The sequence below is a fragment of the Chromobacterium sp. FG89 genome, assembly GCF_057808735.1.
This window is the reverse complement of the sequence record NZ_JBMDIQ010000020.1, coordinates 1-56739: the sequence shown is the minus strand read 5'-3', so window position 1 is coordinate 56739 and position 56739 is coordinate 1. Positions and strand designations below refer to the sequence as shown.

50 protein-coding genes, 1 pseudogene and 2 riboswitches (1 of these 53 only partly in view) are annotated in these 56739 nt (G+C 65.3%); of the genes and pseudogenes, 20 read left to right on the top strand and 31 right to left on the bottom strand.

The features are described from left to right. The 20 genes from ACODRW_RS18400 to ACODRW_RS18305 all read right to left on the bottom strand — a co-directional run. Nucleotides 1–99, bottom strand: partial view of a hypothetical protein gene (locus tag ACODRW_RS18400; protein WP_488906394.1) — the start only. Its footprint begins 561 nt before the window's first position; only the first 99 of its 660 coding nucleotides appear in the window; its start codon is at nucleotides 97–99; its stop codon lies off the left edge, out of view. Then, complete coding sequence (gene fdhA, locus ACODRW_RS18395; RefSeq protein WP_107799489.1) at nucleotides 83–1276, bottom strand: formaldehyde dehydrogenase, glutathione-independent; 1194 nt, start codon at nucleotides 1274–1276, stop codon at nucleotides 83–85. The genes ACODRW_RS18400 and fdhA overlap by 17 nt, the downstream gene beginning before the upstream one ends. A 131-nt stretch (nucleotides 1277–1407) precedes the next feature. After that, nucleotides 1408–2346 (bottom strand): choline ABC transporter substrate-binding protein, encoded by a 939-nt coding sequence (locus ACODRW_RS18390; protein WP_227103767.1) that lies wholly within the window; start codon nucleotides 2344–2346, stop codon nucleotides 1408–1410. A gap of 135 nt (nucleotides 2347–2481) precedes the next feature. After that, nucleotides 2482–3468: a GlxA family transcriptional regulator gene (locus tag ACODRW_RS18385; RefSeq protein ID WP_107799490.1), complete on the bottom strand. Its 987-nt coding sequence runs from the start codon at nucleotides 3466–3468 to the stop codon at nucleotides 2482–2484. A gap of 118 nt (nucleotides 3469–3586) precedes the next feature. Continuing rightward, entirely contained in the window at nucleotides 3587–4450 is an 864-nt protein-coding gene (locus tag ACODRW_RS18380; protein ID WP_235089133.1) for an ABC transporter permease, read from the bottom strand. Nucleotides 4451–4530: 80 nt separating this feature from the next. Continuing rightward, entirely contained in the window at nucleotides 4531–5577 is a 1047-nt protein-coding gene (locus tag ACODRW_RS18375) for a quaternary amine ABC transporter ATP-binding protein (RefSeq protein WP_107799492.1), read from the bottom strand. 448 nt (nucleotides 5578–6025) lie between these two features. Beyond that, on the bottom strand, nucleotides 6026–7141 hold the full coding sequence (locus tag ACODRW_RS18370; RefSeq protein WP_227103769.1) for an FAD-binding oxidoreductase: 1116 nt from the start codon (nucleotides 7139–7141) through the stop codon (nucleotides 6026–6028). Then, the gene (locus ACODRW_RS18365) at nucleotides 7134–8420 is read right to left on the bottom strand and encodes an aromatic ring-hydroxylating oxygenase subunit alpha (RefSeq protein WP_488906393.1); all 1287 of its coding nucleotides are present in this window, start codon (nucleotides 8418–8420) and stop codon (nucleotides 7134–7136) included. Before ACODRW_RS18365 ends, ACODRW_RS18370 begins: the two co-directional genes overlap by 8 nt. A 26-nt stretch (nucleotides 8421–8446) precedes the next feature. Next, the gene (locus ACODRW_RS18360; RefSeq protein ID WP_488906392.1) at nucleotides 8447–9220 is read right to left on the bottom strand and encodes an electron transfer flavoprotein subunit beta; all 774 of its coding nucleotides are present in this window, start codon (nucleotides 9218–9220) and stop codon (nucleotides 8447–8449) included. Then, entirely contained in the window at nucleotides 9217–10314 is a 1098-nt protein-coding gene (locus ACODRW_RS18355) for an FAD-binding protein (RefSeq protein ID WP_488906391.1), read from the bottom strand. Before ACODRW_RS18355 ends, ACODRW_RS18360 begins: the two co-directional genes overlap by 4 nt. Beyond that, on the bottom strand, nucleotides 10311–12266 hold the full coding sequence (locus tag ACODRW_RS18350; protein ID WP_488906390.1) for a DUF3483 domain-containing protein: 1956 nt from the start codon (nucleotides 12264–12266) through the stop codon (nucleotides 10311–10313). The genes ACODRW_RS18355 and ACODRW_RS18350 overlap by 4 nt, the downstream gene beginning before the upstream one ends. Nucleotide 12267: 1 nt before the next feature. Beyond that, complete coding sequence (locus ACODRW_RS18345; protein ID WP_488906389.1) at nucleotides 12268–14328, bottom strand: oxidoreductase; 2061 nt, start codon at nucleotides 14326–14328, stop codon at nucleotides 12268–12270. A 239-nt stretch (nucleotides 14329–14567) separates the two neighbouring features. Continuing rightward, the gene (locus tag ACODRW_RS18340) at nucleotides 14568–15101 is read right to left on the bottom strand and encodes a DUF5943 domain-containing protein (protein ID WP_488906388.1); all 534 of its coding nucleotides are present in this window, start codon (nucleotides 15099–15101) and stop codon (nucleotides 14568–14570) included. Between the two features lie 326 nt (nucleotides 15102–15427). Continuing rightward, nucleotides 15428–16276, bottom strand: coding sequence for a glycine betaine ABC transporter substrate-binding protein (locus tag ACODRW_RS18335; RefSeq protein WP_488906387.1), 849 nt, complete (start codon nucleotides 16274–16276; stop codon nucleotides 15428–15430). Nucleotides 16277–16471: 195 nt separating this feature from the next. Then, complete coding sequence (locus ACODRW_RS18330; RefSeq protein WP_488906386.1) at nucleotides 16472–17533, bottom strand: HAD family hydrolase; 1062 nt, start codon at nucleotides 17531–17533, stop codon at nucleotides 16472–16474. Between the two features lie 254 nt (nucleotides 17534–17787). Beyond that, entirely contained in the window at nucleotides 17788–18756 is a 969-nt protein-coding gene (locus ACODRW_RS18325) for a dipeptidase (RefSeq protein WP_488906385.1), read from the bottom strand. Nucleotides 18757–18972: 216 nt separating this feature from the next. After that, nucleotides 18973–19665, bottom strand: coding sequence for a sarcosine oxidase subunit gamma (locus ACODRW_RS18320; RefSeq protein WP_488906384.1), 693 nt, complete (start codon nucleotides 19663–19665; stop codon nucleotides 18973–18975). Beyond that, a complete protein-coding gene (locus tag ACODRW_RS18315; protein WP_488906383.1) occupies nucleotides 19658–22675 on the bottom strand; it encodes a sarcosine oxidase subunit alpha family protein in 3018 nt (1005 codons plus the stop codon). Before ACODRW_RS18315 ends, ACODRW_RS18320 begins: the two co-directional genes overlap by 8 nt. Further along, nucleotides 22672–22968, bottom strand: a complete 297-nt coding sequence (locus ACODRW_RS18310) for a sarcosine oxidase subunit delta (RefSeq protein WP_488906382.1) — start codon at nucleotides 22966–22968, stop codon at nucleotides 22672–22674. The genes ACODRW_RS18315 and ACODRW_RS18310 overlap by 4 nt, the downstream gene beginning before the upstream one ends. A gap of 11 nt (nucleotides 22969–22979) precedes the next feature. After that, nucleotides 22980–24233: a sarcosine oxidase subunit beta family protein gene (locus tag ACODRW_RS18305; protein ID WP_488906381.1), complete on the bottom strand. Its 1254-nt coding sequence runs from the start codon at nucleotides 24231–24233 to the stop codon at nucleotides 22980–22982. A 230-nt stretch (nucleotides 24234–24463) separates the two neighbouring features. Between ACODRW_RS18305 and purU the strand changes: the two genes are divergently transcribed. The 3 genes from purU to ACODRW_RS18290 all read left to right on the top strand — a co-directional run bounded on the left by purU (nucleotide 24464) and on the right by ACODRW_RS18290 (nucleotide 29309). Continuing rightward, a complete protein-coding gene (gene purU, locus ACODRW_RS18300) occupies nucleotides 24464–25330 on the top strand; it encodes a formyltetrahydrofolate deformylase (RefSeq protein WP_235089152.1) in 867 nt (288 codons plus the stop codon). 94 nt (nucleotides 25331–25424) lie between these two features. Then, nucleotides 25425–27968: a DUF3141 domain-containing protein gene (locus ACODRW_RS18295; RefSeq protein ID WP_488906380.1), complete on the top strand. Its 2544-nt coding sequence runs from the start codon at nucleotides 25425–25427 to the stop codon at nucleotides 27966–27968. A gap of 136 nt (nucleotides 27969–28104) precedes the next feature. Next, nucleotides 28105–28191, top strand: a riboswitch (glycine riboswitch). A gap of 1 nt (nucleotide 28192) precedes the next feature. After that, nucleotides 28193–28375: riboswitch (glycine riboswitch) on the top strand. A gap of 199 nt (nucleotides 28376–28574) precedes the next feature. Then, entirely contained in the window at nucleotides 28575–29309 is a 735-nt protein-coding gene (locus ACODRW_RS18290; RefSeq protein ID WP_253315437.1) for a trimeric intracellular cation channel family protein, read from the top strand. Nucleotides 29310–29343: 34 nt separating this feature from the next. On the opposite strand, the gene ACODRW_RS18285 is transcribed toward ACODRW_RS18290, so the two are convergent. After that, complete coding sequence (locus ACODRW_RS18285; protein ID WP_253315438.1) at nucleotides 29344–30129, bottom strand: LuxR C-terminal-related transcriptional regulator; 786 nt, start codon at nucleotides 30127–30129, stop codon at nucleotides 29344–29346. A gap of 165 nt (nucleotides 30130–30294) precedes the next feature. On the opposite strand from ACODRW_RS18285, the gene ACODRW_RS18280 reads away from it, so the two are divergent. Genes ACODRW_RS18280 through ACODRW_RS18270 form a run of 3 tightly spaced genes read left to right on the top strand, consistent with a single transcriptional unit; the run spans nucleotide 30295 to nucleotide 34682 of the window. After that, nucleotides 30295–31794 carry an aldehyde dehydrogenase gene (locus ACODRW_RS18280; protein WP_488906379.1) on the top strand — a complete coding sequence of 500 codons (1500 nt, stop codon included), beginning with the start codon at nucleotides 30295–30297 and terminating at the stop codon, nucleotides 31792–31794. Nucleotides 31795–31838: 44 nt separating this feature from the next. Continuing rightward, nucleotides 31839–33245: an APC family permease gene (locus ACODRW_RS18275; RefSeq protein ID WP_488906378.1), complete on the top strand. Its 1407-nt coding sequence runs from the start codon at nucleotides 31839–31841 to the stop codon at nucleotides 33243–33245. Nucleotides 33246–33299: 54 nt separating this feature from the next. Further along, nucleotides 33300–34682: an aspartate aminotransferase family protein gene (locus tag ACODRW_RS18270; RefSeq protein ID WP_488906377.1), complete on the top strand. Its 1383-nt coding sequence runs from the start codon at nucleotides 33300–33302 to the stop codon at nucleotides 34680–34682. A gap of 136 nt (nucleotides 34683–34818) precedes the next feature. Here ACODRW_RS18270 and ACODRW_RS18265 read toward each other — a convergent pair whose 3' ends face one another. The 3 genes from ACODRW_RS18265 to ACODRW_RS18255 form a co-directional block, all read right to left on the bottom strand. Next, entirely contained in the window at nucleotides 34819–35142 is a 324-nt protein-coding gene (locus tag ACODRW_RS18265) for a type II toxin-antitoxin system RelE/ParE family toxin (protein WP_081548032.1), read from the bottom strand. Next, the gene (locus tag ACODRW_RS18260) at nucleotides 35139–35393 is read right to left on the bottom strand and encodes a type II toxin -antitoxin system TacA 1-like antitoxin (protein ID WP_488906376.1); all 255 of its coding nucleotides are present in this window, start codon (nucleotides 35391–35393) and stop codon (nucleotides 35139–35141) included. The genes ACODRW_RS18265 and ACODRW_RS18260 overlap by 4 nt, the downstream gene beginning before the upstream one ends. 181 nt (nucleotides 35394–35574) lie before the next feature. After that, nucleotides 35575–36534 carry a LysR family transcriptional regulator gene (locus ACODRW_RS18255; RefSeq protein ID WP_488906375.1) on the bottom strand — a complete coding sequence of 320 codons (960 nt, stop codon included), beginning with the start codon at nucleotides 36532–36534 and terminating at the stop codon, nucleotides 35575–35577. A 97-nt stretch (nucleotides 36535–36631) separates the two neighbouring features. On the opposite strand from ACODRW_RS18255, the gene ACODRW_RS18250 reads away from it, so the two are divergent. The 10 genes from ACODRW_RS18250 (at nucleotide 36632) to ACODRW_RS18205 (ending at nucleotide 45473) form a co-directional block, all read left to right on the top strand. Then, a complete protein-coding gene (locus ACODRW_RS18250; RefSeq protein WP_488906374.1) occupies nucleotides 36632–37900 on the top strand; it encodes a flavin-containing monooxygenase in 1269 nt (422 codons plus the stop codon). Nucleotides 37901–37911: 11 nt separating this feature from the next. Then, nucleotides 37912–38334: a RidA family protein gene (locus ACODRW_RS18245; protein WP_107799515.1), complete on the top strand. Its 423-nt coding sequence runs from the start codon at nucleotides 37912–37914 to the stop codon at nucleotides 38332–38334. After that, nucleotides 38331–39005, top strand: coding sequence for a DUF1028 domain-containing protein (locus ACODRW_RS18240; protein ID WP_488906373.1), 675 nt, complete (start codon nucleotides 38331–38333; stop codon nucleotides 39003–39005). Before ACODRW_RS18245 ends, ACODRW_RS18240 begins: the two co-directional genes overlap by 4 nt. Further along, the gene (argE, locus tag ACODRW_RS18235) at nucleotides 39002–40177 is read left to right on the top strand and encodes an acetylornithine deacetylase (protein ID WP_488906372.1); all 1176 of its coding nucleotides are present in this window, start codon (nucleotides 39002–39004) and stop codon (nucleotides 40175–40177) included. The genes ACODRW_RS18240 and argE overlap by 4 nt, the downstream gene beginning before the upstream one ends. A 165-nt stretch (nucleotides 40178–40342) precedes the next feature. Beyond that, on the top strand, nucleotides 40343–40663 hold the full coding sequence (locus ACODRW_RS18230) for a hypothetical protein (RefSeq protein WP_227103813.1): 321 nt from the start codon (nucleotides 40343–40345) through the stop codon (nucleotides 40661–40663). A gap of 1 nt (nucleotide 40664) precedes the next feature. Continuing rightward, the gene (hxsB, locus tag ACODRW_RS18225; protein WP_488906371.1) at nucleotides 40665–42107 is read left to right on the top strand and encodes a His-Xaa-Ser system radical SAM maturase HxsB; all 1443 of its coding nucleotides are present in this window, start codon (nucleotides 40665–40667) and stop codon (nucleotides 42105–42107) included. After that, nucleotides 42100–43293 carry a His-Xaa-Ser system radical SAM maturase HxsC gene (gene hxsC / locus ACODRW_RS18220; protein WP_488906370.1) on the top strand — a complete coding sequence of 398 codons (1194 nt, stop codon included), beginning with the start codon at nucleotides 42100–42102 and terminating at the stop codon, nucleotides 43291–43293. Before hxsB ends, hxsC begins: the two co-directional genes overlap by 8 nt. Continuing rightward, a complete protein-coding gene (gene hxsA / locus ACODRW_RS18215) occupies nucleotides 43277–43876 on the top strand; it encodes a His-Xaa-Ser repeat protein HxsA (protein ID WP_488906369.1) in 600 nt (199 codons plus the stop codon). Before hxsC ends, hxsA begins: the two co-directional genes overlap by 17 nt. Before the next feature lie 100 nt (nucleotides 43877–43976). Next, nucleotides 43977–44822: an aminoglycoside 6-adenylyltransferase gene (locus ACODRW_RS18210; RefSeq protein ID WP_488906368.1), complete on the top strand. Its 846-nt coding sequence runs from the start codon at nucleotides 43977–43979 to the stop codon at nucleotides 44820–44822. Between the two features lie 480 nt (nucleotides 44823–45302). After that, nucleotides 45303–45473 (top strand): hypothetical protein, encoded by a 171-nt coding sequence (locus tag ACODRW_RS18205; protein ID WP_488906367.1) that lies wholly within the window; start codon nucleotides 45303–45305, stop codon nucleotides 45471–45473. Between the two features lie 223 nt (nucleotides 45474–45696). Here the strand turns inward: ACODRW_RS18205 and ACODRW_RS18200 are convergent, their stop codons facing one another. Further along, nucleotides 45697–45957, bottom strand: coding sequence for a hypothetical protein (locus tag ACODRW_RS18200; RefSeq protein WP_488906366.1), 261 nt, complete (start codon nucleotides 45955–45957; stop codon nucleotides 45697–45699). Between the two features lie 376 nt (nucleotides 45958–46333). Between ACODRW_RS18200 and ACODRW_RS18195 the strand changes: the two genes are divergently transcribed. Next, nucleotides 46334–46771: a hypothetical protein gene (locus ACODRW_RS18195; protein WP_253315447.1), complete on the top strand. Its 438-nt coding sequence runs from the start codon at nucleotides 46334–46336 to the stop codon at nucleotides 46769–46771. A 211-nt stretch (nucleotides 46772–46982) separates the two neighbouring features. Here the strand turns inward: ACODRW_RS18195 and ACODRW_RS18190 are convergent, their stop codons facing one another. After that, entirely contained in the window at nucleotides 46983–47186 is a 204-nt protein-coding gene (locus ACODRW_RS18190; RefSeq protein WP_107799522.1) for a cold-shock protein, read from the bottom strand. A 325-nt stretch (nucleotides 47187–47511) separates the two neighbouring features. Here ACODRW_RS18190 and ACODRW_RS18185 point away from each other — a divergent pair. Next, a pseudogene (locus tag ACODRW_RS18185) lies at nucleotides 47512–48383 on the top strand (IS3 family transposase). A 455-nt stretch (nucleotides 48384–48838) separates the two neighbouring features. Here the strand turns inward: ACODRW_RS18185 and ACODRW_RS18180 are convergent. From ACODRW_RS18180 to ACODRW_RS18165, 4 genes are all read right to left on the bottom strand, one after another. After that, the gene (locus ACODRW_RS18180) at nucleotides 48839–50032 is read right to left on the bottom strand and encodes a hypothetical protein (protein WP_488906365.1); all 1194 of its coding nucleotides are present in this window, start codon (nucleotides 50030–50032) and stop codon (nucleotides 48839–48841) included. A gap of 130 nt (nucleotides 50033–50162) precedes the next feature. Then, on the bottom strand, nucleotides 50163–51071 hold the full coding sequence (locus ACODRW_RS18175) for a BPSS1187 family protein (RefSeq protein ID WP_488906364.1): 909 nt from the start codon (nucleotides 51069–51071) through the stop codon (nucleotides 50163–50165). A gap of 632 nt (nucleotides 51072–51703) precedes the next feature. Beyond that, the gene (locus ACODRW_RS18170; RefSeq protein ID WP_488906363.1) at nucleotides 51704–52144 is read right to left on the bottom strand and encodes an RES family NAD+ phosphorylase; all 441 of its coding nucleotides are present in this window, start codon (nucleotides 52142–52144) and stop codon (nucleotides 51704–51706) included. Beyond that, nucleotides 52141–52605, bottom strand: a complete 465-nt coding sequence (locus ACODRW_RS18165; protein ID WP_158274289.1) for an Xre family toxin-antitoxin system antitoxin — start codon at nucleotides 52603–52605, stop codon at nucleotides 52141–52143. The genes ACODRW_RS18170 and ACODRW_RS18165 overlap by 4 nt, the downstream gene beginning before the upstream one ends. A gap of 683 nt (nucleotides 52606–53288) precedes the next feature. On the opposite strand from ACODRW_RS18165, the gene ACODRW_RS18160 reads away from it, so the two are divergent. Next, nucleotides 53289–54938, top strand: a complete 1650-nt coding sequence (locus tag ACODRW_RS18160; protein WP_488906362.1) for a methyl-accepting chemotaxis protein — start codon at nucleotides 53289–53291, stop codon at nucleotides 54936–54938. Between the two features lie 267 nt (nucleotides 54939–55205). Beyond that, nucleotides 55206–55751, top strand: coding sequence for a hypothetical protein (locus ACODRW_RS18155; protein WP_107799536.1), 546 nt, complete (start codon nucleotides 55206–55208; stop codon nucleotides 55749–55751). A 47-nt stretch (nucleotides 55752–55798) separates the two neighbouring features. Here the strand turns inward: ACODRW_RS18155 and ACODRW_RS18150 are convergent. Then, on the bottom strand, nucleotides 55799–56739 hold a 941-nt coding region (locus ACODRW_RS18150), incomplete at its 5' end, for an ATP-binding cassette domain-containing protein (RefSeq protein ID WP_488906361.1).

Here is a 56739-nt window from a genome sequence, read left to right as displayed (position 1 = left end):
GCCGGGCAGCGGGCTGGTCGCGGACACATCCCAAGCCTGCGCGTCCAGGACCAGGCCGCCCATGCCCAGCCAACAGAGCAGGCTAGCGCAACTGCCCATGCGGATCGATGACGAATTTCTTCGGCGCGCCGCCGTCGAACTCGGCGTAGCCCCTGGGCGCGTTGTCCAGGCTGATGATCTCCACGCCCACCACTTCGGCGATGGGGATGCGGTCCCACAGAATCGCCTGCATCAGCGCGCGGTTGTACTTCATCACCGGAGTCTGGCCGGTGAAGAAGCTGTGCGACTTGGCCCAGCCCAGGCCAAAGCGCACCGACAGGCTGCCCTGCTTGGCCGCCTCGTCCACCGCGCCGGGGTCGTCGGTCACGTAGAGCCCGGGAATGCCAATGCGCCCGGCCTCGCGCGTCACTTCCATCAAGGCGTTGAGCACGGTGGCCGGCGCCTCCTGCCGCGAGGCGGCGTGGCCGTGGCCGCGCGCCTCGAAACCGACGGCGTCGATCGCGCAATCCACCTCCGGAACGCCCAGGATGGCGGCGATCTGCTCGCCCAGCGTCGCGTCCTGCGACAGATCCGCGGTTTCAAAGCCGACGGCGCGGGCATGGGCCAGCCGCGCCGGATTGACGTCGCCGACGATGACCACCGCCGCGCCCAGCAGGCGCGCGGAAGCCGCCGCCGCCAAGCCCACCGGGCCCGCGCCGGCCACGTAGACCGTGCTGCCCGGCCCCACGCCGGCCGACACCGCGCCGTGATAGCCGGTGGGCAGAATGTCGGACAAGCAGGTCAGGTCTCGGATCTTGGCCAGCGCCTGATCCCGGTCCGGAAATTTCAGCAGGTTGAAGTCGGCGTAAGGCACCATCACGTATTCCGCCTGACCGCCCACCCAGCCGCCCATGTCGACGTAGCCGTAAGCGCCGCCGGCCCGCGCCGGGTTCACCGACAGGCACACGCCGGTATCCTGCTCCTTGCAGCAGCGGCAGCGTCCGCACGCCACATTGAACGGCACCGACACCAGATCGCCGATGCGCAGCGTTTCCACATCGCCGCCCGTCTCTATCACCTCGCCGGTGATTTCATGCCCCAGCACCAGACCGGCCGGCGCCGTGGTGCGGCCGCGCACCATATGCTGGTCCGAGCCGCAGATATTGGTGCTCAGCACCTTGAGAATGACGCCGTGGCCGAGCTTGCGCCCGGCCGGGGACGCCAGTTCCGGAAAGGGTATGGAGCGCACTTCCACCTGGCCCGGCGCCAGGTACACCACTCCGCGATTGCCTGTCATCATCGTCTCCTCGCTGCCGCGCCGGCGGATACCGGCGACATCTGCTCCCGATGCTAGGAAAGAAAGCGACGCCGGCCTTGAGTCAAAGCGACCCCTTTGCGATCAAACGCGCCACGATCGTAAACAGGTTCTCAGCGCGCCAGCGCCTGGCCGACGACGCTCAGCCCAGGCCGGCCGTCGAAGGTGTCCACTCCCGCCAGCCAACTCGTCAGCACCGCCGGGTTCTTTTTCAAATACTCCCGCGCCGCCACCTCCGGCCTGATCTTGTCCATGATCGGCCCCATCACCCGGTTTTCCATATCGGTGCTGAAGCGCAGATTACGCAGCAAGCGGCCGACATTGGCGCAACGCGCTTCGTAATCCGGCGGCAGCGCGGTGAAGACCCTGGCCGCGCCGAAATTGGGGCCGAACACCGCGTCGCCGCCGGACAGATAGCGCAGCTTGTGCCTGACGTTCATCGGGTGCGGCTCCCAGGCCAGGAACACCATCCATTTCTTCCGCCGCTCGGCGCGTTCCAGTTCGGCCAGCATGCCGGCCTCGCTGGACTCCACCAGCTTGAAGCCGCCCAAGCCGTACTGTTGCTTGCGGATCATGTCCTCGATCAGGCGGTTGCCGTCGTTGCCGGCTTCAATGCCGTAGATCTTGCCGTCCAGCTGCGCCTTGAAACGGGCGATATCCTTGAAATCCCGCAGACCGGCGGCGGCCACGTAGTCCGGCACCGCCAGCGTGTACTTGGCCCCGCTCAGATTGGGCTCGGTCAGCACCTTGATCTGGCCCGCTTTCAGATAGGGTTCGATCAGCGGCGTCATCGACGGGCTCCAATATCCGAGGAACACGTCGATCTGCCGGCTCTTGAGCCCGGAGAAAGCGATGGGCACCGAGGCCATGGTCACGCTGGGGCGGTAGCCCAGCGCCTCCAACACCACGCTGGCCATGCCGGTGGTGGCCGCGATGTCGGTCCAGCCGACATCGGCGAAACGCACATTGCGGCAGGCGGCCGGCTCCCGTGCCGCCGCGCTGCCGGCGATGGCCAGCAGCAGCGCCGCGGACATTGCTTTGAATCGATTCATCCCTTCCTCCCGGGCAGCGATGATGGCGAAAGTCCGCCCGGCGGCCGCTGCCGCGCCGCCAATTAGGTTTCCAGCACCCGTTCAAGGTCTCGCGAGCCGGAACGAGACAAGGCGCGGCCGGCCTTGAACAGGCGTTCAGGCGATGGCCCCGGCCGCCACCAGGTATTGCTGCCGCTCGCGGCTGGGCGGGTAGCCGAACAGCCCGCGGTAGGACTTGGAAAAATGCGAGGAGGACAGGAAGCCGCAGGCCACGGTGACTTCCATCACGCTCATATTGGTTTGCAGCAGCAGTTCGCGCGCCCGGCGCAGGCGGAGGTCCAGATAGTATTGCGCCGGCGTGGTGCTCAGATAACGCTTGAACAAGCGCTCCAGATGGCGCAGCGACACGCCCAGCTCCGCCGCCAGATGCTCCAGCGAGCGCGGGTTCTCGATATTGCTCTCCATCGACAAGGCGGCGTCCAGCAAGGCCTCGTGCCCGGTGCCGATGCGCGCCAGCAGCGGGATGTGCTGGCGGTCGCCGTCGTCGCGCAGCCGGTCCACGATGAATTGCACCGAGACGTCGGCCGCCAGGCTCTTGCCGCCCTTGTGGCGGATCAGATGGCACATGAAATCCAGCGGCGCGGTGCCGCCGCTACAGGTGAAGCGGTCCCGGTCCAGCACAAACAGGTCCGAGGTGAAGCGGGTGCGGGGGAATTCCTCGCTGATGGACAGCAGGTTTTCCCAATGGATGGCGCAGCGGTAGCCGTTCAGCACCCCGGCCCGGGCCAGCGCGAAGGTGCCGGTGCAGATCGATCCCAGCGGCACGCCCTGGGCGGCGAAGCGGCGGATCAGCGCCTGCACCTTGTCGGTGGCCGCCTCGCGCACCTGGCAGCCGCCGCAGACGATGAGCATGTCGTACTGTTGCGGAGGGCCCGGCGCGGAGATCGGCGACAAGCTCAGGCCGTTGCTGGCGCTGACCGGCTCGCCATCCGCCGACAGCAGACTCCAGCGGTACAGCTTCTTGCGCGACAGGTAGTTGGCCATGCGCAACGGCTCCACCGCGTTGGAGAACGCGATCATTGAAAACCGGTCCAGCAGCAAAAAGGCGATATGCGACAACGAGGCGATCTGTTGCGGTCCCATCACGACCTCCAATGTGTGCGTTGCAAGAATTGTTGTTCTGCTCCGAAGCGGTTCGCAGCCGGCCTTGAAAACCGTTGCGCAGGTATTGTTTCGTCCCTGGTTTCCTCCTGTTTCACCCTCAGCCGTCGGCCGCGGCGCCCGCTTCCGGCGCGCGTCCGAAGCTTTCGGTGATCCGGTCCAGGATGATGGCCAGCAGCACCACCGCCAGCCCGCTCTCGAAACCGAGGCCGACGTCCAGCCGCTGTATGCTGGCCAGGACATCGTTGCCCAGGCCGCCGGCCCCCACCATGGAGGCGATGATCACCATGGACAGCGCCATCATGATGGTCTGATTGACCCCGGCCATGATGGACGGCAGCGCGATGGGCAGCTGCACCTTGAACAGCAATTGCCAAGAGGTGCAGCCGAAGGCGTTGCCCGCCTCCACCTGCTCCCGGTTCACCTGGCGGATGCCCAGATTGGTCAAGCGCACCGCCGGCGGCACCGCGAACACCACCGTGGCCAGGATGCCCGGCACCCGCCCCAGTCCGAAGAACATTGCCGCGGGAATCAGATAAACGAAAGCCGGCATGGTCTGCATGAAGTCCAGCGCCGGCCGGACCAGGGCGTTGACCCAGCGCCAGCGCGCGCAGCAGATGCCCAGCGGCACGCCCAGCATCAGACTGACGCAGGTGGCGGACAGGGTCAGCGCCAGCGTGGCGACGGTCTGGCTCCAGAAGCCGGTGGCCCAGATCAGGCCCAGCGCCGCGCAGACGAAGACGGCGAACTTCCAGCCCAGCCGCCACAGGCCGACGCCGGCGAACACGCCGGCCAGCGCCCATGGCGGCACGCCCTGCAACAAGGCCTCCACCTGGGTGGCGAACCAGTCGATGCCGCCGCCGACGGCGTCGAAGGCCCCGGCGTTGTTTTCCAGCAGAAAATGGATGATCTGGTTAACCCAGCTGCCTATCGGCAGCGGGGATTGGGGACTGGTGTCGGCCATGCGGCGTGCTCCTCGTCTCGCCGGACGCGCTCAGGGCGGCGAGAGCCACACGCCCCCGCGCCGGCGACGCCCGTTGGGGTTCAGTGGTGGGCGGCCGCGCTAGGGCGGTGCTGGGACAGCTTGTTGAGCACGCTGCTGGGGGTGATCACGCCCAGGCAGCGGCCGTCGTCGTCGCGCACCTGCAGCGGTTCGGCCTGCCCCTGGAGCCGCAACAGCACATCGGACAGGCTACAGGACGGCTCCACGTGCGGAGCGGCCGTCGCGCGCGGCGGCGGCGCGGCTTCGATCAGATCCTTGGCCTGCAGATAGCGCGAGGTGTCCACGCTCTTGAAGAAGTTGCGCACATAGTCGTCGGCCGGGCATTCGATGATTTCGCGCGGGCTGCCCACCTGCACCAGCCGGCCGCCCTCCATGATGGCGATGCGGCTGCCGATGCGCAGCGCCTCTTCCAGATCATGGGAGACGAAGACGATGGTGCGGCGCTGCTCGCGCTGCAATTGCAGCAGCAAATCCTGCAGCTCGGCGCGCTTGAGCGGGTCCAGCGCCGAGAAGGCCTCGTCCATCAGCATCAGCGAGGGATTGACCGCCAGCGCGCGCACCAGGCCCACCCGCTGCTGCATGCCGCCGGAGAGCTGATGCGGGTACTTGCCGGCGAAGGCGGCCAGCCCCACTTGCTCCAGCACTTCCCGCGCCCGCGCCTCGCGGGCCTTGCGCCCGAGGCCGGCCACTTCCAGGCCGAAGGCGGCGTTGTCCAGCACCGTGCGGTGCGGCATCAGCGCGAAGCTCTGGAACACCATGCTCATGTCGCGGCGGCGCAAGGCCACCAATTGCCTGGGCGACAGCCGGGTCAGGTCCTGGCCGTCCAGCAGGATCTGGCCGGCGCTGGGCTCCAGCAAGCGGTTGATCAGGCGGATCAGCGTGGATTTGCCGGAGCCGGACAGGCCCATCAGCACGAAGATTTCGCCGGCGCGCACCGAGAACGACACGTCGTTGACGCCCACCACCGCCCCGGTGCGCCGAAACACTTCGTCCTTGCTCTCGCCGGCCCGCAGCAAGGACATCACTTCCGCCGGCTTGCCGCCGAACACCTTGTGGAGGTTTCTGACCTCGACCTTGATCGTTTGCATCCCGGCTCCCTTCGGCGCGGCCACTGACAATTCGAAGAATGTTTAATGTAAATCAAGGTTCAAGATAGGAAGGAAGGGCTGGGCCAAGTAAGGGTATTCCGACAACAAGCCGTCCAAATCCGACATCCGCGCGCAAAACCGGCCGGCATAGGCCTGGCCGCCAAATCCAGCGCCGGCTTTCGTCTCCGGCCCGGCCGGCCGGTGTCGTAAAAAAACCGCAATCCGCCGCCGACGGCAAAAACAAAAACGCCGGCCGCGGCCGGGCAGGCGTGAAGGACGGGGAGGCGACGGACGCGCGCGCGGAAGCGGTCAAAGACGGCGGCGCTTCGTGAAGCGTTGTACGGTGAGTACAAGCTCAAAACGCGCAATGCCGCTTGTACATGCCGCTTTTTCGCTCGTTTTCGCCTTGTTTCGCCCTGGCTCGCGAGACTTTGGATTGGACTGGCGCTCAGCGATCCACCACCAGATCGCTCAAGGGCAAGCTGCAGCAAGGCAGGAAATAGCCCTGCTCCACTTCGCGCGGCCGGATGCCGCCCTGGTGCCGCATGTCCACCCGGCCTTCCAGCAGACGGCTCTTGCAACTGCCGCACACGCCGCGGGTGCAGGAGGCCGGCAGGCGCATGCCCTTGGCCAGCGCCGCCGCCAGCACCGTCTGCCCCGGCGCCACCGACAAATCGTCCCCCGTTTTGGCGAAGCGCACATTGAAGCCGCGGCCCTCGACGCCGGGCTGCGGCGTCCGCACCGCCTCGTCCGGCGGCGCCGCGCTGAGTTCGGCGAAATTGAAGCTTTCCTCGTGATAGCGACTCATGTCGAAACCGCACTGGCGCAGCAGCTCGCGCACTGCGGCCATATAGGGCGCGGGGCCGCAGCAGAACACCTGGCGCGCGTGCAGATCCGGCGCCATGCGCTCGATCAGCGTCCGGTCCAGCCGGCCGATCAGGCCGGCCCAATCCGGCTCTCCCGCCCGGTTTTCGCAAATCACCGCCTGGCTGAAAGTGGGGTGGATGCTGGCCAGCAGGCTCAATTCCTTGCGAAACACGATGTCGCGCGGCGAGCGCGCGCTGTGCACGAACAGGATGTCGGCGCCGGAGGCCAGATCGGTCAGCGCCCGGGTCATCGACATCAGCGGGGTGATGCCGCTGCCGGCGGACAGAAAGAGATAGGGCGAAGCAGCGTGGCGCGCATAGCTGAACTCGCCGGCCGGCCCCAAGACCCGCAGCGCCATTTCCGGGCGCAGATGCTCGTGCAGCCAAGAGGAAACGACGCCGCCGGGAATGCGCTTGACGGTGATGGACACCCGGTCCGGCCGGGTGGGCGTGGACGACAGCGTGTAGCAGCGGTTGACCGCGGCGCCGTCGATGTCCAGTTCCAGCGTGATGAACTGGCCGGGCAGATAAGGGAAGCGGCGCGGCGGCTCGGCGCGGAACACGAAGGTTTTGACATCGTGGGTTTCCTCCCGCGCCTGAACGCAGACGAGCAGGCTGTCCTCGCCGGCCCGCCACAGCGGCAGATCGGCGGCTGACGGGAGATCATCCAATGGGCTGGCCGGCGGCGCGCTATTCATGGCCGCGCCGTTCCCGCTCCAGGCCGTCGCCCAGCCGCTGCGCGTACCAGTGGGTGAATTTCTCCACCAAGGCCTCGGTGTAGGGCGAATAAGGACCGGGCCGATAGGCGGAGCCGTTGATGCCGCGCTGCGACTCCTCCACCAGCCGGCGGTCCTGCTGATTGGTGGCTTTCCATACCCGGGTGAGGTTGTCCACCTCGTAGTCCACGCCCTCCTCCGCGTCCTTGCGCACCAGCCAGGTGGTGCGCACCAGCGTGCTTTCCGCCGACAGCGGCAAGGCGGTGAAGGTGACGATGTGGTCGGCCATGAAATGGTGCCAGGAGTTGGGCTGGGTCCAGAACGACAGGCCGCCGGACGCCGGGTCGCGCAGATCGCCCAACAGCTTGCGACAGGCCGCGCCGGTGTCCACGGTCTGGGACTGGCCCTTGCGGTCCAGCGGCATGCGCATCGCGCGGAAGCCGGACACCTCGGACAGGCGCTCGATCTCGGCCGAGGGCAAACCGCCGGCCTCCCAGCGCGCGTGGTGCTCGGCGACGACGCGCTGGTAATCGGCCAGCCCGGAGGCCTGCTCGGCCCGGGGCGCGAAGCCGTAGCTGTAGGCGTACAGCGAGACGGTCAGTTCCGGATGGTTGGCGGTGCAGTGATAGCACTCGCGGTTGTTCTCCATGGTCAGCTTCCAGTTGCCCGCCTCGACGATGTCCACCTGGGCCGCCACCTTGCAATCGTCGATGCGGTGCGGCGCGATATAGGGCGCCATCCGCGCCATCATCTCGTCGATGTCCTCCGGCGGCCGCTCGGCCAGGCAGATGAACAGCAGCCCTTCCAGATTTTTCAGCGCCACCGGCTTGAGGCTGTGATGCGAGGGGTCGAAGCCGTCCGCCATGTGATCGGCGAAGATCAGCCGGCCGGACAGGTCGTAAGTCCATTGATGGTAGGGGCAGACCAGATTGCCCACCGAGCCCTGACGCTCGGCGCACAGCCGCGAGCCGCGGTGGCGGCAGACATTGTGAAAAGCGCGTATGGCCATGTCGTCGTCGCGCAGGATCAGGATGGGATCGCGCCCCAGCTCCACGGTCAGGTAGTCGCCCGGTTCGGGTATTTCCGCGCTGACGCCGACATAGATCCAGTGGCGGCGGAAGATGTATTCGAGATCAGCCTCGAACACCTGCGGCGAGCGGTAGAACGGCGCTTCCAGACTGTGGCCGGGACGGCGGCGGGCCAGCAGTTCGCGCAGCGGGGCCGTCGTCGCAGCCGGGAAGGGAATGACGCTGTGGGACATGTCTCGCTCCTTTGATGGCGGGCGGCTCAAAAATCGACGAGCCGATGTTGACGCAGGTAATCCAGCACCACTTGCGCTTTCTCGACGGAATCCCCCTGTTTTACGACGCGCCCCCCGGCGGCCGCGTCGTCGCCGGCAATCGCCCCCAGCAGGCGCTCCAGGCCGCTGCTGCGCTGCGCCGCCAGCGCCCGGGCGCGCCGCGCCGGCTCCAGCCTGGGCGCGGGCACGGGCTCCCCCGCCGCCGCGCGGCGCGTCACCACGCCGCGTTGCAAGCCGGCCCAGGACCAGCGCGGCTCCGCGCCGTCCGGCTTGACGCTGGCCAGCAGCGGCGCCTGGGCCGCCAGCCGCCGCCGCCGTCCCCTGGCCAGGCCTTGCAGCGCCCGCCATTCTCCGCCCTCCTCCGTCAAGGACAGCACGCCGGGCAAGAGCGGACGGTCCAGGCCTTCGGCCAATAGATAGGGCAGCAGCGCCGACGCCTCGCCGCCGCCGGAGCGTTCGCCGCACAGAATCAGTTCGAAACCGCCCAGCGCGGCGATCAGCGCCGGCGTCGGGTCGCTGTCCGCCGGCGGCTGCAACACGGCGATGGCCGCCGCGCCCTGAGCCAGGTAGTCGGCCAGCGCCTCCTTGTCCGCGTCCCCGGCGTGCAAGACGACGAAGGCGCGGCCCAGCCGGCGCGCCAGCGCCAGCGCCGCCAGATCGCCCGGGCCGGCGCAGGGCCGCCCGCTGACCGGATGCGGCGCCGGGGCCACCAGCACCGCCGTTTTCGCCGCCGTTCCGGCGGAAAGCGCCGTCTCGCTCATGGTCCGATCTCCTTGTTCTCAAGCTCCAGCAAGGCCTGCAAGGCCTGCATGAAGGACTGGCAGTCGTCGATCACGCTCAGGTCCGCGCGCTTGACCATGGGCGCGGCCGCGTCCAGATTGACCGCGATCACATGGCGGCAGGCCTTGATGCCTTGCAGGTGCTGCACCGCGCCGGAAATGCCCAGCGCCAGATAGGCGCTGGCCTGCACGCTGCGGCCGGTGGCGCCCACTTGCTGGTCGCGGCGGAAACGCCCGTCGTCCACCGCCACCCGCGAGGCGCCCACCGCCGCGCCCATGGATTCCGCCAGCCGCAGGAAGGCCGGCACGTCGCTGACCCCGTTGCCGGCGGCCAGGATCAGGTCCGCCTCTTCCAGCGCCAGTTGCGAGGCCGGGCTGGCGACGCCGCCCAGGTCCCGCACCCGCTCCTCCGCCGCCTCCGGCGCGCAAGCCTGCCGCAGCCCGCGCCCGACGAAGGGCAGGCGGACGTCGGCCACGCCGCGCGCGAGCAAGAGCGCCTGGGCGCGCGGGTGCACGCTGAAGCCCGCGCCCGGCCGGCGGCGGCGCACGCCGTCGGCGGCGATTTCCACCACATCGGTCAGCACCGACAGGCGCTCGCGGCAGGCGAAGCGCCGGCCCAGATCGGCGTCCTCGCCGCGGTCGGCGAACAGCACATGGCGCGGCTGCTCCCGCCGCCACAGCCGCCGCAACAAGGCCAGCTTGGCTTCCGGCGCAAAGCCCGGATCGGCCGGCGTCAAGACGCGGTCCAAGGCCAGTTCCGCCAGTTCGGCGTCGGCGCAGCCTTCCATGCCGAACAAGACCGCCAGCACCTCCTCGCGCGGGCCGGCCAGCAGGGCGGCGGCGGCGATGGCCTCGCGCGCCGCCTCGTCCAGCTGACCGCGCTCGGCGTGCGCCACCACCAACAGCCGTCCATCGAACGGCCCGGCGCTGCGCAGCGGCTTGAGCTTGGCCGCGCTCGCCGGCGGCGCGTCGCGCAGGCCGCCGTCCTCGCCCAGCACGATGCGCTTGAGCCCGCCCGGCGAGCGCACCCAGGGCCGGCGCGGGTCCACCCGCGGCGCGGTCTGCATCATCTTCATGCCTCCTCCTTCGCCAGCCGGCCTTGCGCCGCCGCGCGCCGCGCATCGCCCCGCTCTGGCCCGGCCTCCGGGCCGGTCTCCAGACGCTCCGCCACCAGTTCCGCCAACTCCACCACCTCCGCCCGCGCGCCGCTGACGCCTTCCAGCATCGCGGTGCAGTTGGGGCAAGCCACCGCGACGCGGCCGGCGCCGGCGGCGCGGACGTCGTCCATGCGCATGTCCGGAATCCGGCGCGGCCCAGACACGTCGGTAAAGGCCGCCCCGCCGCCCCAGCCGCAGCAGCGAGCGTCGCGGCCGGAGCGGCTCATCTCCACCACCTGGATGCCGATGCCGGCCAGCACGCGGCGCGGCGCGCCGTAGCCCTCGTTGTAGCGGCCCAGATAACAGGGGTCGTGATAGCTCAGCGGCTCGGCCGAGTCGCGGGAGCGCACGCGGATCGCCCGCGTCTCCAGCAGTTGGTCCAGCAGCCGGCTGTGATGCCAGACTTCGTAATGTCCGCCCAGCGCCGGGTACTCATTGGCCAGGCAATGAAAAACATGCGGGTCCGGCGTGACGATGCGGGTGAAGCGATAGCGGCCCAGCGTGGCGATATTGGCCAGCGCCAGCCGCTGAAAACCCGCCTCGTCGCCCAGGCGGCGCGCCAGGTCGCCGCAGTCGCGCTCGGCTTCGCCCAGCGCCGCCACGCGCAGGCCGGCGGCCTTGAGCACGGTCAGCAGGGCGCGCAAGGCGCGCTGATAGCGCATGTCGAAAGCGCCCTCGCCCGCCAGCAACAGCCAATCGACGGACTCGCCCTCCCGCAGCAGCGGCAGGTCCAGGTCCGCCGCCCAGTGGTAGCGCGCGCGCAGCGGATGGCCGCCGACAGTGTCGGTATGGCGCAGATTGGCCAGCGCCGCCGCGCCCTTGCCCGGCAGTTCGCCCCGCGTCAGGGTCTGGTGCCGGCGCAGATCGATCACCGCGTCGACGTGCTCGATCAGCATCGGGCAGTTTTCCACGCAGGCGCGGCAGGTGGTGCAGGACCACAAGGTGTCCGCCGCCAACACGCCGCCGACGATGTCCCGGTCCGCGCTCGCGGCCGCGGCCGCCGGCCGGCCCGGATGCGGGCTGCCGGCGTAGGCCGGACCGCCGCCGCCCATGGACGCCACCAGGTCCTGGATCAGACGCTTGGGATTGAGCGGCTGGCCGGCGGCGAAGGCCGGACAGGCGGCTTCGCATTTGCCGCATTGCACGCAGGCGTCGAAGGACAGCAGCCGGTTCCAGGCGAAATCGGCCGCCCGCGCCGCGCCCAACTCGCCGGCGGCCAGGTTCAAGGGCTTCAGATCGGCGGACTTGCCGGCGAAGCGCTCGGCGCGCGGATGGAAGGCCAGGTGCAGCAAACCGGCCACCGCGTGCTTCATCGGCCGGCCCAGGCCTATGCCCAGGGCCAGCTCCGCTCCGCCCAAGGCCAGCAGCGACAACGCGACGGCGGCCAGCCCTTGCCCGGCGGCGCTCAGCCAGACCTCGCCGCCGGCCAGCGCCGCCGCCAGCAGCGCGCCCAGCGCGAAACAGGCCAGCCGCGCCGGCAGCCGCTGCCATTCTCCCAACGACAGCCGGGCCGGCGGCGCGCGGCGACGCGCGCGCATCAAGGCCGCGCCGATCAGCATCAGAACGGCCGACGCCGCCAGCAGCAGGTCCAGCCAGCGCTGATGCAACAGCAGGCCGTAATTGAGCGCGATCAGCAGCAGCGCCGCCGTCCCGCCGCCGGCCGCCGCCACATGGGCGCGCGCCGCGGCCGGATCGCGGGCCACCACGCGGTGCAGGTCCACGAAGTAACGCTTGGGCGCGGCCAGCAGGCCGCGCCAGGACGCCGGCGCGGCGCGCCCCCGCCGCCACAGCCGCGCGCGCCGGAGCAGTCCGGCGCTCAGCAGCAGCGCGCCCAACCAGAACAGGCCGCTGAGAAGGTAGGGAAAACTCATGTCAGAAATCCTTGGCCAGCCGCAGCGCGTCGTAGAGCGCGCCGTGGATGTTGTGCATGGAAACGCAGTCGCCGACGCGGAACAGCAGGAATTCCCCGGCCGCCAGCGGCCAGTCCAGACAGGGCTGCGGCTCGGCGGCGAACAGCGCCCGCACATCGGTCTGGCCACGGTTGCGCGACAAGGGCTTCAATTGCCCGTACAGGCCGTCGTCCGGCAGCACGCCGTTGTCTATCACCACCTGGTCCACCGCCCGCTCTTCCAGCGCTTCGGTGTATTCGTTGCGCAGCACGGCGATTTTCTTGTCGCCTTCGGCGTAAACCGCCTCCAGCCAGACATTGGGGGTGGGGATGATGCCTTGGGCGTACAGGCGGCGGTAGAAGATGGGAAAGGTGGTGCCGCCGGTGTCGTCGCCCACCTTCACGTCCGGCGTGACGATTTCCACCGTGCTGCCGCGGCTGGCCAGATAGTCGGCGACGCCGAAGCCGGCGTGGGTGCTCAGCGCGTCGTAGACCAGCACATTGCGGGCCGGCTCCACCTGGCCGGACAGGATGTCCCAGCTGCTGACGGCCAGTCCCTCCGCCACGCCCCAGGCCGGCACCTGGCTGGTGTGCGGCCGGCCGCCGGTGGCCAGCACCACGATATCCGGCCGCTCGTCCATGATCATGGAGCGGTCCGCCGCCGCGCCCAGCCGGCGGTCCACGCCCAGGCGCTGGGTTTCCATGTCCAGCCAGCGCACGATGCCGGCCATCTGTTCACGCTGCGGCGCGCGCGCCGCCAGCAGGATCTGACCGCCCACCTGCGGCTGCCGCTCGAACAGCACCACCTCGTGGCCGCGCTCGCGCGCCACTCGCGCCGCCTCCAGCCCGGCCGGCCCGGCGCCCACCACCGCCACCCGGCGCGGCCGCGCCGCCCGGGAGATCAGATGGGGCATGGTGGACTCGCGGCTGGTGGCGGCGTTCTGGATGCACAGCACGTCCTGGCCGTAGTACTGGCGGTCTATGCAGTAATTGGCGCCCACGCACTGGCGGATCTGGTCTTCCTTGCCGTCCCGGATCTTGATCACCAGATGCGGATCGGCCATGTGGGCGCGGGTCATGCCCACCATGTCCACCATGCCGGCGGCCAGGATGCGTTCCGCCTGCACCGGGTCGCGTATGCTCTGCGCGTGCATCACCGGCACCTTGGACACCGATTTGATGCCGGCGGCCAGATGCACGAAAGGCTCGGGCGGCAGCGCCATCGGCGGCATGCAGTTGGCCAGGCTGTTGTGGGTGTCCGCGCCGGAGCCAATCACCGACAGATAGTCGATCAGCCCGGTTTCGGACATGGCGGCGGCAATCTCCTTGAGCATGTCGTGGCTGAGGCCGTCTTCGTGGAATTCGTCGCCGCTCATTCTCAGGCCGACGCAGAAGTCCGCGCCCACCTCGGCGCGCACCGCCTGCAGCACCTCCATGCCGAAGCGCAGCCGGTTGTCCAGGCTGCCGCCCCATTCGTCCTCGCGCTGATTGGTGCGCGGGCTCCAGAACTGGTCGATCAGGTGCTGGTGGGCGGCGGCGATTTCGATGCCGTCCAGGCCGGCGGCCTTGACCCGCCGCGCCGCCAGCGCGAAATCCGCGATCACGCGATGGATGTCTTCCGTCTCCATGATCTTGGCGTTGCCGCGGTGCACCGGCTCGCGCACGCCGGAGGGGCTGAGCAGATGCGGCCAGTGTTCGCCTTGATAGCTGGAGCGCCGCCCCATGTGGGTGGCCTGGATCATGATCTTGGCGCCGTGGCGGTGCATGGCTTCCGCCAGCCGCGCCAGCGGCTCTATCACCGCGTCGCTGGCCAGGTTCACCGATTTCCACCAGCCCTGCGGGCTGTCGATGGACACCGGGCTGGAACCGCCGCAAATCGCCAGCGCCAGGCCGCCCTTGGCTTTTTCTTCGTAGTAGCGGATGTAGCGCTCGCCCGGCAGACCGCCGGCTTCGGCGTAGACCTCGGCGTGGGCGGTGCTGACGATGCGGTTGCGCAAGGTCAGCCGGTTCAGGGTGATGGGTTCGAACAAATGCGGGTAAGACATGGCCGGCTCCTAAGGGTCTGTTGACGTATGTTTTCCCCGCCGCGCTGACCGAGAAAAGTGCGCTCTACAAGGCGGAGGGCGCAGGCCTTGGTAAACCAAGGCCAAGCCTGACAACGCCGTAGAGGGGGCTTTCCTCGGTCAGCCCTCCGGGTTCGTCCCCAGCAGGTGCCTCGCTTTGTCGGCCGCCGCATCCGGCTGGGGACGAACGCAGCGGTAAAACATACGTCAACAGACCCTGACTACAAGGGATGGACCGTGAACGCGCAGTACGGCGCGCCCTGCCCGGCGCACTGGCTTTCGCGGCAGACGGTGCGGTAGTCGCGCCCCAGGCTTTCCCCCACCCAGTCCATCGCGCCGGCGAACCAGCCGGCGAACAGATAGCAGGCCATGTGCTCGCTTTGCGGCGCGCCGGCCTCGCCCTGGGCCAGCACGAAACAGGAGTGGTCCAGCCGGATCTGGGCGTTGCCGCTGGCCACGTCGGCCTCCAAAAAGCGGAAGCGGCCCCAGCCGCGAAGGGACAGCCGGCTCAGGTAGTGCTCGAACACGGCCAGGCCGGCCAGACCGTGGGTGGCCGCCTCGCTGGCGCACCAGAAGTGGGCGGAGCGATGGCCGGCCTGGTAGAGCGCGTCCGCGTACTGGTAACGGCCCAGCGCCGCCTCCATGGCCAGGTGGTTGTTGATGAAGAAATGACGCGGCACGTACAACATGGGCAGGCCGTTGGTGCGCCAGACGCCGCTGTCGGGGTCCACGTCGATGGGAAGTTGCGGTTGCATGCCGTTCTCCTGAGAGCCTGTTCAAGGTCTGCTGCGCTTCGTCGGACATGGCGTGGTGAGTACGGCTTCAGAATGCCCATATGCCGCATGACCCTTCCGCTTCCTCAGCGGTTTTCGCCTTGTCTCGCCCTTGCTCGCCAGACGGTGAACCGGCTCTGAGCAAGTCGGGCGCAGCCCGTCATTGCCGGCATCTTGCCGCAGGCCATTCCGGGCCGGAGCCGTCGGCGCGACCGGTTTTTGCCCATTGCCGACACCGCGCGGCGCGGGCGCAAAAAAGGCGGACCACGGTCCGCCAAAGGGAGGCATGACATTGAACGCGCAGTGGTTCAGGGCGCCCACTCCGCCACCCGCTCCGGATGGGCCCGAATCCAGGAGGCCGCCGCCGCCGCGGGTTTGGCGCCGGTTTCCACCGCCAGCATCAGCGGGCCGATCTCTTCCGGCCGCCAGCGGAAGCGCTGCAGGAAGGCCAGCACCCGCGGCGCCTTGGCGCTCAGGCCGGGATGGGCCACATTGTTGACGTGCTCGGCCTCGCCGAACACTTTTTGCGGGTCGTCGAGAAAACGCAGCTTCCATTTGGCGAACATCCAGTGCGGCACCCAGCCGGTCACCACGATGGGCTTGCGGGCGTTGATCGCGCGCGCCAGTTCCGCCGTCATGCCCGGCCCGGAACTGGGCATCAGCGTCAAATTCAGCCGGTAGGCCTTGATCGCCGCCTCGGTCTTTTGCATCACCCCGGCGCCGGCGTCTATGCCGACGATGCGTCCCTGATACGCCGCGCGCTCGGCGTTAAGATCCCCTATGGCGCGGGCGGCCACATAGTCCGGCACCACCAGGCCGATGCGGGCGTCGACGTAATTGGGCCCCAGGTCTAGCACCTTGTCCTTGAACTGCCGGTAATACGCGCCCTGGGTCACCGGCAGCCAGGCCGACAGCGTGGCGTCCAGATCGCCGCGCGCCACGCCCTGCCACATGATGCCGGCGGCCACCGGCATCAGCTCCACCGGGTGGCCCAGCCGGCCGCGAATGATCTGGGCCGCCACCTGGGTGGTGACCACGCTGTCCGCCCAGCCTTCGACGTAGCCGATCTTGATGAGCGGTTTGCCGGGCGTGGCCTCGGCCGCGTGGGCCGGCACACACAAGAGCAGCAGTAGGATGCAACACCATTGCCTCAACATATTCGTTTCCTCCCTTAAGACCCGCTAAGCCGACCCCGACCCTGCGTTGCGCCTGCTGGTACTGCCTGCGTCGGCGCGCCTTGGTCCAGCGTCTCTACGAGGTTTTGTTAGCGGCGCTAAAGCGGTTCAAGGTCTGATACAAGCTTGCCAGCGGCGTGAGAATGCCCATGCGCCCCATTCCGCGTCTTCCAGCGCTTATTGAATCTGCTCCGGCTTCACCACCAGCCAGTTGCGGTCCGCCGTCGCCGGCAGGCCCAGCTTGCGCTGCTGCCTGGCCGCTTCCCGGCTCCAGTTGCGGATCCGATCCCAATAGCCCGCTTTGCGGTCTACCCAGAGCCGCAAGCCGCCCTTGGCCGTGTCGATGCCGTTCAGCAGCATGTAGCCATCGGACTGCGGCGTGTCGCCGGCCACCAGCACCGGCTTGCGCCATTGGTCTATCCAGCCCAGGATGGTCCCGGCCTTGCCCTCGTACCAGGTCATCGGGTTCATCAGATAGGGGGTCAGTTCCAGGTCCAGATTGCGTTCCGGCTCATAGCCGCCGCGCTTGATCTGCAAACGCGAGGTGGTCAGCGCGCCGTTCGTTCGGTCTTTCAGCAGCAGGTTGACACCCAGCACGTTTTGCGGCGGCGCCCGGTAGCCGTAGCGCGGATCGCTGGCCACCATGCGCACCAGTTCTTCGCTGGCCGCGGTCATCACATAGACGGCGATGCCGTTCTCCTGCAGCTTGGCGTACAGCTCGACCATGCCGGTGAACACGCGCGGCGCCGGCACGCTGCCCTCCACCGGCTTGCCCTGATGGAAGTACCTGACCGGCACCGGAGCGCCGCTGGCCATCAGCGCGTCCACCTGGGTCTTGAGTTGGCGCAGCGTCAGTCCGGAAAACACCTGCGCCGCCCAGGGGTAGCAGATCAGTTCGTCTATCTCGCACAGCCGCAGATAGTAGCTGTACAGGCTTTCCGGCCGGTCCGGCTCGTCGCGGAAGGGGATCAGCTTCAAGGATGGGTCCAGCCGCTCGCGGCTCAGCAAGCCCTTGGCCTCCATATAAGGCAGCAGCGCTTCTTCCAGATCGTAGCGATAGCTGGTGTTGTCCATGTCGAACACCGCGTATTCGCCCTTATGGGCATTGGCCTTGATCATGGCGTTCAGCCGTTCCGCGATCTTGGGCGGCCAGTGCTTCAGCTCGGTCTCCGCCGCCGCCGGCTGGGTCCAAAGCGCGGCCGACAACAGCAAAGCCCCCAATACTTTAACTTGCTTCATAAGTCCTCCTGAATATGCTTCGGATGCGGCGGGCCCGCCTTGGAACCTGTTCAAAGTCTGCTGCGCTTAGTGCAGCGTTGCACGGTGAGTACCAGCTCAAAATGCTCATGTACCACGTGTACATTCCGCTTTTTCGCTTGTTTTCGCCTTGTCTCGCCCTTGCTCGCGAGACTTTGAACGGCTCTTTAAGAAATACCCATGCGCCGCTTGCGCGCGAGGAGGCTCAACGCGGGATCAGGGCTGTGGCCGGGGGGCTAAGCCCCCCATACCTCGCCGAACACCCGCAACCAGTTCTCGCCCAGCACTTTGCGGATCTTGCGCTCAGGCCAGCCGGCCCGCTGCATCGCCGCGGTCAGATTGGGCGTTTCGCCTATGGTGCGAATGCCTTCCGGGTTGAGGATGGTGCCGAAATCGGTCAGCCGGCGATACCGGCCTTTGTCGTGGGTGATCCAGTCGAAGAAGCCCTGATCGTAGCCCTGGGTGAAGTCGGTGCCGTAGCCGACGCAGTCTTCGCCCACCAGCGCGATCACGTAATCCATCGCTTCCACGTAGTCGTCCACGGTGGCTTCGATGCCGCGGCGCAGAAAGGGCGGAAACATGGTGACGCCGATGAAGCCGCCGTGATCGGCGATGAAGCGCAGCTCCTCGTCGCTCTTGTTGCGCGGATGCGGCTTGAGGCCCGAGGGCAGGCAATGGGAGTAACAGACCGGCTTTTTCGATTCCAGAACGGCTTCGCGCGAAGTCAGGCCGCCCACATGGGACAGGTCCACCATGATGCCGACGCGGTTCATTTCCGCAATGACTTCGCGGCCGAAGCCGGACAGGCCGCCGTCGCGTTCGTAACAGCCGGTGCCGATCAGGTTTTGCGTGTTGTAGCACAGCTGCACCACGCGCACGCCCATGTCGGCGAAGGCTTCGATGGACTCCAGCCTGTCCTCGAAGGCATGGGCGTTCTGAAAACCCAGGATGACGCCGGTGCGCCCCTCCGCCTTGGCGCGGCGGATATCCTCGACGCCGCGCACCAGGGTCAAAAGGTCGCCGTGCTCGCGGATCAGCCCTTTCATCTCGGCGATATTGTTCACGGTGTCCTGAAAGCCCTCCCACACCGACACGGTGCAATTGGCGGCGCTCAAGCCGCCGCGGCGCATGTCCTCGAACACCGGCCGCGCCCATTTGGCGATGATCAGTCCGTCTATCACCAGCGCGTCTGCGTGCAAATCCATTGCCATCTCCTTCTAGCTTGTCCACGCCTCGGTCCAACTATCCCGCCGCAGCGCCGCGAACCTTGAATAACTTCCAAGAGCCTGTTTACGATCTCGCGAGCTAAGGTGAGACAAGGCGAAAACGAGCGAAAAAGCGGAATGTACTCGTGGTACATGAGCATTTTGAGCTCGGTTTCAACGCCGTATCGCCGACGCGCAGCAGAACGTAAACAGGTTCTAAGAGCTCTCGCTCAGGACCGCCGCCGACGCCGGCCGCGCCAGTTGCGCCCACAGCGGATGGCCGGCGTCCTCCGGCAGCTCGCACACCGCGAAGCCGTAAGGCCGGGCCGCGCGCCGCAACAGCAGCCAGACGTAGTCGGCAAAGCTGCGGCGGCACACCACGAACACGCCGTCGCCGTCCAGGCGCAGCACTTGGACCGCCGCCTTGCCCAGCAAGGTGCCGACGCCCTGGCCGGGACGCAGCGCTTCGAAATCGTAGCCGCCCAGATGGCGCAGCACGGCCAGGTGCGGCTCGCCGCACAGGTAGACGGCGGTGAAGCCGCCGCTGACGTCCAGCGCCTGGGCGAACAGGCGCTGCTCGGCGAAGCCCCGCTCCAGCGCCGGCAGCCAGCCGGCCAGGCGCTGGCGGCGGCTGATCAGCAGCCATTCGTCCGGCGACAGCCACAGCAGCGCGCCGCCCTCCCCCTGGCTCAAGGTCTTGGGCCGGCGCGGCGGCTCCAGCCCGGTGATCCGCGCCGTCAGCTCGAAAAACCCGGCCTCGGCGCCGTCGCCGCGCAGCAGCGCGTAGCCCAGATTGGGCGCTTCATTGCCCCAGACGCGGCCGTCGGCGCGGCGCGCTTCGGCCGCTTCCGGCAAATCCAGATGCCGCAAGGGCGATTCCAGCACAGGCTTGAATGTGGATTCAGACATGCTGACGCTCTCCTTCCTTGTCGACGAAGACCGCGGACGCCACCCGCGCCGGCGCGCTATGGCCCTGCCACCACACATGCACGGTGTCGCCTTCGCGGCGGACGCCGTCCTTCAACACCGCCATGGCGATGGAGCGGCCCAGGCATTCGCTGTGGTAGCTGGAGGTGACATGGCCCTGCATCGCCGCCGGCGCGGCGTCCTTGCCGTCGTTGAGGATTTGCGCGCCTTCCGGCAACACCAGCCGCGGGTCCTCCGTCAGCAGGCCCACCAACTGCTTGCGGCCCGCGCCGGCGGTGTCGGCGCGCAGCAAGGAGCGGCGGCCGAGGAAGCTGAACGGCTTTTTCATGCCCACCGCCCAGCCCATGGCCAGATCGTTGGGGCTCATCGAGCCGTCGCTGTCCTGGCCGACGATGATGAAGCCCTTCTCGGCGCGCAAGACGTGCATGGCCTCGGTGCCGTAGGGCGTGATGCCGAACTCGGCCCCGGCCCGCATCGCCTCCTCCCACAAATAACGGCCGTAGCCGGCGTCCACATTGATCTCGTAAGCCAGTTCGCCGGAGAAACTGATGCGGAACACCCGCGCCGGCACGCCGGCCACGGTGCCGACGCGGCCCTCCATGAACCGGAAGGCCTGAGGGTCGAGATCAATATCCGTGCACAGCTTGCGCAGCACCTCCCGGCTTTGCGGGCCCACCAGCGCCGTGGTGGCCCAATGATCGGTGATGGAGCTGAAACGCACCTTGAGTTCCGGCCATTCGGTCTGGTGCCAGCGCTCCAGCCAGCTGTAAACCCGGGCCGCGCCGCCGGTGGTGGTGGTCATGTGGAAATGGTCGTCCGCCAGGCAGGCGGTGACGCCGTCATCCATCACCATGCCGTTTTCGTCCAGCATCAGCCCGTAGCGGCATTTGCCCGGCTCCAGCTTGCTCCAGGCGTTGCTGTAGACGCGGCCCAGAAACTCGCGCGCGTCCGGGCCGCGCACATCGATCTTGCCCAGAGTGGAGGCGTCCATCACCGCCACTCCCTGGCGGGCGGCGCGGCATTCGCGGCGCACCGCCGCGTGCAGGTCCTCGCCCGGCTGCGGGAAATACCAGGGCCGCAGCCACTGCCCCACCAGCTCGTATTCGGCGCCGCGCGCGGTATGGCTGTCGTGCATGGCGGTGTAGCGGCGCGGGTCGAAGGTCTCGCCGACATGGGCGCCGGCCAGCGCGCCGAAGCTGACCGGGGTGTAGGCCGGCCGATAGGTGGTGGTGCCCACCTCGGCGATGGGCTTGCCCAGCGCCTCGGCGGCGATGGCGAAGCCGTTGACGTTGGACAGCTTGCCCTGATCGGTGCCGAAGCCCAGCGCGGTGTAGCGCTTGACGTGCTCGATGGAGCGGTAGTTTTCGCGCACCGCCAGATGGATGTCGGCGGCGGCCACGTCGTTCTGGAAATCGACGAAGGCCTTGGCGCCGACGCCTTCGCGCCGCCCGTCCGGCAAGCGGAAGATTTCACGCGGCGCGGCCACCTCCTCCGCCTCCACCCGCGGCGCGGCGCCCAGACCGCGCTGGCTTCCCCAGCCAAGCTGGGCCAGCATGGCGGCATGGCATTGGGCCAGGGCCTCGCCCAGCTCCCAGCGCCCGGTGACCGCGCCCACGCAGACGACGCCGGGCCGGCCCGCGTCCGGGCAAACGAAGGACAGACGGTCCGGACGCCACAGCGGACGGCCGCCGTTGTGGCAGAACAGATGCACGGTGGCGCTGAGCCCGCCGGAGGAGAGCACGCCGTCCAGCTCCAGCCGCGGCCCCTTGCCGGCCACGCTCCGGCCATCCGCGGCCAGCTTCACCAAGTCCGCGCCGCTGACGCCGGCGCCGCCGTTCACCCGGGCGATGCCGTAACCGGCCAGCAACTCCACGCCGGCATTCTGCGCGGCGCGGCTGCGCCAGGCCGCCGCGCCGGCTGGGCGAGCATCGGCCAGCGTCACCGCCGCCCCGGCCAAGGCCAGCTCCAGCGCCGCGTCGTAGGCGGCGTCGTTCTGGGTCTGCAGCAGCAGCCGGCGCCCCACCGCCACGCCGTAACGGTTCAGATAACTGTGGCCGGCGGCGGCGGTCATCACCCCGGGCAGATCGTTGTTGCCGAACACCAGCGGCCGTTCGATGGCGCCGCTGGCCAAGACCAGTTGGCCCGCGCGTATCTTGTGCAGGCGCTGGCGCGGCCGGGCCGGATCGCGCTCCGACGGCGGCAGGTGGTCCTGCAACAACTCCACCGCCAAGGCCAGATTGCCCTCATGCAAGGCGAAGACGGTGGCGCGCGGCAAGCGCTGGACATTGGGCAGCGCCGCCAGCTCCTGCAAGCGCTGCTGCGTCCAGTCCATCGCCTCCAGACCGTCGATGCGCAGCCGGCGCTCGCTCAGCAGCCAGCCGCCCATCTCCGCCTGTTCGTCCAGCAGCAGCGTTTTCAGGCCGGCGCGCCCCGCCAGCGTGGCCGCCCACAAGCCGGCCGCGCCGCCGCCCACCACCAGCAGGTCCACATGGTGGTGCAGATGATCGTAATGCTCCGGGTCCGGCAGCCGCGGCGCTTGGCCGTAACCGGCGGCTTCGCGGATGCGGCGCTCGTAAAACGGCCAGGCTCCCGCCGGCTGCATGAAGGTCTTGTAATAAAAACCCGGCGGCATGAAACGCTCCAGCCGGCCCAGCGCGCCCTTGAGCCGCATGCCCCAGGATGCGTCCCCCAAGCCGCTGAAGGCCTGCAAGCCTTGATACAGCTCCACTTGGGTGGCTTTGAGATCCGGCGTGCTCAAGGCGCCGCTTTCCAGCTGGATCAAGGCGTTGGGCTCTTCCGCGCCAAACCCGACGATGCCGCGCGGCCGGCCGTACTTGAAGCTGCGGCCCAATAGCCGCACGCCGTTGGCCAGCAGCGCCGAGGCCAGGGTGTCGCCGGCGAAGCCGTGATAGGCCGCGCGGTCCAGGGTGAAGGCCAGCGGCCGATTGCGGTCGATGCGCTCGCCGGGACGATGGATGCGATAGCCGCTCACGTCTGATCCTCCTGCAAATAACGGGCCTTGCCCTCGGCCAGCGTCCAGCTGCCGGCGACCTCGTAGCTGACGGTGTGACGCCGGACGGCGAACACCTTGCGGCAGCCGGCGGCGTGCTGCCATTGCTCCCAATGCCAGCCGCGCGGGTTCTTGCGGCAGAACAGGTAATCGCCCCAGGCCTCGTCGTCCACCTGCTCCGGCGCCGCCGGGCGGACGATGAAGGCCTCCCCGGCGTAGTCGAACTCCTCCTCTTCCCGCGCCTCCCCGCAATGCGGGCAATGAATCAGCAGCATCGGCGTCTCCCTCAATGCGCCACGGCGGCGGCGCCGTGTTCGTCTATCAAGCGGCCGGAGGCGAAGCGCTCCAGCGAAAAAGCCGCGTTCAGCGGATGCGGCTGGTCATGAGCGATGGTGTGAGCGAATACGTGGCCGGAGCCCGGCGTGGCCTTGAAGCCGCCGGTGCCCCAGCCGCAGTTGAAATACAGGCCCTGGATCCGGGTCTTGCCGATGATGGGGCAGGCGTCCGGCGACACGTCCACGATGCCGCCCCACTGCCGGTTCATCCGCAGCCGCGAGAAGGACGGAAACAGCTCGACGATGGCCGCCGCCGTGTGCTCGATCACATGCGGGCTACCGCGCTGGCCGTAACCCAGATAGCTATCTATGCCCGCGCCTATCACCAGTTCGCCCTTGTCCGACTGGCTGATGTAGCCGTGCACCGCGCCGGACATCACCACCGTGTCCAGGCAGGGTTTCAGCGATTCGGACACAAAGGCCTGCAAGGGATGGCTTTCCAGCGGCAGCCGCAAGCCGGCCATCCGCGCCAGCGTGGAACTGTTGCCGGCGGCCACGCAGCCCACCTTGTCGGCGCGGATCTCGCCGCGCCCGGTTCGCACCCCGCGTACCCGGCCGCCCTCGATCAACAAGCCGGTCACCTCGCATTCCTCGATGATGTCCACGCCCAATTCGCTGGCGGCGCGGGCGAAGCCCCAGGCCACCGCGTCATGGCGCGCCACCCCGCCGCGCGGCTGATAGCTGGCGCCCAGGATCGGATAGCGGACGTCGCCGCCGATGGCGATCAAGGGCACCCGCTCCTTGATCTCGCGCGGGGACAGCACCTCGGCGTCCACGCCGTTGAGCAGGTTGGCGTTGACCCGGCGCTCGATGTCGCGCATGTCCTCCAGGCTGTGGCCCAGGTTCATCACTCCGCGCTGGCTGAACATCACATTGAAGTTCAGTTCCTGGGACAGGCCCTCCCACAGCTTGAGCGCGTGCTCGTACAGCTGCGAAGACTCGTCCCACAGATAGTTGGAACGGATGATGGTTGTGTTGCGCGCGGTGTTGCCGCCGCCCAGATAGCCTTTTTCCAGCACCGCCACCTTGCGGACGCCGTACATGCGGGCCAGGTAATAGGCGGTGGCCAGGCCGTGGCCGCCGCCGCCGACGATGATGACGTCGTAGCTGCTTTCCGGCTGCGGACTGCGCCAGGCCGGCTGCCAGCCCTGGTGATGCCCAAGCCCGTGCCGGATCAGGCTCCACAGCGAATATCGGTTTGCCATCTGCGCTCCCGCCGCCGGGCCGCCATGGGCCCGCGCCGCTGCTGTCGAGGTTGAGGAAGGCCTCATTCTCAGGGCGACGCAGACGGCGCATTTGGCTGGAAAGGACGGCCTCTTGCCCGCACGCGACACGGCGATGTCCAAAATCCACGCAAAGCGGACGCATGGCGGACAGCGCGCGCGCGGGACAAGGCCTAGATTGGCCCGTGCCGCCCCACAAACAGGACACGCCAATGACCTCAGACGCCCCCTCCTACGTGCTCAGCTTCGCCTGCCGCAGCGCCTCCGGCCAGGTGGCCGGCTTCTCCGCCTTGCTGGAGCAGCAAGGCTGCTATATCGATGAACTGGCGGTGTTCGACGACGCCCGCAGCCGGCGCTTCTTCGTGCGCTGCGTCTTCCACCCGGAGCGGCCGGACTTCGCCCCGGAACGGCTGGCCGACGGCATGGCGCGGATGAGCGGCCACTATCAAGACCTGCAATGGCGGCTGCACGACCGGCGCCAGCGCGCGCGGGTGCTGATCATGGTGTCCAAACTGGACCACTGCCTGAACGATTTGCTCTATCGCCAGAAGATGGGCGATCTGGACATGACGGTGGCCGCCGTCGTCTCCAATCACCGCGACCTCGCCCCCATCGCCGAGGCCTACGGCCTGCCCTTCCACCATCTGCCGCTCACCCCGGACAACAAGCCGCGCCAGGAAGCCGCGCTGCTGGCGCTGATGGAGGACAGCCGGGCGGAACTGCTGGTGCTGGCCCGCTATATGCAGGTGCTCTCCAGCGCCGCCGCCGCAAAACTGGCCGGCCGCGCCATCAATATCCATCACTCCTTCCTGCCCGGCTTCAAGGGGGCGCGGCCGTATCAGCAGGCGCACGAGCGCGGCGTCAAACTGATAGGCGCCACCGCCCACTACATCACCGACGATCTGGACGAAGGCCCGATCATCGAACAAGTGGTGGAACGGGTGGACCACGCCTACAGCCCGGAGCAATTGCAGGCCGCCGGCCGCGACATGGAGTGCCAGGCGCTGGCGCGCGCGGTGCGCAGCCACTTGGAGCGGCGCGTCTTCATCACCGAGCGGCGCACTGTGGTGTTGCGCTGACAGTTGTTCGCCTGGCAGGAACTTTGTCTATTGCAACGCAACAAAAGCAGGGTACAGTAGCCAGTTATCCGTCATACCAACCAAGAGGTGCCGTATGTGGTCGCAAACAGCCGTCTGGTCCAAGCTCTTCTCCTCCAACCCGGTCGCCGACTACTGGCGCGACGCCTGCGAGCGCAGCATCCTCTACTGGGACGTGCTGCATGACCGCGGCGCGGACTATCTGCAACACGTGCAAAGCGGCAAGCCGCCTGTCTTGGTGTTCGACTACAAAATCATCCTGGACGGCCGCAGCCTGCCGGACCCTGCCAACTACGCGCTAGCCGCCATCCTGCCGCCGGCCGGCTGCCCGGCCACCAATCCGGCGCTGCGCCCCTTCGTGGTGATAGACCCGCGCGCCGGCCACGGCCCCGGCATCGGCGGCTTCAAGATGGACAGCGAAATCGGCATCGCGCTGCAACAGGGCCACCCCTGCTACTTCATCATGTTCTTCCCCCAGCCGGTGCCCAGCCAGACCATAGAAAGCGTCAGCCGCGCCGAATACGTCTTCCTCGGCAAGGTCAGGGAACTGCATCCGGACAGCGACGGCAAGCCCTTCGTCATCGGCAACTGCCAGGGCGGCTGGGCGCTGGCCATGCTGGCCTCGGTGGCGCCGGAGCTGTGCGGCCCCATCCTGCTGGCCGGCACCCCGCTGTCCTACTGGGCCGGCGTCACCGGCAAATACCCGATGCGCTACTCCGGCGGCATGCTGGGCGGCACCTGGACCGCCTCCCTGGCCGGCGATCTGGGCAACGGCAAGTTCGACGGCGCCCATCTGGTCAACAACTTTGAAAAGCTGGACCCGGCCAACACCCTGTGGAAGAAGCCCTACAATCTGTACGCCAAGGTGGACACCGAGCGCGAACGCTATCTGGGCTTTGAACGCTGGTGGGGCGGCCACTACCTGCTGAACAAGCAGGAAATGGAATGGATTTCCCAGCAGCTCTTCGTGGGCAACCACCTGGTGGAAGGCAAGATCGTCAGCAGCGACCAGCACCGCGTGGACATGCGCAACATCCGCTCCCCCATCATCGTGTTCGCCTCCTGGGGCGACAACATCACCCCGCCGCAACAGGCGCTGAACTGGATACCGGACCTGTACGACAACGCGGAAGACATCCGCGACAACGAACAAACCATCATTTACTGCCTGCACAACAAGGTGGGCCACCTGGGCATCTTCGTCTCCGCCGGCATCGCCAACCGCGAGCACAGCGAGTTCGCCAGCGCGCTGGACCTGATCGACGTGCTGGCCCCCGGCCTGTACGAGGCCGTCATCGAAGACGTGGCCCCCAACACCCCCGGCCAGGAATACATCAAGGGCCGCTACATCATCCGTTTCGAAGCCCGCGAAGTGGCCGACATCCTGGCGCTGGACGACGGCCGCGAAGACGAACGCGCCTTTGAAGCGGTGCGCCGCGTCTCCGAAATCAACCAGGGCATTTACAACCGCTTCGTTTCCCCGGCCGTGCGCGCCGTCAGCAACGAAGCCAGCGCCCAATGGCTGCGCCAGCTCAACCCGGCGCGGCTGGAACGCACGCTGATCTCCCCGCTCAATCCCTGGCTCGGCTGGCTCAAACCCGCCGCGGAATACGTGCGCGCCCACCGCCGGCCGGTGAGCGCGGACAACCCCTTGTGGCGGTTGCAAGAACAGTGGTCTAGCTGGATGACGCAAAGCCTGGACCGCTACCGCGACCTGCGCGACGCCGCCACCGAACACTGCTTCAAAGCCGTGTACGAATCCCCGTGGCTGGCCTCCGTCGTGGGCGTGCAGCCCGCGCGCGAAGCCCGCGCCGCCCGCTGCGACAGCTGGAACAAACAGGAAAGGCTGCAACTCAAGCGCCAGGTGCTGGACCCCGCTTACGAAAGCGGCTCCCTGGCCGACGGCTTCGTGCGCTTGCTCACCTATGTGGCGATTGGCCGCGGCATCATAGACGAGCGCCCGTTCAACGCCATCCGCCGCATCATGCGCGACATCCGCCACGAATACCCGCTGACCCTGATGGAGCTGAAAGACATCGCCCGCAAGCAGGTTTTCCTGGTGCGGCTGGACGAAGCCCGCGCGCTGGCCGGCCTGCCCAAGCTGCTGCCGGAAGAACACCGCCGCCGCCAGGCCTGGCAGCTGGCGCATGAACTGCTGGCGCTCAGCGGCGACATCGCCCCGGAACAACAGCTCAGGCTGGACCAAGCGGCCCACGCGCTGCAACTGGACACCCGCGCGCCGGCGGCGCCGGCCATCCTGCCGCCCGCCGAGCCGGCCATAGCGGCAGCCTCAACCGTTCCCGCCGCGGCCCCCGCCGCCAAGGCCAGCGCGCCCGCCAAGAAAGCGGCGCCGCCGCGCAAGCCGGCCGCCAAAGCCCCGGCCAAGCCCACCGCCGGCAAGCCCAGCGCCGCTGCCGCCAAACCCGCTCCGGCCGCCAAACCCGCCAGCAGCACACCGGCCGCGGCCAAGCCGGCGCCCGGCAAACCCCCGGCGGCCAAAACCGCCAAAGCGCCAGCGGGCAAAGCCAGCGTGGCCAAAGCCCCCGCAGCCAAAACCCCGGCCGCGCGCAAACCCGCCGCCGGCAAGGACGCGGCCAAGCCCAAAACGCCGAGCAACTAAGCATCAGCCAGCGCAAAAACGCCCGGACAGCCAAACCGCCGTCCGGGCGTTTTCATGTTGATACCGCACTGCAACATTTTTGCCTCGCCCCATGTATACAGTCGTTGACTGAACAATACAGCAAACGCTAATATCCTTGCCTGCTGCGGGAGAGAGGGGCATGCGCCCCCGCCGAAGACGCAAACTCCCATAATCGCTCAGGCAACAGTACCGCAGCCCATGGATACCAGCCGATTGGAGAGAGGCCCTAAGCGCCCGTTCATCATCTGCTACGCTTCAGCGAGAGCGCGTCGGATGATGTGACCGGCCCTTAGCCGCCCACCGAAGGGGCAAGTGACACCCGGCAAGGCCCGCACACAGGCCGCGCCCGTCATCTAACTCTCAGGTAAAAGGACAAGGGGAGAGGCAATGCCGGCAGCGCCGCGCCCATGCGCGGCCCGCCGGCCGTGCTCAGAACGTGCTCACGATCTCGCGAGCAAGGACGAGACAAGGCGAAAACAGCTGAGAAAGCGGAATGTACACGTGGTACATGAGCATTTCGAAGCGGGTTTCAACGCCGTATCGTCGCAGCGCAGCAGATCGTGCACCAGCTCTCAAGGAAAACCCGTGTTCGAAACGCTTGCCCAGGCTGCGCGCCACCTGGCATGGCCCGCCCATTGCCAACCCATTTTCCCACCCGGCTTCGCCGCTCACCTCGGCGCCAGCCTGTTTGACCATTGCAACTACATGCTTACCCTGATCTATCTGATCGCCATCACCGCGGAAGCGATGACCGGCGCGTTGGCGGCCGGCCGCCGCAATATGGACATCTTCGGCGTTACCGTCATCGCCTTCCTCACCGCCCTGGGCGGCGGCACCGTGCGCGACATCGTGCTGGGCCGCTACCCGATAGGCTGGACCCAACACCCGGAATACGTCGGCCTGGTCATCGCCGGCGGCCTGGCCGCCGTGTTCGTGGCCCGCTATATGAAACGCCTGAGCCGCGTCTTCCTGGTGCTGGACGCGCTGGGCCTGATCGCCTTCACCATCATAGGTTGCGGCGTGGCCCAGTCCATGGACTACCACCCGGTGGTGGTGGTGATGGCCGGCATGATCACCGGCATTGCCGGCGGCATCCTGCGCGACGTGCTGTGCAACCGCGTGCCGGTGGTCTTCCGCCAGGAGCTGTACGCCAGCGTCTCCTTCGCCGTGGCCCTGCTCTACCTGGGCCTGATCAAGCTGGGCGTGCCGCACGATCTCAACGTGCTGGCCAGCTTCGCCGTCGGCCTCGCCATCCGCCTGGCCGCCATCTGGCGCGAATGGCGGCTGCCGGTGTTCATGTATCGGCACGACCTGCATTAACTAACCCTAACTGTTTCACCGCTGCGCTGCGGCATCAGGCTTGAATCCCCGCCAGCAGCAGGAACAAGGCCGCCTGGCTGGACACGCCCAGCTTGGCGTACAGATGGCGGCGGTGCACCTTGGCGGTTTCCAGCGAAATGCCCAGCTCGCGCGCCACGCCCTTGGTGGAGTGGCCGCCGAGTATCAGCAGCGCCACCTCCACCTCCCGCTTGGTCAACGGCGAGGAGCCCTGCGCGCGCAGCGCCTCCTCCAGTTCCCGGCGGCTCTGCCTGCCCGTCCTGGCCGCCGGCTGACGCAGCCCTTCGTCCAGACGCGCGGCCAGCCGCGACAAGGGCAGCAACCAGGGCGCGAACAGATTGCAAACGCCCAGTTCCTGCTCGCTGAAGCGGCGTTTGCTGCCCAGCGACAGAGACAGCACGCCCTCCGGCAACACTTGCAGAAACTGGATTTCATCCGCCACCACATTGCGCGAAAAGTAACGGCGAAAGTACTCCGTCTCCCGGAAACGGTCCGGCGCCACCTCGTCCAGCCGGTACACGCCGGCGGCCGGGCGCTTCAGCGCAAAACCGTAAAACGGGTCCAACAGATACAGGCCGCGCCGGTAGTCGGCGAACAAATCGTCGGCGGCGTAATTGGCCGCGTGATCCGCCAGCACCCACGGCGGCGCCTCCTGGCGAAACAGCACCGCCACCCAGGTATCGAAACTCAGGCGTTCCCGTAGAAACGCGGCCAACCCTTGCCAAAAGGCCGCGTTGTCGACGCCGTCCAACAAGCGCCCCAATTGCTGGTGAAACACCAGATCCGCCACATTCAGCTGCATGCCAGCTACCCCGATCAGGTTAGTCCCGCCTTCCGCTCTAACGCTTTCGCGTGATGTCCGCCGCCAAGGGGACTGACTAGTATGGCTCCAGCCTGCGCGACAAGACCAGCCGTGATGTGAGCGCTTCCCCCACCCCGTCGCGCCGCCTGAACAGGAGTGATCGCCATGCCCATGCAGGATCTGGCCTACTGGCAAGACCGCGCCGCCGATTTGCGCTCGCCTTGCCTCGCCTTCATCAACGGCCGCTTCGTGCCCGCCGCCGACCGGCGCACCTTCACCGACACCAGCCCCATCCATGGCCGGCCCCTGGCCGAGATCGCCCGCTGCGGCGAGGCCGATGTCGAACGGGCGGCGCGGGCCGCCCGCGCCAGCTTCGAATCCGGCGTCTGGTCGCGCTGTCACCCGCGCCAGCGCAAGACCGTGCTGCAAAAACTGGCGGCGCTGATCCGCCGGCATGGCGACGAACTGGCGCTGCTGGACTGCCTGGACATCGGCAAGCCCATTGCCGATGCGCTCCATATCGATGTGCCGGGCGCCGCCGGCGTGTTCGACTGGTACGCCGAAGCCGCCGACAAGCTGTACGGCGAGGCCGCCCCCGGCGCCGACGACGCGCTGGCCCTGATCACCCGGGAACCGCTGGGCGTGGCGGCGGCGGTGATCCCATGGAATTTCCCGCTGGACATGGCCGCGTGGAAGCTGGCGCCGGCGCTGATGGCCGGCAATAGCGTGATCCTGAAGCCGGCCGAGCAATCGCCGCTGTCGGCCTTGCGCCTGGCCCAACTGGCCCAGGAAGCCGGCCTGCCGGACGGCGTGCTCAACGTCTTGCCGGGCTACGGCGACGAGGTGGGGCGGCCGCTGGGCCTGCACCCGGACGTGGATTGCCTGAGCTTCACCGGCTCCAGCGAAGTGGGCAAAGCCTTTCTGCGCTACGCGGCGGACTCCAATATGAAAAGAGTGGCGCTGGAGTGCGGCGGCAAAAGCCCCAATCTGGTGTTCGACGACTGCGACCTGGACGCCGCGGCCCGGCGCGCCGCCTTCGGCGTTTTCTTCAATCAGGGCCAGGTGTGCTCGGCCAACTCGCGGCTCTTGCTGCAACGCTCCATTCAAGACGCCTTCCTGGAACGCCTGCTGCGCGAGGCGGCCGCGCTGCAACCGGGCAACCCGCTGGACCCGGCCACCCGCAGCGGCTGCATCGTCGACGCCCGCCAGGCGGAGCGCATCATGGCCCACATCGACCAAGCCCGCCGCCAAGGCGCCCGCCTGCTGTGCGGCGGCGAGCGCTTCAGCCTGGACGGCGGCGACTGCTACATCCGCCCCACCGTCTTCACCGATGTCCGCCCGGACATGGCGCTGGCGCGCGAGGAAGTCTTCGGCCCGGTGTTGGCGGTGATGCCCTTCGACAGCGAAGCCGAGGCCGTGGCCATCGCCAACGACAGCCCTTACGGCTTGGCCGCCTCGGTGTGGACCCGGGACCTGTCGCGCGCCCACCGCGTGGCGCGCCGGCTACGCGCCGGCACCGTCTCAGTCAACACCGTGGACGCGCTGGACCCCGGCCTGCCGTTTGGCGGCTGCAAGCAGTCCGGCTTTGGCCGCGACCTGTCGCTGCACGCCGTCGACCACTACACCCACCTCAAAACCACCTGGGTGCAATGGCAAGACGAATAAGCGCCGTCCCGCAGTCGGCACAACAAGATAGTAGGAGACCCACCATGCGCACACCGCAAGCCCACCTTGCTCCGCCGCCGGCCCCCGCCCCTTTTCGCGCCAGCCTGGGCCTCGCCCCGCTGCTCGCCGTCGCCATCGGCCTCGTCGTATCCCAAGGCGTGATGGTGCTGATGCTGCAAGGCGCCGGCATGGCCGGCATCGGCTTTCTGATCCCGCTGAGCCTGGCCTTCCTGCTGGCGCTCTGCTACGCCGTATCCTTCTCCGAACTGGCGCTGATGATTCCCCGCGCCGGCAGCCTCAGCAGCTACACCGAGGTGGCCCTGGGCCAGTTCCCCGCCATCCTGGCCACCTTTTCCGGCTATGTGGTGGTGGCGATGTTCGCCCTGTCCGCCGAACTCCTGCTGCTAGACCGCATCGTCAACCAGGTCTATCCCGGCGTCTTTCCCCTCAACGGCGTCGCCTACGGCGTGTTGCTGATCTTCACCCTGCTCAATCTGCTGGGCATCGATGTGTTCGCCCGCCTGCAATCGGCGCTGGCCCTGGTGATGATCGTCGCGCTGCTGGCGCTGGGCACCACCGCGCTGAGCGGCGGCGGCCCGCCGGCGCTGGCCCAGGCCGCCAACAGCGACTGGAACCCGCTGGGCGCCGGCGTGCTGACGCTGGGAGCGCTGGCGATCTGGGGCTTTGTCGGCGCGGAATTCACCTGCCCGCTGGTGGAGGAAAGCCGCCGCCCGCAACGCGATATCCCGCTGGCGATGATGCTGGGCCTCAGCGTGATCTTCATCACCATCGCCCTCTACTGCATGGGCGCGCTCTACCACCTGCCGCGCGCCACCCTGACCGCCGCGCCGCTGCCGCACCTGCAATACGCCACCGCGCTGCTGGGCCAGGCCGGCAAGCTGACCGTGGTGGTGATCGCCTTCACCGCCACCTGCAGCACGCTCAACAGCTCCCTGGCGGCGGTGCCGCGCATGCTGTACGGCATGGCGTGCAACGGCCAGGTCTTTCCTCAGTTCAAACAGCTGAGCCGGCGCTACCGCACCCCATGGGTGGCGGTGCTCTTCGTCGCCCTGATCACCGGCGCGCCGGTGCTGCTGATGGGAGACGACCCCGACACCATAGGCCTGCTGTTGCTGGCGGCGGCCATCGCCTGGCTGCTGGCCTACATCATCTGCCACCTGGACGTGATCGCCCTGCGCCGCCGCTACCCCACGCTGGCCCGCCCCTTCAAAACCCCGTTCTACCCGCTGCCGCAATGCCTGGGCATCGTCGGCATGCTGATCGCCATCTACCACGTGTCGCCCAGCCCTGACATGAGCGCCGCCATCTTCGCCAGCGCCGGCATCGTGCTGGGTCTGGTGTCCTTGATCGCCGTCCTGTGGATCAAGCTGGTGATGCGCAAACCGCTGTTCCGCCCGGAACCATTGGACCAGGCGCTGACCCGGCACTAGCCAAACGCCTAACGCCGGGCCTGGCCCGGCCCCATCCCCGACAAGGAGACCGTCATGACCGCTTCCACGCCCCGCCGCAGCACCCGCGACTACCAGCAACTGGACGCCGCCCACCACATCAACGCCTTTCTAGACCAGAAAGCCCTGAACCAGGAGGGCCCGCGAGTAATGGCCGAGGGCCGGGGCGTGTATCTGTGGGACACCGACGGCAAGCGCTATCTGGATGGCATGTCCGGCCTGTGGTGCACCCAGGTGGGCTACGGCCGGCAGGAGCTGATTGCCGCCGCCGCCCGGCAGCTGCAACAGCTCAGCTACTACAATGTGTTCTTCCACACCACCCACCCGGCGGTGAACGAACTCTCCGAGCGGCTGTTCTCCCTGCTGCCCGGCGACTACCGTCACGTGATCTACACCAACTCCGGCTCCGAATCCAACGAGTTGCTGATCCGCTGCGTGCGCCGTTATTGGGACGTGATGGGCAAGCCGGACAAGAAAATCTTCATCGGCCGCCACAACGGCTACCACGGCTCCACCGTGGGCAGCGCCAGCCTGGGCGGCATGAAGTTCATGCACGAGATGGGAGACCTGCCCATCCCCGGCGTGGAGCACATCGGCGAGCCGTACTGGTTCGCCCACGGCGGCGGGCTGAGTCCGGAAGCGTTTGGCCGTCAATGCGCGCAAGAGCTGGAAGACAAGATTCTGGCGCTGGGCGCCGACAAGGTGGCCGCCTTCGTGGCCGAACCCTTCCAGGGCGCCGGCGGCATGATCTTTCCGCCGGACAGCTACTGGCCGGAAATCCAGCGCATCTGCCGCCAATACGAGGTGCTGCTATGCGCCGACGAGGTGATAGGCGGCTTTGGCCGCACCGGGGAATGGTTCGCCCACCAGCATTTCAACTTTCAGCCGGACACGCTCAGCATCGCCAAGGGCCTGACCTCCGGCTACATCCCCATGGGCGGCCTGGTGCTGTCGCGCCGCATCGGCGAAACGCTGGTGGAGCAAGGCGGCGTCTTCGCCCACGGCCTGACCTACTCCGGCCACCCGGTGGCCGCCGCCGTGGCGCTGGCCAATCTGGGCGTGCTGCAAGACGAAAGACTGGTCGAGCGCGCCAGGACGGACACCGGTCCCTATCTGCAAGCCTGCCTGCGCGAGGTGTTTGGCCAACACCCGCTAGTGGGCGAAATCCAGGGCACCGGCCTGGTGGCGGCCTTGCAGTTCTGCCGCGACAAAGCCACGCGGCAGCGCTTCGCCGACGAAACCGACATCAGCTGGCGCTGCCGCAGCATAGGCTTTGACGAGGGCGTGATCCTACGCTCCACGCTTGGCCGCATGATCATGGCGCCGGCGCTGGTGATCAGCCGGAGCGAGATCGACGAACTCATAGACAAGACCCGCATCGCCGTGGACCGCACCGCGGAGGAGATGGACCTGCGCTAGAGGGATGGATAAGCGCGCGGCTAGGCCAGGCTACTGCCTGGCCTTTTCATTTGAAAACTTGGAAAAATCTGACGAGAAAACCACCAAACCAAGCTATTCGCCACTTAGAACAGCTTTGCATCAAACGATGCCGCCTCTATTCAGCGGAATAAGCCAGCCTGTCCCTGAGACGGGCGATGATGTCCATTCGCTCATGCAAGACGGCAAGAATCAAAGCCGGACCGTTCACCCGAGGAAGACAGAAAATGTAATGGCGCCCAGCCGCCTTCACCCTTAGGCCGGGAAGCAGCGAACTCATATCCTTGAACACCCCTTTGCCAGTTGCCACAGCGGCGGCAGCCTTCTCGATTTGCTCGATATAGGTCCGACACTGCGAATCGCCCCAGTGCTTAGCGGTGTAGCGAGCGAGCTCTCGAATATCGGCAGCGGCGCTCTTGGTAAGGATATAAGGCCTGCTCACGCAGACTTGCTCGATGCCAGCGCATCTCCGGCAATATCGGTGATGCTGCGGTCGATCACCTCCCCGCTCTGCGCCTCGGCCATGCGGAGGGCCAGCAGCGCTTTCAAATCTTCAAGCGCCTGGCCCTCGTCGGATGCCGAAGGAAACAGCCGCTCAAGAGCGTACTGCTTGATCGTTTTACCTTGCAACGCGGCCGCCGCCTTGAGAGCCTGGTGCTGCTGCTCGGTCACATCAATGGTCAAACGACTCATGGCCTGTTACTCCAGATAGATAGATCAGTACCACATTATCACAAATGTGTTTTTGTGGATGAACAAACGGTCAAAGTCCCCTCAGAGCCTGTTCAAAGCCTCGCGAGCAAGAGCGAGACAAGGCGGAAACGAGCGAAAAAGCGGAATGTACAAGTGGTACATGAGCATTTTGAGCTCGGTTTCAACGCCGTATCGCCGAAGCGCAGCAGACTTTGAACAGGTTCTTAGGGCGTCCCTCGTCGGCAGCGCCTCCCAATAATTGCAAACACAGCTCACGCACGGCCTCCGCCTTGCGCGTCAGCCTCAAGGCCTGCGGCCAGGCCAGCATGATGGGCAACCGCGGCACCTCGTCGGCAATGTCCAGGCAGGCCAGCTTGCCGCCGCCGTAAGCCAGGTCCACCTCCGGCCGCAAATTGAGCAAGGCGTAGCCGAAACCCGCCGCCACCAACCCGCGCGCCAGCTCGAAATTGATCGTGCGCAGCCCCACTTTCGGCTCCAGCCGCTGCTGCCGGAACAAGGACAGGAAATACTCGCGGCTGTGCGGCAGGTCCAGCAGCACCAAGGGCTCCGCCGCCAGCTCCGCCAGCGACACCTTGCCGCGCCCGGACAGCGGATGATCCGCCGCCACCAAGGCGTAAGGACGCGCGCCGGACAGCGGCAACTTGTGCAAGCCTTCCGGCAGACCCAGGTCGTAGGCCAAAGCCAGCTCGATCCGCCCGTCCGCCAGCGCCTCCCGCAGCTGCCGGGCATCGCCCTCCAGCAAATCCACCTCCAGCTCCGGGTGAACGTCGCGCAAAGCGGACAACAGCCGCGGCAGCAAGATGGGCGCGATGGTGGTGAAACAGCCCAGCGTCACCCGGCCGCGCAAGGACTGGCTGATCGCCTGCGCTTGCGGCGTCAACTCCTCCGCCTGCTTCAGCAACTGACGCGCGGCGGCGATGAAGCTGCGCCCGGCCGGCGTCAGCGACACCCCGCGCGCGTGGTGGCGCATGAACAGCTGCAGGCCGAACACCTCCTCCAGCTGGGCGATGGCGCTGGACACGCCGGGCTGCGACGTGTGCAGCGCCTTGGCCGCCTCAGTGACGCTGCCGTGATCCGCCACGGCGACCAGATAAGCCAACTGCCTCAGGGTGTATTGCATAATTAAAAATTATCCAATGCAGAAGATATAACTATTTTCCGTATCCAGACTGGCTTCGTAGACTGCCCTTGTCAAGCACGCGACAGGAGGCGTCAAGATGGCAATCGAAACGACAGACACGCTGATCATCGGCGCCGGCCAGGCCGGCATCGCCATCAGCGAACACCTGAGCCGCCACGATGTGCCCCACATCGTGCTGGAGCGCCACCGCATCGCCGAACGCTGGCGCAGCCAACGCTGGGATTCGCTGGTCTGCAACGGCCCGGCCTGGCATGACCGCTTTCCCGGCCTGGAATTCGCCGGCCTGGACCCGGACGCCTTCGCGCCCAAAGAGCGGGTGGCGGACTACCTGGCCGCCTACGCCCAAAAATTCAACGCGCCCATCCGCACCGGGGTGGAGGTGCTGAAAGTCAGCCGCCACCCGGACCGGTCCGGCTTCATCGTGGAAACCTCGGCCGGCGCCTTCCAGGCCGAACGCGTGGTGGCCGCCACCGGCCCCTTCCAACAGCCCGTCATCCCGGCCATCGCGCCCAAGGACGACGCGCTGACGCAAATCCACTCCGCCCACTACCACGCGCCGGAACAGCTGCCGGAGGGCGCGGTGCTGGTGGTGGGGGCTGGCTCCTCCGGCGTGCAGATCGCCGACGAATTGCAAAGCGCCGGCAAGCGCGTCTATCTCTCCGTGGGCGCGCACAACCGCCCGCCGCGCGCCTACCGCCAACGCGACTTCTGCTGGTGGCTGGGCGTATTGGGCGAATGGACCGCCACCGCGCCCAAACCGGACGCCGCCCACGTCACCATCGCCGTCAGCGGCGCGCGCGGCGGCCGCACCGTGAATTTCCGCGCGCTGGCGCATGAAGGCCTCACCCTGCTGGGCAGCGCCCAAGCGTTTGAACGCGGCGTGGCCCGTTTCGCCCCGGACCTGGCCGACAACCTCGCCCGCGGCGACGCCAACTACCTGGCCCTGCTGGCGGCGGCGGACGCCTATATCGAACGCAACCGGCTGGACCTGCCGGAGGAGCCGGCCGCGCGCCATATGCCGCCGGACCCGGAATGCGTGACCCGCCCCATCCTGGAGCTGGACCTGGCCACGGCCGGCGTCGCCAGCATCGTCTGGGCCACCGGCTACGCCGCGGACTACAGCTGGCTGCAAGTCCCGGCCTTCAACGAACAAGGCCAGCCGCAACACCAGCGCGGCGTGTCCAGCGAGCCGGGCGTCTACTTCCTGGGCCTGCCCTGGCTGTCTCACCGCGGCTCCTCCTTCCTCTGGGGGGTATGGCACGACGCCCGCTTCATTGCCGACCACATCGCCACCCAACGCCAATACGCCGCCTACCGCGACGCCGGCCAGCGCGCACAGCCCTAACGGAGCCCGCCATGACCCACACCCGCATCCGCCCGTTCAACACCCGGCAAACCTATCCGGAGCAAAATCTGGACAATGATCTGTGTCAGGCCGTGGTGGCCGGCAATCTCGTCTTCCTGCGCGGCCAGATCGGCCAGGACCTGGACAGCCGCGAATCCGTAGGCATAGGCGACGTGGCCGCCCAGGCCGAACAAGCGATGGCCAATGTGAAACTGCTGCTGGAAGAAGCCGGCAGCGAGCTGGGCGACATCTGCAAGATCGTGATCTACCTCACCGACCCGCGCTACCGCGAAGCCGTTTATCTAGTGGTGGGCCGATGGCTGAAAGGCGTCTACCCGGTGTCCACCGGCCTGGTGGTGTCGGCGCTGGCGCGCCCGGAATGGCTGGTGGAAATCGACGTCACCGCCGTCATCCCCGAGGAGCGCCGCCGATGACCTTCTCCATCGCGGCCCGCTGCCTGGACAGCGGCATGGTGGGCGTCGCCATCGCCTCCTCCAGCATCTGCGTGGCCAGCCGTTGCGCCCATGTGCGCGCCGGCGTGGGCGCCGCGCTGAGCCAGAACGTCAGCAACCCGCTGCTGGGCCCGCTGGCGCTGGAACGGATGGCGGCCGGCGGCGCGGGCAACGCGCTGCGCGCCGGCCTACTGGCGGCGGACCCTCACCTGGAATGGCGGCAACTGGTGCTGGCCCCGCTTCAAGGCCGCCCGCAAGTCATCACCGGCCGGCACGCGCTGGGCCTGCATGGCGCCGCCATTGGCCGCGACTGCGCCGCCGGCGGCAACCTGCTGGCCACGGCCGAGCTGCCCCAAGCCATGGTGGCCGCCTACGAGGCCGCCGGCGGCGGTCTGCCGGAACGCCTGCTGGCGGCGCTGCAAGCCGCAGTGGACGCCGGCGGAGAAGCCGGCCCCATCCATTCCGCCGGCCTGCTGGCCACAGCCGATACCGCATGGCCGGCCATCAATCTGCGCATAGACTGGAGCGAGGGCCAGCCGGTGGCGGAACTGGCCGAGCTATGGCGCCGCTACCAGCCGCAGATGGACGCCTACCTTGCCCGGGCGCTGACCCCGCAGCATGCGCCCAGCTACGGCGTGGCGGGAGACCCATGATGCAACGCTACAGCTCGTTGGCCATGCTGGAGCGGCTGGTCGGCTTCGACACCGTCAGCCACCGCTCCAACCTGGAACTGATCCACTTCGTGCGCGACTACCTGGCCGGCTGGGGCATCTCCAGCCAGCTGATCCGCAGCGAAGACGGCGGCAAGGCCAACCTCTACGCCACCATCGGCCCCGCGGACCGGGGCGGCGTGATGCTGGCCGGCCACACCGACGTGGTGCCGGTGGACGGCCAAGCCTGGAGCGGCGACCCCTTCCGCCTCCAAATACGGGAGCAGCGCGCCTACGGCCGCGGCAGCGCCGACATGAAAGGCTTCATCGCCGCCGTGCTGGCCGCCGTGCCGGACTTCGCCGCCGCCCGGCTCTGCACCCCGCTACACATCGCGCTGAGCTACGACGAAGAAATCGGCTGCATCGGCGTGCGCCGGCTGCTGGACGTGCTGGGCGGGCTGCCGGCCCTGCCCAGAATGGCCATCGTCGGCGAACCCACCCTCATGCGCGTGGTGGCCGCCCACAAGGGCAAGCTCGCCTACCATGTGCGCCTGCGCGGCAAGGCCGGCCATTCCAGCCTGCCCCAGGCCGGCGTCAATGCCGTGGAATACGCGGCGGAACTCATCGTCTTCATCCGCCAACTGGCGCGCCGGCGCGCGGCAGAAGGCCCGTTCGACCCGCTCTACCCCGCGCCCCACACCACCCTGCACGTGGGCGCCATGCGCGGCGGCACCGCGCTCAACATCATCCCCGAGCACAGCGAATTCGAATTTGAAATCCGCCACCTGCCGGAAGACGAGCCGCAAACGCTGCTGGCCGCCATCATGGACTTTGCCCGCCAACAACTGCTGCCCGCCATGCGCGCCGTGGACCCCGACGCCGACATCGTCTTCACCGAACGCAGCGCCTACCCCGGCCTGCTCACCGCGCCGGACGCCGACGTGGTGCGCTTCGCGCAATCGCTGCTAGGCGACGCCCGCGCGCCGGCCAAGGTTTCCTTCGGCACCGAAGCCGGGCTGTTCTCTCAACAAGCCGGCATCCCCGCCGTGGTGCTGGGCCCTGGCTGCATCGCCCAGGCGCACCAGCCCGACGAATGGCTGGCGCTGGAACAACTGAGCGCCTGCGACACCCTGCTCGCCGCCCTGCGGCGGCGACTGAGCGAGCCCGCGCGCTGAGACGACGGGCCCCGACCTCCTTCAGAACCACGCGCCAAGAACGAGTCCAAACAAGCCTGCCGAAAAAGATCACGATCTGCCTTGCCCCATTAGACAATGCACATAGCATGGAATATGCTTGCACATATCTCCAATTGACTAACGGGAAATGAGCAGGCTATTGGCATGGCAGAACCAACAATCAGCGTGATAGAGCTTGCCCGCCCCTACCAATGGCACCCTATCTCCTTGCCCTTTCCCGTGACGTCGGAAGAACTCGCCTCAGCCCTGATATTCTGTCCCGGCGCCACGAGAGTCTCTTTGGATGAGAACGACGTCCCGGCCTTGGAGGCTGCCATAGAAAATGAACTGTCCGCAGCAGCGTTTCAACAACGTTTGATTCAGGCCCTTCTTGATCAAAGGCTGAGAAAAGAAATCCACTTGAAGTCCTGTACGGACATCCGCGCGTCGATTGAAGGCATCCTGCGCCGAACACTGGGGCGCTAAGATGCCGCTCTCGCCTTCTGTATACCCGTTTCAATTCCGGCGGCTCCCTGACGCTTCTCTCGTCGCAATCAGCGCCACCGGCGATCATGCCTTCCTGCAAGCGACGGAGCTGGACATGCTGATCAACGCGCCGGCCAACCTTCCTCATACCAAGCGCGCCGAACTGCAATCCAAATTCTTCATGGGCAGCGCCCATTCACGCGGCTCGCTGCGCTTACTAGCCTCCCGCATCGCCGCCAAGCGTGAAACCGTGCTGACAGGCCCAAGCCTGCACCTGATCGTCCCCACCTTGCAGTGCGCTCACACCTGTCGCTACTGCCAGGTCAGCCGCTCTCTTGAAGACGATGGCCATTCCATGTCGCCGGCCGACCTCATTGCCGCCTGCGACACCATCTTTGAAAGCCCATCTCCCACCTTGACGGTGGAGTTCCAGGGCGGAGACCCTCTGCTGCGTTTCGACCTGATACGTCAGGCCGTGGACTACCTGCTGGAACGCAATCAAAGCGAGCAACGCAGGCTGCGCTTCGTGGTCGCGTCGACATTGCACCAACTGACGCCCGCAATGTGTGACTTCTTCCGACAGCATCAAATCTATTTGTCCACCAGCATCGATGGTCCAGCCTCGCTCCACAACAAAAACCGCCCAACCCCTACGCGCAACGCCTATGAGCGAACGGTAGCCGGCATTGAAATGGCTAGGGAGCTACTGGGTCACGACGCCGTCTCCGCCTTGATGACCACCACGCGGGACTCCTTAAGCCAGGCGGAAGCCATTGTCGATGAATATGTAAAGCTGGGGTTTGGCGACATTTTTATCCGGAGGCTAAGCTCCTACGGCTTCGCTCGCCGCAACCAAATCAAATTGGGCTACAGCCTGGAGGAATTCCAGACCTTCTATCAAGCCGCGCTGGAACGGGTCTTGTATTGGAACCGGCAGGGCACGCCCTTGGTGGAAGTCTCCGCGGCAATCCACCTGAACAAAATTCTCTCCCCTTTCGATGGCGGCTTCGTCGATCTGCAAAGCCCCACCGGCACCGGCCTGGCTTGCTTGCTCTACAACTACGACGGCTTTGTCTACCCCGGAGACGAAGCTCGCATGTTGAAAGAAATGGGAGACAACTCCCTACGGCTTGGCCGTATTGGAGAGCCGCTTGAGTCGCTGCTGAACTCGGAAACGCAGCGCAACTTGATCCAAGCCAGCCTGGTGGAATTCACCCCCGGCTGCCAAAGCTGCGCTTACAACGCTTACTGCGGCCCTGATCCCGTCAACGCCCAAAGTCAGTTCGGCAGCCCCTACGCCCCGGTACACTTCACCGAGCATTGCCAGAAAAGCCAATGGATGTTCGACCTGATGTTCACCCTGCTGCAAGAGGGCCAGCCAGCGTTCCTCGATATTGCGCATCGCTGGGCCCACCCAAGAGCGGAGAGCGAAGCCCATGCGTAAACTGGCAGTCAAGCTGCAGGGCATCCAACGACGTCAACTCTGCCGCGTCTGCACGCTTTCCGGCTTACAGCAAGAATGGGAACCGGATTTGAATTTTCTGGTGCCCGCATCCTCCCCGGAAGAACTGCGTCAACTGGAAACGTTGACGCAAGCCGGCCTGAGCAATGTGGCCGCCTACCTCCCAAACAACGATGCGGCGCTCCTAAGCGCCATGCCGGCGGTTATCGGACCTCCCGCCAGCCTGGAACAAGAAGACATCCTTACCCTGACCCCAGGCTCAAAACACGCCCACATCATTTATCGCCAAAGCGATCTACACCACTCCCTGTTTCTGACCAACCGGTGCAATAGCTATTGTTTGATGTGTTCGCAACCGCCCACTCAGCACGACGACTCCTGGCTGGTGGATGAAGCCTTGCAACTGGCTCGCCACATCAAGACATCGCCCTCCCTGCTTGGCATCAGCGGCGGCGAGCCGCTTCTGACGGGGCCCGCGCTGAGAGAAGTGATCGACACCTTCCAGCGCCTGCACCCGCAAACCGGTCTGGAGGTCCTCACCAATGGCCGGCTCTTTGCCAAAGCGCCGCTGGCGCAAAGCCTGCTGCAGGATTTGGCGCAACCCGTGCGCTGGCTCGTGCCACTTTACGGACACGTTGAGTTCTTGCATGACTTCGTCGTGCAGTCCCCCGGCGCTTTTGAACAGACGCTGGAAGGTTTGCTGACGCTGCAAGACTTCCAGCAACCCATACAGCTGCGCATCGTCCTCATTGAACCGGTGCTGCGAGAGTTGTCCGAACTCTGCCACTTCATTGCCCGCAACCTGCCCTTTGTCCAGCAAGTGGCCCTCATGGGCTGTGAACCCATCGGCTTTGCGTTGGCCAACCGCGAGCTCTGCGAAGTCGACTTGCGCGCCTGGCAGCCCCAACTGCTTGCCGGCGCCACCGCTTTGCGCCGCGGCCGTGTGCCTTACGTACTCATGAACGCCCCGCTGTGCGCCTTGCCGGAAACGCTCTGGCCTGATGCGCATCGCAGCATTTCGGACTGGAAGCAAGTTTATGCCCCCGAATGCCAAGGCTGCTCCGTTCAATCCTCCTGTTCCGGTCTTTTCGCCTGGCATGAGCGCGGCTGGAAACCCACTGCAATCAAAGCCATTTCAATGAGGCAAACCCATGAGCAAGTTCATTAAATCACTCACCCTCTTCCTGGCCGGACTACCGCTGGTCTCGGGAAAGGCAAGCGCCGCCACGCTGAACGATGCGCCGGCATTAGAGCCGCTGAAACTTGACCCGGTGCAACTCCGCCCGCTGAACGGCCCGCTGGACAATCTGTTCGCATCGCACCGCTCCCACTCCAGCCATAGCTCACATTCATCGCACTCCTCCCACTCTTCTCATTACTCCGGGTCTGGTGGCGGCTACAGCTACAACCCCGCCCCCATAGACGACAGCGGCAGTTCATCCAACAGCACGATCTACCCGCGCAGCCACTCAACCCCCTCTTACAACCGTTCCAGGCCCACCCCCGCGGCCAGCGCCCCTGCCACGCAAACCAACCCGGTTCAATCCTTGGCCGAAAAGAGAAGGCTGCAAATCATGCGGGTACAGATTGCACTGACCCGCCTGAAGCTTTACAGCGGCGGCATTGACGGTGTGTTCGGCACGGCAACCCGGGCGGCGCTCACCCGCTACCAAACCATGCAAGGCCTGCCGGTCACCAGCTTGATGACGACCGAAACCTTGAACAGCCTGGGAGTGCCCGCCGCGCGCTAAGCTCAAATCCAGCAGCGGCAGACCCGCTGTGGCTTGAAACCGGAACTTCCCCGCCCGGCGACGGCCTACCCAAACCCATCACCCGCCGAAAGCGCCCCGCATGTTGAGCCTCGCCCCGCAAAACCAGCGCTTGGAAAGCGCCATCGCCTGGGCGAACAACCGCCCGGACGTAGACGCGTTGATCCTCACCGGCTCCTTTGCCCGCGATGACGGCAGCGCCGACATTCACTCCGATCTGGACTTGGAAATCATCGGCCCGAACCCGGCGGCGCTGGCCGCGGGCGACGGCTGGCTGCGCGACATCGGCCCCCTGCTCACCGTGCTGCGCCTGGGCGAAGGCCAAGCCTGGCCCACTCGCCTGGCCATCTACGGCGACGGCGTCAAAATCGACTTCACCCTGGCCGGCCCCGCCCGGCTGCACGCCATGCGCGAGCATGGGCTGGACCCGCTGTACCAGCGCGGCTACCGCGTGCTGCTGGACAAAACCGGCGCGGCCCAAGACCTACCCGCGCCGCAAAGCCGCCCCGCCGCACCGGCCCTGCCCACGGCGGAAGCGTTCCGCGAGCGGGTGGAAGAGTTCTGGTTCGAGGCCTTTCACATCCCCAAATATCTGGCGCGCGGCGAGCTGTTCGTCGTCAAATTCCGCGACTGGACCATGAAGGAACTGCTGCTGGAAATGCTGGAATGGCACGCCCATAGCCGCCCCAACGCGGCGACGGACTGCTGGCATATCGGCACCCGGCTGCAACACTGGGCCGAGCCGGCACACTGGCAAGCGCTGCATCAGGTATTTGGCCGCTTCGACGCCGCCGACGCCGAACGCGCCTTCCACGCCACCCTGCGGCTGTACAGCCAAGTGGCGCGTGAAGTGGCCGCCCGCGCCGGCTTCGACTACCCGGCAGCGGTGGAAGCCGGCATCCGCGACTTGATCCGCGCACCGGCCTAAGAATCTGTTTACGATCTGCTGCGCGTCGTGGATGCGTACACGGTGAGTACGCTCATGTACCCTTTGTACACTCCGCTTTCTCAGCCGCAACGCCTTGTCTCGCTCTAGCTCGCGAGATCGTAAACAGGCTCTAAACCAACGGCGGCGCGGCGGCCTCCACGCGCCGCGCCAGGCGGCGGATTTTCCGTGGGCTTGACCTTTGAGCATGGTTAGATAGAATTCCCTATCTTTCAGACGTTCGCTTCCGTCCGCCTGTCTTCAGTCCAGCCACGCGCCTCCTCACAGCGGAAGCGCGCCAGCCAAGCCATACAAGCCAAGCGCCGCGCCCCCCGCGGCCAGAACTTTGTCAGGAACAAAATGCGTATCCACGCCCTTCTGCTGCCGCTAGCGCTATACAGCGCGGCGGTCTCCGCGGATTCACTCTCCCCCTCTCACCCGGCTTTTACCCAAATACACAAGGCCATGACGGAGAGTTTTCGCATGCAGCAACAACTGATGCGGATGCCAAACCCGCCCGATATGTTCAAGAGAGAGAACAAAGAGGCATCGTCGCCTCAGCACGAGGCGGAGAAGGTTGAGCGCCGGCAGGCTGAGCCGGTGATGACGCCGCAACAGCAGCCACGCCCTGATGAGCAGGCGAATAGCGATTAAATCGATGGCCTTTTCGACGTCGCCCGCGCCGGCGCGCGGCAGACATTGAACGGGCGCTTACAACGGGGCGATTTCGCTGACTTCATGCTGAAACACATAAGGATCGGACAACAGCTCAAACTGCTCATCGTCCGGGTAAGTGACGGCGATATGGTAGTTGTCGCCGGCAAACGCCCTGACCGCCTCCAGCCCCCCCAGTAAGAGTGGCTAACAAAAATCAGTTTCACCACTGAGGCAAGGCGCGCCGACGCAGGCAGTACTTGAGTACGGCAAGTCGGCGCAACGCAGTATCAGGAATTTTGTTAGCCGCTCTAAAAGTGGCCAAAAAGAAATGCGTCCACTCCCCCTTCTCTTCCTGGCGGACAAAAGCCCCCAGGTTGCCGGCAATGCTTCTGGAGTGCTGGACGCCGGTCTGTTCCAGGTGCGCGGCAAACCCCGCCTCATGCCGCCGCGGCACACAGCCATGCCATGTTCTGACAATCATGTTCAAGCTCCGTCTGAGATGGAACTATCGATTCTAGCCCGCCGCCGCCAACACCCCCAGCCGGCTTGTTCCGCTCCACATGCCGGCTGAAACGCGACCACCGCGCCTTGACCCTGCCCGCATAGTCGGCAACAATCCCCGCGTGCCGCAAAACACGGCACCGAGATTGGCATCTCGAAACGCCTCACGACCCAAGCATGCGCGTCAACGCGCATGCTTGCGCTTTGCCATGCTTTAACGGCAGGTGCATGGTGGGAGAGCGCTACGCGCTCGCCGGGGTTCGTGAGGCTCGGTAATGCCAATCCCATCACGCGCCTGCCAAATCCTCTACCGGATAGGCTGCTTGTTAATCTTGTTTCATCGCAGGAGTAACGACATGCCGCAATCTCTCTTCCCGCGCCGACGGCGCTACCGCACCCCGGCCCTAGAAACCCAGGAAGTCCTGCTGCCCTTCGTCATCCGTCTTCCCGGACGCACCTATCCGCATTACTGGCACATGCCGTCCGCGCCGGCCACCCCCGCCCAGGCCCAGGCCTACGGCCGGGAATGCGCCGCCCACCTGCTGCAATGGTTCAAGGACAACCCGGCTTACGTGGGCCAGGGCCTGCTCAGCCGAGTCGCCCGCGACATCGACTTCAGCCGCACCGAGCAGCGCGGCTACTGGCTGGGCTTTTTCAACCACCTTGAGCGGCTGATCTCGCTCAGCGCAAGGCGGATGAATGTCTACGCCTACACCGACCATCAGCACCGGATGATGGACGCGCAGGTGGAGCGCTCCTTGCTGGAGCGACAGGTGTTGAAGAAGAGTCCGTAAAGGGAGGCCCCCGGCGGGAGCTGGGGGCATGGGCTTACTAAGCGGGAAAAAACGGCTTCCTGCCCAAACAAGCATCCGGCGGCCATGCGACAGCTAGCTCGCCGATACGGCAATAAAAAAAGCCGGTCTTAAGACCGGCTTTCTCATTTACTCGACATCTATGCATACGCAAAAAGCCCCATACGGGGCTTTTTTATTGCAGCGATAATGCTTAGAGCGGCTGGATCGCGGTTGCAGCCGGGCCTTTCTGGCCCATTGCTCGGGTGTAGCTTACTTTTTGACCTTCATGCAGGGACTTGAAGCCGTCTGCGCGAATTTCGGAAAAGTGAGCGAAAAGATCATCGCCGCCATTGTCCGGGGTAATAAAGCCAAAACCTTTTGCGTCATTGAAAAATTTAACGATACCAGTTTCCATAATTCACTCCTTGGTGTTCAGATTAAGGGCAACAAATTGCCTGAAAGCATGATAGTCAAGGAATAGATAAGGAAACAAAGCAGACCAACTTGTATGGACAACTGAGGTATCGATAGATATAGCGCTTGAAAATCGCGACAAGAATACTCGCAAAACACCGGCTTGGTCAATAGCAATATTTGAATTTTGCAATTTGAGCAGGAATTTGTTGCCAAAAAGCGAGCAGTAGCCAATGAATCGCCCCTCCTTTCCACACCTCTAGAGCCTCACACTAGGCCCTACAAAGAGGCTTCATGGGCAGGTAGCGTTCCCCGAAGAGTTCGAGATTGAAACATCAAACAGGTCACTGAACGCGACTACCCCGTCGCCGACGTCGCCAGCCGTCTCGGCGTGCCTACCCACAGCCTGTATCAATGGCTGAAACGCTACGACCCCTTTGCCAAGGAATCCGGGTAAGGCATGCCTTCATCCAGGCCCACAAGCAACAATTTCCAGTTCGACGACTGCGTCATGTCTGTGCACCCCAGTGGCTACTACGCCTGGAAAGCGTCCCAGCATTCACCTCGTGCCCGCGAAGACCAGCGTTTGCCGGGGCAAATCAAGCAGGCTTGGCTAGAGAGTGGCGGAGCCTATGGCTACCGCAAAATGTATGACGACCTGCGGGCACTGGGCGAGCGCTGCGGCAAACATCGTGGGCACTGCTGATGAAGCAGGAAGGTCTGCGTTCGCAAACAGGCTATCGCCGACGCCCTGGACATTTGACAGTGGCCGTCCGGTGGTGGCCGTACCGAACTACCTGCAGCGCAGGTTTACCGTGGATGCGCCAAATAAAGCCTGGGTGACCAACATCACGTATATCCGCACACATGAGGGGTGGCTGTACTTGGCGGTAGTGCTGGACCTGTTCCTGAGACAGGTCATTGCCGGTGCATTCCGACAAGGGGAGTCAGTTCCAACTGGCAGGGCTCCTTGAAGGTCCATCGCGTGGCACCCAGCATGAGTCGGCGCGGGAACTGCCACGACAATGCTGTAGCGGGGAGTTTCTTCCAGCTACTGAAGCGGGAGCGTATCAAGCGAAAAGTCTATCACTACTGAGAAGCAGCTCGGCGGGACATCTTCGATTACATGGAGATGTTCTACAACCCGAGGTGCCGGCATGGTTCCGCAAATGGGCAATCGCCGATAGCGTTTGCCTAGAGAAGCCGGACCGATTCACCGGCCATGGCTTCGCCATCTTCATGGCCAGTGTTGTTGCCCTCCGTCCTTCCTAGCTCCGATGCAGCTTCTCTTTGGCGTTGAGTCTGCAATGCGACGCTCAGCCGTCATTGGTCAACCGGACATGAACTTCTGCTTTAGCCGATTACCTGCCAAATCTTCATCTGGGAGGTGCCAACTTCACCAAAACTGTCTTTCGACAGACTGATGACCAGCAACCGGCTCATACATAGTTTCTGATATACCCAAATGAACACAGGTGCACGACGGTGTGGGCCGTACATGCGCAATAACTACAAAGCGGGACAGGTTTTGGAGGCTGCGGTTGAAGTCAGCCTAGCCTTCCATATAGGGCAGTACGCAATGCAGGTCTGGATTTGTAGCTCAGGACTTGTTGTGACGCCGGTTCTTGCATACCACACGGAGAACTGGTCTCGTTAGCGGCATTCACCTTGGTATTCCCAGGCCATAGAGAGCCAGCCCTGATGCCGTTCCCTGCAGACAATATCGCCTTTGAAAAAGCTCACGTCACGGCGTAAGGGAACGTGGATGGCAAGCTCTTCCTTGCTGTGGAGGCCCATGGATTTGGTCTGTAGGACAAAGCTTGCGCTTTTGCCCGACGTGATCTGGACATCCTGCACAATGAATTTTTCGGTAGTGAATGGAGCATGATCGAATACACCATTGAGAACAATGACAGTCAATGTGGCATAAGCAAAAATGGCGAGTGTGAAGAAGTAATTTTTACTGCGCCCCTGCTTGTTCTTTATTGAAACCAACTGAGATAACGCAAAAGAGATCGCCACCAAGATAATCCATACTACCGCATACCTCTCCGGGAGTGACGGCGCAAAATAATGGTACTCGCTGGCTGCCGAGAACAAGAGCAGACATAGAATAGCAATCGAGAACAACAAAATGACACTGCAGTTAACCCTGGCCGCATACTCCCTTTTATCCAGCAGAGATACGGAGAAGAATTTTGTAGAAATTGCCGGCAGCAAAATAGCGACACCTCCGGAACAGATGGCGATGACCGAGTACGCGGAGGGATACAAGGGATATATGGACAGCAGAGTCAGAACAAAAAGTGCAATCAATATAGTTAGATTAACAACCTTGATTAATCGCAATGTTTTCCTTCTCGCCACTGGGGTAGCACCATAGCCGGCATTGGATACAATCAAACTTTGGATAGCTCTCTCATCATTAAATTTGAGATTAGCATGGCGACTGATAAAATCATGAAGCGCATATTTTTCCACATACTCATACGGCCATGAAAAAAGAGAAACGCCCTCACCATTCCCATAGAAATTTATGCAATCCCTTTGCCCCACCCTTTCGATCCTATACCCACAGATATCAGCAGTCCTTATTATTTTTGCGAATAAGATACTTCTAATAATTACTTCGTTTTTTTTGACAATCGTTTTTTCAAAAACAAGCGCATCAATGATGAACATTTCAAGCAAGGGTAGAAGGATATAGGCCGTAACTTTGATAACTATGTCAGCACCACTGGCCCGACTAAGCAAGAAGATGAGCACTAACATGGAGAGCATGAAAAAAACAAACTTTGCACGCTTGGGAAGGGTAATGATTTTTTCGAAGTCCGGCTGCTTGTCCATGCGTGAGGCTCTGCTGCATTGGAATGATAAAGATATATTGTGACGCAGCACACTCAGCCAGCCAAGTAGGAGGGGGCGGCGTCGTAGACAGCATACCCGCCTCCTCTCCCGTCAGCCCCGCCCCTGCCCCTCACCCCCCCCGCTTAAGCTGCTCCAACATCTCCTGCCACAGTTCCCGGTACACCGGATTGCTGGCGCCTTCTCCATGTCCGGGGTTGTCGGCGTTGGGGCGGCGTATCGGTTTATTCAGCGCAAACTGGTGGTCGGCCGGGATGCGCATCGCGTTATAGGAAGTGCGGATGAGATCGGCAAAGCGCTCTTGCACGTGATAGGTGCCGAACAATCTGTCCGGCGGCGTGGCGCCGGGAGAGGCGTACCAGGAGGCGATGCGATTGTTGGCGCGCATGTCCCAGCCGCCGGAAAAGTCGATCACGCCTCTGACGGCCACGCGCTTGGCGATATAGGCGGCCATGCCGCCGCCTTGGGATTGTCCGGACAGCACGATCTTGCTCCAGTCCACGGCTTGCTTGTCCAGATACTGTTCCCAACGGCCTTGGGTATCGGTCTTGGCCAGGTAGCGCAGCAGAGCGGTCAGTCTATGGACAATGGCGTCTTTGGGTTTGTCCTGGATCAGCGGGGTGGCGTTTTCCCCAAAGGCGCGCTTCTGGCGCATTTGTGCCGCGCAGTCCGGATTGGTCGCCAGCACCGGTCGGGTGCAAACCTGGGAAACGGCCGGCGTGTCGATGTAGGACAGGATGATGAAGCGGTAGCCCTGAGCCAGGGCGGTGTCGATGAAAGCCTGTTCGCCCACCACGGTACGCGTGGTTTCGCCGCCGGTTCCAGGCAGGAAGACCAGCAGCGGCGCGTGTCCGCCCCTTTCCGTTGAGAAAACGATGTGCGGCCCGCTGTTCGCCACAATCCCGCCATCGGTATCCGCGGGGAGAATATCCTTGCGGACCGCGTCCGCCCATGTGGCCGTGGCGATACTGAACAGCAGCGCCGCCGCGGCCGTCTTGCCGGCCCATTTCCAAACTGTCATTGCATTCCTCGCATCTTCAATAAGAGCGGCTAACAAACTCAGTTTCACGTCTGAGGCCAGACGCGCCGCGCAGGCAGTACTTGAGTACGGCAAGTCGGCGCAACGCGGCATCAGGGGTTTGTCAGCCGCTCTGTAAGTGGGTTGAATTGCCCCGACGGCCTTGGGCCTACGTGAGCCCTTGGCTAGTTTTCTCAGAACCTGTTCAAAGTCTGCTGCGCTTCAGCGATACGGCGTTAAAAACAAGCTCAAAATGCTCATGTACCACCTGTACATTCCGCTTTTTCGCTCGTTTTCGCCTTGTCTCGCCCTTGCTCGCGAGACTTTGAACAGGCTCTAAGAATCGGTTTACGATCTGCTGCGCGTCGGCGATACGGCGTTGAAAACAACTTCAGAATGCTCATGTACCCCTTGTACATTCCGTCTTCTCAGCCACTTTCGCCTTGCCTCGTTCTGGCTCGCGAGATCGTAAACACGCTCTCCGACTCTACTCGCGCAGTCCTGCGCATAAAAGCGCGGCAAGGCGGATTTAGGCCAATAATTTGTTTACAATTGTTTACATCGAGAAGTTTAAAAACAGCAAGACAAGGCACAGACCGTTGGACAAGCGGAAGGTAGGCACGGCGGAGTCTTCATCAAGACTTCAGGCGCGCATCCCAAGGCACGTCCCGCACGCTGAGTATCCGGCAGGCGCCGGCGTCCGGATGGAGGGGGTTGAGCAGGTAGTTGTGGGCGTTGGGGGCCACCGCGCTGGGCACTTGCAGCGCGGCGGAGGCCTGACGTTGCAGCCAGTGATGGCCCAGGCCCTGGGTGAGCGCGGGTTGCAGGGTCCAGTCAGCCGGCAGGCTGGCCTGGTCCAGCGTCTGCACCAGCTGGTCCGGCAGTTCCACTTGCAGCAGGGTGAAGGTGGCGGGCAGGACGGCCACTTCCAGGTGCACCAGCGCTTCCAGCATGGCGCTGGCCGGGTGGTCCGCCAGGTAAACGATGGACTGGCCGGCGGGATGCCAGCGGCCGGGCCAGCGCAGCCCGCCCAGGCCCTTGAGGTCTGCATAGCGGCTGATGCGCCAGGCAATCACGCCGCGTAGCCTTCGTTGGCTTGGGCGATCAGTTGTTCCACCAGCCGCGCGCCGGGCTCGGTATGGGCCATATCCAGCGGCGATTTGCCCTCAAAGCGGTGCAGCGGCTTGCGCAGCCATTGGGCGGCGGCGTCCTTGTCGCCGAACAGGTCTTCCGCCAGCAGCAGCAGCTTGGCCACGCGCACGCCGCGTTCGGATTCCTCGGTGTTCAGCGTCTGGCCCTTCTTGATGCGATGGGACAGGGTGCGCGGCGGGATGACGAACTCCAGTTCGCCGCGGCTGAGGCCGGCGTCCACCAGGCGTTCCAGCATGCCGGTGTCCACGCCCAGCTCCACCACTTTGGCCACGTCGAAATCGTTGAGCATTTCCTGCCCCACCAACACGCTCAGTTCCTGCAACAGGCTGTGTTCCACCATGGGCGGGACCGGCGTCTCCGGCACGAATACTTGCAGCGCTTTCATGGCCCCTCCTTGATTTGGCAATTTGCTCATTTATTATCGGCATTTTGCCAAAACAAAACAAGGGCGCGGCTTGGCCGGCTTCCCTCTTCTGACTCTAAGAGCCGCTAACAAAACCTCGCAGAGAACCTGAGCCAAGGAGCGCCGACGCAGGCAGTACAAGTAGTACGGCAAGGAGGCGCAACGCAGGATCAGGGGTTTTGTTAGCGGGTCTAAACGCAACAGAAGCTGCACGCCGGACGCTTGGATTAGGCCGACCCAATCTTGACATTTGAAAGCGGCAATGCGGGTTTTATGTCTTTTACATTGCGCGGGGCATGAAAAAACCTCATATCGGCCCCATGCCCGGCCTTGGCACCCCGCCTTGCCCCGCGTGCCCGGACATACACCCTATGTTCCCGCTTTGCGATGCAAAAATAACCATTAGGACTATCGGCGCGGCGTGAATTATGATTGCGCCTATTCAATGAACGTCGCACCGCTTCCGCCTCCGCACGAGGAGGAGCGCTGGCATTGAAACACTCCGTCATTCCGGCCTGTGGGCCCGTTCCCGATGTTCCAGAGTCCCAGCCCAAGCTGGAGTCCGTGCCGGCACGAAGCGCTGCGTCTTCACACATTGATGCAATCGCCAATTCATAGGCGTTTGCTATGAAAAAAGATGAATATCAGCGCCTATGGGGGGCATTATGTTAAGTCAATTCACGATCGGGCAGCGCATCGCCGCGCTGGCGGGCAGCCTGCTGTTTGCAGTGGCTCTGGTGGGCGGTTCCGGCTGGTGGTCGCTGAACCAGATGGATGGCGAGCTGACCTCGCTGTTTGACCAGAAAATCGCGTTCCGCTACCAGATGAACGCCATGCAAAGCAATATGCTGCACATCCGCCAGGATGAGAAGAACATCTTCATCAGCATCGGCAATCCGGACAACTCGGATCAGAGCATCCAGACCAATAAGCAGTTGCTGGACAAGCACATCGCCGAATTCAAGAGCCAGGCGGCCACCGCCAAGTCCATGGCCATGGCCGCGGATCACCAGAAAACCTTCGACAGCATGCTGACCGGCATCTCCGGCTACGAGCAGGGCATGAACGGGCTGTATCAGAAGATCGCCAGCGGCGAGATCAGCCGAGCCAATGTCGGCGACGTCGGCATCACCCCGTTCAAGCCCAAGCTCTACGAGGCGCGCGACGCGCTCAACAGCCTGAGCAAGCTGGCGGACGAGTCCGCGCAGTCCGCGGAGGATGCGCTGGCGGTCAGCATGAAGAACACCCGCAATATGATGCTGACCATTCTGGGCCTGGCCCTGGTGGTGGGCGTCGCGCTGGCCTTCGCCATCGTCCGTTCCATCACCCGTCCCTTGCAAGCCATGCAGCAAACCATGCGCCACGCGGCGGAGAAGAACGACCTGACGGTGACGGTGGATCAAACCGGCCGCGACGAGGTCAGCGAAACCGGCCGCGCGCTGGCGCAGCTGCTGGGCAATCTGCGCGCCTTCCTGCAGCAGACCCGCGAGGACGCCAAGCAGGTGAACGACACCGCCCACGCGCTGTCCGGCGTGTCCAAGCGCATTGCCGAGGCGTCCCAGGTGCAGACCGACGCCTCCTCGTCCACCGCCGCCGCGGTGGAGGAGATGACGGTGAGCATCAATCTGGTGGCCGAGCACGCGGTGGAAATGGCCGGCGAGGCCAAGAGCAGCATGAACGAGGCGGTGAGCGGCAGCGAGGTGGCCGGCCAGGCCGCGCAGCAGATGTCCGAGATCGCCAGCGTGATCAGCCGCTCCGAGACCATCATCATCGGCCTGAACCAGCGTTCCGATGAGATCGGCAACATCGTGGACGTGATCCACGACATCGCCGAGCAGACCAATCTGCTGGCCTTGAACGCGGCCATCGAGGCGGCGCGCGCCGGCGAAACCGGCCGCGGCTTCGCCGTGGTGGCGGACGAGGTGCGCAAGCTGGCGGAACGCACCGCGCAGGCCACCGGCGAAATCTCCGAAAAAATCAAGGCGGTGCAAGGCGACACCACCACGGCGGTGGCCAGCATGCGCGAGGCCACCGAGCGAGTGGAAACCGGCGTGGCGCTGAGCGGCACGCTGTCCGAGCGCCTGGCGCAGATCCGCGTGCTGTCCACCCGTCTGCTGGAGAAAACCAGCGAGATCGCCGAGGCGATGCGCGAGCAGAGCACGGCCAGCAACGACGCCGCCAAGAACGTGGAGCGCATCGCCAATATGGGCACGGAAAACGGCTTGTCGGTGGAGGAATCCTCCGCCATGGCGCAGCAGTTGTCCGGCCTGGCGCATGGACTGGATGCGGCGATTAACCGCTTCCGCGCGGATTAAATTCAGAACCTGTTTACGATCTGCTGCGCGTCGTGAAACGTGACACGGTGAGTACCGCTTCGAAATGCTCATGTACCACGAGTACATTCCGCTTTCTCAGCCGGTTTCGCCTTGTCTCGCTCTAGCTCGCAAGATCGTGAATGGTTCTAAAGCTTCAGCCCTTGAACGCCTTCTAAACACCCAGCCTCTCAAGCATGAGGGCGCGTCCGGCTTGGTCCGGCCGCGCCCTCATGCCACAATCCGGGTTTTCGCCCGCCCCCTTCTCCCATGTCCGTCCTCGAGCCGCTGTACGCGCCGTTCGCCCCCTCTCCCGCCGTGCTGCTGTGGCCAGCGCTGTTCCTGTTGCTCAGCCGTCAGTTGCGCCGCCGCGCCTGGTTCTGGCCCTATGTGGCGCTGTCGCTGCCGGGCACGGTGCTGCACGAGCTCTGCCACTTCCTAGTGGGCTGGCTGCTGCGGGCGCGGCCCAGCCGCTTCAGCGTGTGGCCGCGCCGCAACGGCCGGCAGCTGACGCTGGGTCAGGTGGGCTTCAACCGGCTGACGTGGTGGAACGCGCTGCCCATCGGCATTGCGCCCTTGCTGTTGCTGCCGCTGGGTTGGGGCCTGCTGGCGCTGGCGGCGCGCTGGCCGTGGCTGAGTCCGGCCGCGGCCGGACTGGGCTTTCTGGCGGCGCAGTGCTGGGACGGCTGCCTGCCCAGCAGCACGGACTTGAGCCACGCCGGCCGCTCCGCGCTGGCTTACGGCGCGCTGGCCTGTATCCTGTTTGGCGCTTACGCGCTGCTGCATTACGGTTTCCGCGCGCTGGCCGGACAATAAAAAAACCGCCGGGAAACCGGCGGTTCTTAGTTGAGGCAAACGTGGACTTAGGCCGGCGCCATGCCCACCCAGCCCTGCGGAATGGACTCCAACAGCTTGCGGGTATAGCTCTGCCGCGGCTCGCGGTAGATCTGGTCCGCGTCCGCCTGCTCCACCACCTCGCCCTTGTTCATCACCATCACCTGGTCGGAGATATGCTTCACCACCGCCAGATCGTGCGAGATGAACAGATAGGACAGGCCGTATTCGTCCTGCAGGTCTTGCAGCAGGTTCAGCACTTGCGCCTGCACCGACACGTCCAGCGCCGACACCGATTCGTCGCAGATCAGCACTTCCGGCTTCAAGGTCAGGCAGCGCGCAATCGCGATGCGCTGACGCTGGCCGCCGGAGAATTCATGCGGGTATTTCTGCAGCGCCCCGGCCGGCATCCCCACCTTGTCCAGCAGTTCCTGCGCCAGCTTGCGCCGTTCGCCGCCGTCGCGGCCGATGCCATGCAGCTGCATCGGTTCGCTCAGGATCTGCTCCACGGTGAAGCGCGGGTTCAGCGAGGCGTAGGGGTTCTGGAAGATGATCTGGATGCGCCGCTTGTAAGCGTGGAAGGCCTTGGCGTCCATGCCCAGCAGGTCCTGGCCGTGGAACAGCGCCTGCCCGCCGCTGGCCTGGTGCAGCCGCACCAGGGTCAGCCCCACCGTGGTCTTGCCGGAGCCGGATTCGCCGACGATGCCCAGGGTTTTGCCCTTGGCCAGTTTGAAGGACACGTCCTTGACCGCGTGGAACTGGCGTTTGCCGAACAAGCCTTCGCGCACATCGAAGGATTTGCTCAGCCCGCGCACGTCCAGGATGATTTCATCGTCGTCCCGGTAGCCGCGCTCGCGCTGCGGCGGTTCCACATAGCCGCCCGGCTGCAGGAAGTCGTCGATCACCGCCAGCCGTTGCGGCCGCCGGTCCAGGTGCGGGCGGCAGGCCAGCAGCGCCTTGGTGTAGGCGT

Excerpts from the sequence above, each read along its gene's own strand:
- fdhA (WP_107799489.1), bottom strand. The coding sequence starts at position 1,276 with ATGACAGGCAATCGCGGAGTGGTGTACCTGGCGCCGGGCCAGGTGGAA.
- ACODRW_RS18390 (WP_227103767.1), bottom strand. The coding sequence starts at position 2,346 with ATGAATCGATTCAAAGCAATGTCCGCGGCGCTGCTGCTGGCCATCGCC.
- ACODRW_RS18385 (WP_107799490.1), bottom strand. The coding sequence starts at position 3,468 with ATGGGACCGCAACAGATCGCCTCGTTGTCGCATATCGCCTTTTTGCTG.
- ACODRW_RS18380 (WP_235089133.1), bottom strand. The coding sequence starts at position 4,450 with ATGGCCGACACCAGTCCCCAATCCCCGCTGCCGATAGGCAGCTGGGTT.
- ACODRW_RS18375 (WP_107799492.1), bottom strand. The coding sequence starts at position 5,577 with ATGCAAACGATCAAGGTCGAGGTCAGAAACCTCCACAAGGTGTTCGGC.
- ACODRW_RS18370 (WP_227103769.1), bottom strand. The coding sequence starts at position 7,141 with ATGAATAGCGCGCCGCCGGCCAGCCCATTGGATGATCTCCCGTCAGCC.
- ACODRW_RS18365 (WP_488906393.1), bottom strand. The coding sequence starts at position 8,420 with ATGTCCCACAGCGTCATTCCCTTCCCGGCTGCGACGACGGCCCCGCTG.
- ACODRW_RS18360 (WP_488906392.1), bottom strand. The coding sequence starts at position 9,220 with ATGAGCGAGACGGCGCTTTCCGCCGGAACGGCGGCGAAAACGGCGGTG.
- ACODRW_RS18355 (WP_488906391.1), bottom strand. The coding sequence starts at position 10,314 with ATGAAGATGATGCAGACCGCGCCGCGGGTGGACCCGCGCCGGCCCTGG.
- ACODRW_RS18350 (WP_488906390.1), bottom strand. The coding sequence starts at position 12,266 with ATGAGTTTTCCCTACCTTCTCAGCGGCCTGTTCTGGTTGGGCGCGCTG.
- ACODRW_RS18345 (WP_488906389.1), bottom strand. The coding sequence starts at position 14,328 with ATGTCTTACCCGCATTTGTTCGAACCCATCACCCTGAACCGGCTGACC.
- ACODRW_RS18340 (WP_488906388.1), bottom strand. The coding sequence starts at position 15,101 with ATGCAACCGCAACTTCCCATCGACGTGGACCCCGACAGCGGCGTCTGG.
- ACODRW_RS18335 (WP_488906387.1), bottom strand. The coding sequence starts at position 16,276 with ATGTTGAGGCAATGGTGTTGCATCCTACTGCTGCTCTTGTGTGTGCCG.
- ACODRW_RS18330 (WP_488906386.1), bottom strand. The coding sequence starts at position 17,533 with ATGAAGCAAGTTAAAGTATTGGGGGCTTTGCTGTTGTCGGCCGCGCTT.
- ACODRW_RS18325 (WP_488906385.1), bottom strand. The coding sequence starts at position 18,756 with ATGGATTTGCACGCAGACGCGCTGGTGATAGACGGACTGATCATCGCC.
- ACODRW_RS18320 (WP_488906384.1), bottom strand. The coding sequence starts at position 19,665 with ATGTCTGAATCCACATTCAAGCCTGTGCTGGAATCGCCCTTGCGGCAT.
- ACODRW_RS18310 (WP_488906382.1), bottom strand. The coding sequence starts at position 22,968 with ATGCTGCTGATTCATTGCCCGCATTGCGGGGAGGCGCGGGAAGAGGAG.
- ACODRW_RS18305 (WP_488906381.1), bottom strand. The coding sequence starts at position 24,233 with ATGGCAAACCGATATTCGCTGTGGAGCCTGATCCGGCACGGGCTTGGG.
- purU (WP_235089152.1), top strand. The coding sequence starts at position 24,464 with ATGACCTCAGACGCCCCCTCCTACGTGCTCAGCTTCGCCTGCCGCAGC.
- ACODRW_RS18295 (WP_488906380.1), top strand. The coding sequence starts at position 25,425 with ATGTGGTCGCAAACAGCCGTCTGGTCCAAGCTCTTCTCCTCCAACCCG.
- ACODRW_RS18285 (WP_253315438.1), bottom strand. The coding sequence starts at position 30,129 with ATGCAGCTGAATGTGGCGGATCTGGTGTTTCACCAGCAATTGGGGCGC.
- ACODRW_RS18280 (WP_488906379.1), top strand. The coding sequence starts at position 30,295 with ATGCCCATGCAGGATCTGGCCTACTGGCAAGACCGCGCCGCCGATTTG.
- ACODRW_RS18275 (WP_488906378.1), top strand. The coding sequence starts at position 31,839 with ATGCGCACACCGCAAGCCCACCTTGCTCCGCCGCCGGCCCCCGCCCCT.
- ACODRW_RS18270 (WP_488906377.1), top strand. The coding sequence starts at position 33,300 with ATGACCGCTTCCACGCCCCGCCGCAGCACCCGCGACTACCAGCAACTG.
- ACODRW_RS18260 (WP_488906376.1), bottom strand. The coding sequence starts at position 35,393 with ATGAGTCGTTTGACCATTGATGTGACCGAGCAGCAGCACCAGGCTCTC.
- ACODRW_RS18255 (WP_488906375.1), bottom strand. The coding sequence starts at position 36,534 with ATGCAATACACCCTGAGGCAGTTGGCTTATCTGGTCGCCGTGGCGGAT.
- ACODRW_RS18250 (WP_488906374.1), top strand. The coding sequence starts at position 36,632 with ATGGCAATCGAAACGACAGACACGCTGATCATCGGCGCCGGCCAGGCC.
- ACODRW_RS18245 (WP_107799515.1), top strand. The coding sequence starts at position 37,912 with ATGACCCACACCCGCATCCGCCCGTTCAACACCCGGCAAACCTATCCG.
- ACODRW_RS18240 (WP_488906373.1), top strand. The coding sequence starts at position 38,331 with ATGACCTTCTCCATCGCGGCCCGCTGCCTGGACAGCGGCATGGTGGGC.
- argE (WP_488906372.1), top strand. The coding sequence starts at position 39,002 with ATGATGCAACGCTACAGCTCGTTGGCCATGCTGGAGCGGCTGGTCGGC.
- ACODRW_RS18230 (WP_227103813.1), top strand. The coding sequence starts at position 40,343 with ATGGCAGAACCAACAATCAGCGTGATAGAGCTTGCCCGCCCCTACCAA.
- hxsB (WP_488906371.1), top strand. The coding sequence starts at position 40,665 with ATGCCGCTCTCGCCTTCTGTATACCCGTTTCAATTCCGGCGGCTCCCT.
- hxsC (WP_488906370.1), top strand. The coding sequence starts at position 42,100 with ATGCGTAAACTGGCAGTCAAGCTGCAGGGCATCCAACGACGTCAACTC.
- hxsA (WP_488906369.1), top strand. The coding sequence starts at position 43,277 with ATGAGCAAGTTCATTAAATCACTCACCCTCTTCCTGGCCGGACTACCG.
- ACODRW_RS18210 (WP_488906368.1), top strand. The coding sequence starts at position 43,977 with ATGTTGAGCCTCGCCCCGCAAAACCAGCGCTTGGAAAGCGCCATCGCC.
- ACODRW_RS18205 (WP_488906367.1), top strand. The coding sequence starts at position 45,303 with ATGCAGCAACAACTGATGCGGATGCCAAACCCGCCCGATATGTTCAAG.
- ACODRW_RS18200 (WP_488906366.1), bottom strand. The coding sequence starts at position 45,957 with ATGATTGTCAGAACATGGCATGGCTGTGTGCCGCGGCGGCATGAGGCG.
- ACODRW_RS18195 (WP_253315447.1), top strand. The coding sequence starts at position 46,334 with ATGCCGCAATCTCTCTTCCCGCGCCGACGGCGCTACCGCACCCCGGCC.
- ACODRW_RS18190 (WP_107799522.1), bottom strand. The coding sequence starts at position 47,186 with ATGGAAACTGGTATCGTTAAATTTTTCAATGACGCAAAAGGTTTTGGC.
- ACODRW_RS18180 (WP_488906365.1), bottom strand. The coding sequence starts at position 50,032 with ATGGACAAGCAGCCGGACTTCGAAAAAATCATTACCCTTCCCAAGCGT.
- ACODRW_RS18175 (WP_488906364.1), bottom strand. The coding sequence starts at position 51,071 with ATGACAGTTTGGAAATGGGCCGGCAAGACGGCCGCGGCGGCGCTGCTG.
- ACODRW_RS18165 (WP_158274289.1), bottom strand. The coding sequence starts at position 52,605 with ATGAAAGCGCTGCAAGTATTCGTGCCGGAGACGCCGGTCCCGCCCATG.
- ACODRW_RS18160 (WP_488906362.1), top strand. The coding sequence starts at position 53,289 with ATGTTAAGTCAATTCACGATCGGGCAGCGCATCGCCGCGCTGGCGGGC.
- ACODRW_RS18155 (WP_107799536.1), top strand. The coding sequence starts at position 55,206 with ATGTCCGTCCTCGAGCCGCTGTACGCGCCGTTCGCCCCCTCTCCCGCC.